We start from the raw sequence: 54,017 nt of genomic DNA, 5'->3' as shown, positions 1-54,017 counted from the left end.
CATGGCGGCGGAGAGGATGGCGGCGAGGGGGTTGGCGATGCCCTTGCCGGCGATGTCGGGGGCGGACCCGTGCACGGGCTCGAACAGCGCGTGCTCGTCCCCCACGTTCGCGCTCGGCGCCAGGCCGAGCCCGCCCACGAGGGCCGCGGCCTCGTCCGAGAGAATGTCGCCGAACATGTTCGGCGTGACCACCACGTCGAAGCGCTCGGGTTCGGTGATCAGGAACATGGCGGCGGCGTCCACGTAGTACTCCTCGAACTTCAGGCCCCGGTCCTCCACCACCTCCCTGCAGACGTCCCGGAACAGGCCGCACGTCTCTCGCATCACGTTCGCCTTGTGCACGCACGTGACCGCGTCGGCGCCCCGGTCCTCGGCGATGTCGCACGCGATCTCCGCGATCCTCCGGGTCCCCTCCTCCGTGATGATCCTCAGCGTGTAGGCGGCGTCCCGGAAGCGGCCCTCCACGCCCGCGTACAGGCCCTCCGTGTTCTCGCGCACGATCACGAGATCCGCGTCGTCGCGCACGTACGGCTCGCCCGTGAGCTCCCGGAGCCCCTCGAAGCCGCGGACGGGCCGGATGTTCGCGTACAGGTCCAGCTCCTGCCGCAGGCGGACGATGACGTCGGCCGCGGTCTCCCCGGCCGCTCCGAACAGCACCGCGTCGGCCTCCCGGCAGGTCTCCAGCGTCTCCTCCGGGAGCGGGTCCCCGCGCCGCTCCGCGCACGCGTCGCCCGCCTCGCACTCCACGAACTCGGCGTCGATCAGGGGCTCGATCACGTGCAGGGCGGCCTCGATCACCTCGGGACCGATCCCGTCGCCCGGCACCACGGCGATCCTGTACAACGGCCGTCACCCCTTCAGCGCCTCCGGCCCGTGCCTCCGGATCAGCTCCACCAGACCACCCGCCTCGAGGATCCGCATCATGAACCTCGGCAGCGGCTTCGCCTCCAGCTCCTCCCCGGTCGTGAGGTTCCGGATCACCCCCTCGGTCAGCCGCACCTCCGCCTCGTGCCCCGTCTCGAACGCGTCGGTCGCGCCGGGGCACACGATCACGGGCAGCCCCACGTTCACGGCGTTCCGGTAGAAGATCCGGGCGAAGGACTCGGCGACCACGCACGCGATCCCGGCCGCCTTGAGCGCGATCGGCGCGTGCTCCCGGGAAGACCCGCACCCGAAGTTCCGACCCGCGACGAGGATGTCACCCTCCCGCACCTTCTCCGGGAACTCCGGGTCCGCGCCCTCCATCACGTGCCTGGCCAGCTCCTCGGGGTCCTGGGTGGTCAGGTACCGGCCCGGGATGATCTGATCCGTGTCCACGTTGTCCCCGAACACCCAGACGCGGCCTCGGAGGACCTCTTCCAAGCGGCGGCCCCGGGCGGCCCCGGGCGCGCGGCGTTATCACCTTTGTCCGGGTCACCGCCCCTCGACGGTCGCCAGCACGTACACGGCGTCCGCCACGGGCACCACCCCGACGGGCTCGCCCCGACGGACCACGTAGGCGCGATCCGAGAACTCCTTCACCATCTCCCACAGGGCCTCGGGCAGTGGCGTGTTGGGGGAGACGGTAACGACGCTCCGTGCGTAGTCGACCGCTCGGAGCCGCCCCAGGTCACGGCGGCGGGCGATCGCGTCCAGGAGGGCCGCCAGGACCTCGCGGTCGCCGACGCGGCCCACCGGGCGCCCGCCCTCCAGCAGGACCGCGTACCTGCGGTGTCGCTCGCCGACGGCGCGGGCGACCTGGGCGATCGAGGAGGACGCGTCCAGCGCGAGCGGCTGCCTCCACCTCACGTCGCCCACCGACAGGCGCTCGGGCCCGCGCGGCGGTCGCTCCACGCGGGGTGTCCCCGTAGAGGACCGGAACCGGGGCGGGACGTGGTGGCCCCGGTAGTTGCCGGTCAACGCGCGGGCAATGTCGATCGCGAAGAGGGTTCCGTAGACGCCCCGGCGGGAGCCGGGGGAGCGCACGAGCGCGTGCGTGACGCCCCTTCGCACGATCTCGACCGCGGCGTCCAGCAGGGAGTCGTCCGGGGCGATCGTCGCCCCGGGGCGGGAGAACCTCCACGCCTCGGCCCGGAGTGCGTCCCCTTCTAGGGAGCGCAGGGCCCGGATCACGTCCGCCTCCTCGATCACCCTCACGGGACCGCGCTCGTTCAGGAGCGCGATTCCGGGGACGCGGTGAAGCACCATGGCCTTGATTGCGCTCCACAGGGGTCGGTCGGGTTCGAGGGTGATCACGCCGTGGCGAACGAACTCCGAGGCCCGGTGTCGGGTGAGTGGGGTCGGGTCGAGGCCCCCTTCGTTTTCGGAAAAGGGGAGAACATCGGGGTGGGCCCCATGGGTGGGTAGGGGACGGGAGTTACCATCTGCGCGTCGTCTCGCGTTTCGGTGGGTCTTTATCGCGCCTCCTTGACTTTCCGGTAGGCCCTAAGCGCCTCTCGTTCCCTGGGCTTGACGATGGGTCGGTCGGGGACGAAGGGGCATCGGCCCGGGTCGCGCTGTGGGATCCCGATGCGGCGCCCGTATCGGACGATCTCGGGCTTGTTCATCCCGATCAGCGGTCGGAAGATGGGGAGGCGGGCCGTTCGTTCCTCGAGCCGTAGGTTCCACACCGTTTGGCTCGCCACCTGGCCCAGCGAGTCGCCCGTGATCAGGCACTCGCAGCCCAGTCGTTCGGCCCACTCGCAGGCGCGCTCGATCATACGCATCTTGCAGACGACGCACAGGTAGCGTTCGAGGCGGCCGGAGAGCCGCTCTTCCGCCGTCTCCAGGAACTCCCGGTGGGACTCGTCGACGTGCAGCTTGAACCCGGGGTCCCACCTTCGGAGGATCCTCTCGTTCTCCTCGGCCGCCTTGAGCTCGGACTCGGTCACGAAGAGGTGGAGGCCGCGGCACTCGAGGCCGCGTCGCATGGCCATCCAGGCGGCGACGGGGCTGTCGAGTCCGCCGGAGAGGAGGGTGAGGGCGGTGCCCTGGGTGCCGACGGGGAGGCCCTCGGGGCCCGGTTCCTCCGGTCCGCACGCGTAGGCGGCGTCGTCGTGGACCTCGAGGAGCACGCGGGGGGCGGATTTGGTCACGGTGTGCCCGGAGGCCTCCGCCAGGTCGCGGGCGGCGTCGTACAGGGAGCGGCCGGAGACGTTCGGGTGGTGGGAGCGCACGTCGAGCCGGATGCGCTCCGGCGCGTCCCGGAGTAGTCTCCTGAACGCCTTTAGCACGGTCTGGGGGCGGGGTTTGACCTCGTAGCCGGGGAGGGCGCCGGCGACGCCGAACTCTCGGGCGGCCTCCTTCTCGTGGTGGCCGCGGACGATCAGCCGGGGGCCCTTCACGCGCACGACCTCGCCCGTGCGCCGTTCGAGGCGGGCGGCGAGCTCGCCGAGGAGGGTCTTGCGGACGACGGGGCTCTTGGCCGTGACCTCGCCGGAGGGGCGCACGAGGGTGATCGGTTTCAAGGGGCGGCCCCCGAGGGGGCTCGGTCGCCCACCGCTTCGGTCATCGGTTCCCCGAGGCCTCGGGTGTCCTCATCGCCGGGGGTGGTGGGGCTGATCCGGGCGTTGAAGCTGGGGGGCAGCGTGATCACGGACAAGCGTCGGCCGAGGACGGCCCGGGAGGGGTTGATCCGGGAGCTCATGGAGCGGCTGGTGGGCTGGGAGGGTCGGCTGATCCTGGTGCACGGTGGGGGCTCGTTCGGGCACTACGAGGCCCGTCGGGTGGGGTCGTTGGAGGAGGGGGTTACGCGGGTCCGGGAGGCGATGCACGAGTTGGTGGGGGTGATGGAACGGGCGGCGGTGGAGGCGGGGGTGCGGGTGTACGCGCTGCCGCCGGCGGTGTTGCTGCGCTCAGTGAACGTGGTGGTGGAGGTGTTGGAGCGGGGCTGCGTGCCGATGCTGTACGGGGACGTGGTGCCGGCTGGGGACGGGTTCCGGATCATGTCGGGGGATGAGATTCTGGAGCGGTTGGCGGTGCTGCGGGTGGATCGGGTGGGCTTCGGGATGGACGTGGACGGGGTGTACCCGGAGCGGCCGGGGGTGGGGGAGCCGTTTAAGGAGTTGACCCCGGGGGAGGCGCGGGCGCTGGCGGAGCGGTTGGAGGGAGCGGCCGGGGTGGACGTGACGGGCGGGATCGCGGAGAAGCTGCGGCGGGCGGCTCGGATCGCGGAGGCCGGGGTGGAGGTGTTCCTCTTCGACGCGAGCGATCCGGACAACGTGGATAGGTTCCTGCGGGGGGAGCGCGTTGGAACGCGGGTGGTCCGGCGGGACTAGGGAGCGGAAGTGGGAGCACGTGTTGGCCTGCGTGTGGGAGGACGTGGAGTCCGACGCGAGCCCGCTCTTCGAGTGCGTGCACCTGGTGCACCGGGCGCTGCCGGAGCTGGACATGGACGAGGTGGACACGCGGGTGCGGCTGTTCGGGAAGGAGCTGTCGTTTCCGCTCATCATCGCGGGGATGACGGGGGGTCACCCGAAGACGGGGGAGATCAATCGGAGGCTGGGGATGGTCGCGCGGAAGCTGGGGATCGGGATCGGCGTGGGTAGTCAGCGGGCTGGGGTGGAGGATCCGGAGGTGCGGTGGACGTTCGAGGTCGTGCGGGAGGAGTACCCGGATGGGCTGGTGCTGGCGAACATCGGGCTGCCGCAGTTGCGGGAGGGTGGGGCGGACCTGGCGGTGGAGGTCGTGGACATGGTGGACGCGGACGCGCTGGCCGTGCACGTGAACGTGCTGCAGGAGGCGGTGCAGCTGGAGGGGGAGCCCGACGCGTCGGGGTTCGTGGAGACGCTGGAGGAGGTGCGGGAGGCCGTGGACGTGCCCGTGGTGTTGAAGGAGACGGGGACGGGCGTGTCGGCCGAGGACGCGGAGCTGGTCAAGGACGTCGTGGACGGGATCGACGTGGGCGGGGCGGGCGGTACGAACTGGGCGGTGGTGGAGTCCGTGCGCTCTCGGGCGCACGGGGAGGCGCCCGTGGGCCGCGCGTTCTCGCGGTGGGGGGTGCCGACCGCCGCCTCGATCCTGGAGGTGAGGCGGGTGGTGGGGCCCGACGTCACCGTGATCGGGACCGGCGGCGTGCGGGACGGGCTGGACGTGGCGAAGGTGCTGGCGCTGGGCGGGGACTGCGCGGGGATGGCCCTGCCGGTGCTTCGGAAGGTGCTGTCCGAGGGCGTGTCGGGGTGCGTGCGGTTCCTGAGGACCGTGGCCAGGGAGGCCAGGATCGCGATGCTGATGACCGGGTGCCGGACCGTGGAGGAGATGAGCAGGGTTCCGATCGTGGTTCACGGGCGGCTTAAGGAGTGGTTGGAGTGTCGAGGGATCGATCCCGAGCGGGTCTGCTCGGGCGATCGCCGTCAGGGGTGTTAGCGGTTGGGCGTGGAGGTGTTCGCGGTCGGAGGGTACGGGGAGGCCGGTGGCCGGAACATGACGGCCGTGCGGGTGGACGACGAGCTCGTGATCTTCGACTGCGGCATGTCGCTGGACAAGTCCCTCGTGTTCCGGAAGGATTTCCCCAAGGCGTCCACCCGGGAGCTGCGGGACGTGAAGGCGATCCCGGATGACACGATACTGCGTCGGTACCGGTCCAAGGCGGTGGCCGTGGCCCTCTCGCACGCGCACCTGGATCACATCGGCGCCGTCCCCAAGCTCTTGTTCCGGTACCGGTGCCCGGTGTTCGGGACCCGGTTCACCATCGAGCTGGTGAAGCGGGACCTGGAGAACGAGGAGCGGTACGCGGAGGAGGCCGAGGAGGTGCGGGTGAACCTGTACGCGGTCGAGCCGGGGGATGAGGTGCAGATCTCGCGGCGGCTGCGGCTGGAGTTCGTGCCCATCAGCCACAGCATCCCGGGCAGCGTGCTGCCGGTCCTCCACACCCCTTACGGGGCGATCGTGTACGCGTGCGACTTCAAGTTCGACGATCACCAGATGATCGGTTACCAGCCGGACTACAAGCGGTTGAAGCAGCTGGGGAAGGAGGGCGTGCTGCTGCTCATCCCGGAGAGTCTTCGGGTCGCCGAGGAGATCAAGACCCCGTCCGAGTCCGTGGCCCGGGAGATGGTCAGCGACGTCCTGCGCTTCGCGGACGAGGAGACCGAGGGGATCATCGTGACCACGTTCTCCTCACACATCGAGCGCATTCAGGCCATCGCGGACACCGCGGACCGGCTCGGTCGGCGGGTCGTGCTCGCGGGTCGCTCCCTGGGCAAGTACGGCCGCGTGGCCGAGGAGCTGGGGCTGCTGAACCTGCCGGCCGGGGCGCGGATCTACGACAAGCCGGACACGATCCGGCGCGGGTTGGAGCGCGCGTGCGAGGAGAAGGAGGAGTACCTGCTCATCGTGACGGGGCACCAGGGCGAGCCCGGCGCCGTGCTGACCCGGATGGCGGACGACGAGCTCCCCTACCGGTTGACCGAGCAGGATGGGGTGATCTTCTCCTCCTCCGTCATCCCGTCCCCCATCAACCGGTCCAACCGGTACAAGCTCGAGACCAAGCTTCGGCTGAAGGGCGTGAAGATGTTCAAGGACGTGCACGTCTCCGGGCACGCCGGCCGGGAGGACCATCGGCTCTTGCTCCGCATGCTGCAGCCCGAGTTCATCGTGCCGGCGCACGGGGACCCGGACATGCTGGCGGCCTACGCGGAGCTGGCCGCGCAGGAGGGGTACGAAATCAATACGGACCTGTTCCTAACGCTGGACGGCACCCGGATCGAGTTACCCATCTGAAAAAGGGGAGAGGGAAATGCATGATCGGGTGCTCGAGGAGCTGGAGCGGGCCGGGGAGCTGGTGGACGACAAGATCCGGGAGGTGCTGCCCCGGGGTGGGGCCGCGGAGCTGTACGACGCCTGCTGGCATTTGATCGAGGCCGGGGGCAAGCGCTTCCGACCCCTGCTCGCCATCAAGTCCTGCCAGGCCCTGGGCGGCGCCCCGGAGGACGTGCTCCCGGAGGCGGCAGCCGTGGAGCTCATCCACACGTTCACGCTGATCCACGATGATATCATGGACGAGGACGAGGAGCGTCGCGGCGTGGAGGCGGTCCACGTCCGCTGGAACGTCCCCGTCGCCATCCTCGCCGGGGACACGCTCTTCTCCAAGGCGTTCGAGGTGGCCGCCGAGGGTGGAGACATCCGGGCGGTGAGGGAGCTGGCCCGCGCCTGCACGGAGATCTGCGAGGGGCAGGCCATGGACCTGGAGTTCGAGGAGCGGGACGACGTGACGGAGGAGGAGTTCCTGGAGATGGTGCGCAAGAAGACGGCCGCGCTCATCCGAGCCTCCTGCGTGGTCGGCGGGCTCAAGGCGGGGGCCGACGACGACCAGCTGACCGCGTTGGCCGAGTACGGGGAGAACCTCGGTATCGCCTTCCAGATCCAGGACGACGTGCTGGACCTGGTGGGGGACGAGTCGAAGCTGGGCAAGCCGGTCGGCAGCGACATCGTCGAGGGCAAGAAGACGCTCATCGTCATCAAGGGGCTGGAGCGGGCGGACGAGGGGCAGCGGGAGCGGATCCTGAGCGTGCTGGGCAACGAGGACGCCTCCCGGGAGGAGGTGCTGGAGGTGATCGAGATCCTTCGGGAGCTCGGGGCGATAGACTACGCCCGGGAGCGGGCGCGCGAGTACGCGGAGGCCGCGAAGGAGGCCCTGAGTCGGCTGCCGGGGAACGAGCACCGGGAGTTCCTCGAGGCGGTGGCGGACTTCGTGGTCGAGCGGGAGTTCTAGGGAGTGTAGGTCGTTGCCTCTACCCCGGTTCTTCCTGGAGGTGGATGAGGAGGAGCTCGAGGGCGGGCTCCCGGACGAGGAGTTCATACTGACGGATGAGGATCATCGGATCGTCGTGCGCTCGCGGGAGCTGGCCGAGCGCCTGCTCGAGGAGCTGGAGGAACCGGTCGTCTGCCGTAAGGTCGTGTACGAGGAGGCGAGGGCCGCGTTCGACGCCCTGGAGGCCCGAGTCACCCGGCACGTGATCATCGAGCCGCCGGACCGGAGATCGCTGGTGTTCCTGCGGCCCGGAGAGCGGGTGTACCAGGTCCCGGTGGAGGGGTACGTGGTCACCCCGATCGCCGACGTGGGGGACCGGCTCAGGAAGGGGGACCCGCTGGCCGCGATCACGACGCGGCGGGGAGACGTCCGGTACGTGGAGGCCCCGCACCCCTGCCTGGTGGTGTACGTGTGTGAGCAGGAGGCGGTCCGGGCGCAGCGGAGACCGAACTACGAGTACTACATCGTCCAGGTGGAGGAGTGACGCGCACCGGGCCATCCGGGAGGCCCTCCGGCGCGTTCTCCACGGCTCGCTGCCCCGGGAGGTGGGGGTGGACGTTCTCGAGGTTCGACCCGGGCTGAGGAGGCGCGACGTCCTGTACGTGCGGGCGGAGCTGGTCGTTCACAAGGGGTCGCTCAAGGGCACCGTGATCGGTCGCGGCGGCCGCACGGTGCGGAGGATCGGTGTGGAGGCGCGCAGGAGGCTGGAGCGGTGGTGGGGTCGCCGGGTGTTCCTGGACCTGACCGTGGTGGTGGATCCGGAGCGCGCTCCGGCGAATCGATGGTTCAAGATCAGGAAACGGGATGACGTTTTCGAGTGTCCCGCCTTCAAGCACCCGCAGCACGTGCGCGCCCGGGACGTGCGCGTGCGGGGCAACGCCCGGATCGCGGCCTTCACGGAGCTCTCGCGGTCCACCGTGCACGGCGGCGCGATGGTCTCCAACTTCAGCCGGGTCGTCGGCTCGGTGCTGCACAAGCGGGTGAGCGTGTCCGCCCACTGCACCGTCCGGGACGCGGAGCTGGGGCCGTTGACGTTCGTCGGCGACGGGGCGCGGGTGGAGTCGTCCCGGGTGGGAGAGCGCTGCTTCGTGGGGATGCGAGCCCTCGTGCGCGGGGCGCGCGTGGGTCGCTGGTCGGTGATCGGGGCGGGGGCCAGGGTGGAGGGGGACGTGCCGGAGCGTTCGCTCGTGGTCGGGAGTGAGGTGGTGGATCACCTGGACTTTTACGAGCTGGTGCTGGAGTCGGATCGTGCGGTGCTGAAGGTGAACGGTCGGGTGAAGGAGCGGGTGAGGGTCGGGAGCGGGGAGGAGGTCACCGTCCGGTACCTGGAGGACGAGAACGAGCTGACGTTGGGCGGGGGGTCCGGTAGGGAGCTGTGCAGGGCCTTCAGGGAGGGGAAGGGGTGGAGAATTCGGGGTAGGGGGTTCGAGCGGGAAGGTCGGTCGGTGCACTGGTACGTGGGGAGGAGGCGGGGCCTGCTCGCCTAGACGCCGAGCTCCTCCCGGATCTCCCGGACCAGCTCGGAGACGCCGATGTCGGTGAGGCTCTCCAGCACGAACCGGGCGCTGTTGCGGTCGTCCACGAGCTTCAGCGGCCCCAGGAACTCGGTGCGGGAGAGGATCTTCTTCAGGACGTCGTTGGCCTCGGGCGTGTCGAACGCGTCCCCGTCCACGTACAGGGTGAGCCCGTCGGCGTCCCGGACGGACAGCGACCCGTTGTAGATGCAGGAGCTGGCACCCTGCTCGACGGGGCCCTCCTTCACGATGACGGTCTTCACGGTGCTGCCGTCGCCGAGCTTGACGCGCTCGTCGGAGAGGATGTACTCGCACTCGACGGAGCCCGTCGTTTCCAGCTCCTTGCAGATGACGGCGGAGGCGGACAGTCGATCCGAAGCCTTTACCTTGCCCGGGGCGACGATGATGCCGGACACGCTCACGTTGCTGGCCAGCGAGGCGTCGGATCCGACCACGATCGACCCGTCGATCCGCACGCCCGAGCCGAGCTCGACGGCGTCCTGGGAGACGACGTTGCCGGTGATCTCGGCCCCCTCGCGGATCCGGACGCCGTCCTTGGAGATCACGTCGCCCAGCACCTTGACTCCCTTCCCGATCTCCACCTCCTTGGCGACGATGGTGCCGTGGACGCGCGAGTTGTCCCGGATGCTGACGCTCTCCTTGATGAGGATGGGCTCCTCGTCGTGCATCGACTGGATGGAGGAGCCCTTGCCCACGACGAGGCTGCCGTTGACGCGCGCCACGGCCATCTCGGTGCCGGCCGGGATGAGCAGCTGCTCGCCCTCCTCGTACCGCTTGATCTGAGCGGTGAGCTGGGAGACCTTCTTCTTGAGCTTCTCGATCTCCTCGTCCTTCCGCTTGAGCTCCCGGCGCAGCTTCTTGACCTGCTTCCGAGACTTCCGGAGCTTCCTCTCGCGATCCTTGAGCTTGGAGCTCAGCTCCTTGATCCGCTTCTCCGCCTCCTTCAGCTTGGACTGGAGCCGCTCGTTCTCCGAGGAGAGCTGCTCGAGCTGCTTCCGGAGCTCGTCGCGCTCCCGCTTCAGCTCCTCGATCTTGGACTTGAGCTCCTCGATTCGCTCCTCCGCCTCGGACAGCTCCTCCAGCTTGCGCTCGAGCTTCTCCTTCTCCTCCTTGATCTTCTCGTACTTGCTCTTGAGCTTCTTGACGCTCTTCACCAGCTTCTTGTTCTGCTCGGATAGGTCCTCCAGCTTGTCCTTAAGCTCCTGCTGCTTCTGAGTGGCCTCCTCGTACTTCTCCCGGTACTCCTCCGCCTTGGACTTGAGCTCCTCGTACTTGGACTTCAGCTCCTCGATCTTCTCCTTCAGGCGCTTGGTGGCCTTGACGTACCGGTCCAGCTCCTCCTCCCGCTCCTTCAGCTCCTCCTTGAGGCGCTTGACCTCTTCCCGGAGCCTGTCGCGCTCCCCGATCGCGCTCTCGGCCTTGTCCTTCCACTCCTCCAGCTCGCGCCTGAGTCTCTCGTTCTCCCGCTTCAGCCGCTCCAGATCCTCGGAGCTCGGGGCCGCCTCGGGCTCCTTTTCTTCCTCTTCCTCCTCCCTCTCGGGGGCCGGGGCGGGGGCGGGTTTGGCCTCCTCTTCCTCTTCCTCCTCGGCCTCCTCCGCGGCCTCCGGCTTGGGCGGTTTGAGCTTGAGCTTGATCGCGCCGCCCGACTTCTCCTCTTCCTTCCCTTCCCCCTCCTCTCGCTCCTCCCGGGCCTTCTCGGGCTTGGGGAGCTTTAGCTTGGGTGGTCCCTCGTCCCCTCCTCCCTCTTCTTCACTCCCTCCACCGCCGACCGACAGCTTGAGCTTGGGACCCTCCTCGCCCTCGTCCTCCTCCTCGGGCCTTTTGCGGCGGAAGATCATCGATCGTGGGCCCCTTGGCGCTAATTAGCCGAACATGTCCTCCGGCGGGGGTGTGGGCGGGTGTCCGGGAACTACGGCGGGCACGACCGCCTCCGGCTCCTTCTCGATCTCCGCCTTCATGCGGTTCACGAGTTTCTCGTCCTTAATAATTTTAACTATCCTGGGCTGCGGGCGGGCCTCGTTGGGGGAGGGGACGAGCGGGAGGTCCACGATCACGTGATCGTCCTCCTCCAGCTCACCGGCCAGGCGAGGGTCCACCTCGGCGATGATGGTGGGGCCGCGGTGCAGGCTGACGGTGGCGAGGACCTGCTGGTCGGCGGACACGACCCCCTCATCGGAGGGTCGGATGATCGTCTCCACCTTGCCCAGCTCGTACGGCATCGTGCAGCTCTCCCCTGCCCCTCCTGCGGGAGATGTGCAGTAGGCTCGCCAGCCCGATCGCGTTGACCATCCAATAAGAGATTACCCTGTCAAGTAGGACCGCGGCGGCGCTGATGCCCCGATCGACGCCCAGCGCCGCGTACGCGGAGGCCGCGGAGACCTCGATCGCGCCCAGGCCGCCGGGGAGCAGGGGCAGCACGCCTACGAGCATGGAGACGGTGAACCCCACCACGATCACGGACAGGGGTACGGCGCGGTCGAGGGCGGTGAAGACGAGGTAGGTGCGGAGGATCTCGCAGGTCCAGATGGCGAAGGAGATCGCGGTGCCGCAGGCCAGCGTGCACGGGTCGGAGAGCAGCCGCCGGAAGTTGCGGACGAAGCGCCGGATCCAGCGCTCGACGCGGCGCGCGTCGACGTCGTCCCGTCGGACTCGGGACAGGAGTCGGGAGAGGAGCGTGCCGAAACGGAGAATTATCCTCTCGTTGGCCATGATCCAAACGGAAAACGCGAGCGCGAGCGTGAGTGCCAGCACGCTCGCCGCGAGTAGCTGGGTCATGCGGCTTCCGCTCTGGAGCAGCGACGCGAGTCCGAGTAGCAGGAGCGCGACGATGGGGAAGTAGTCCAGGATCCGGTCTATGACCACGGAGGAGGCCACGTCGCGGGCCCGGCATCCGGTGAGTCGGGAGAGCAGGTAGATGCGCAGGGGCTCGCCCCCGCTGCGGGCGCTCGGGGTCACGTTGTTGATGAGCATCGACGCGTTGTTGATCAGGAAGGTGAGTCGGAAGGGGGCCCGAATGCCGGCCCGTTGGAGCACGAAGTACCATCGGGCGGCCCAGAGGAGGAGGTCGGCGAGCTGGACGAGGGTGGCCAGCACCAGGATGTACGGGTTCGCTCGTCGGAGCGCGGAGGCGATCTGGCCCGGGTTGAACGACCAGATCATCAGGGCGAGGAGGGCGACGCCGGCGGCCGTGGCCAGCACCATCTTCCGGTTGAGCTTCCAGTTCACCGCGCTACCCGCCTACTCCTTCCTGAGCACGGCGTAGAAAAACCCGGGCGTGTCCGCTCGGTGGGGGAGGAAGAGCGCGCCGTCCCCGGCGGGGTTCGCGGGCTTAAGTGCCTCGGTGACCGGCTCCATGCCCAGCTCCTCGACCGCCCGGCGGACGACGAGCTCGTTCTCTTCGCGGGTCAGCGTGCAGGTGGCGTAGAGGAGGCGGCCGCCCGGTCTTAGAACCCGGTGGGCGGCCCGGAGCAGCGAGAACTGGTACGAGGGCAGGCCCAGGCACTCCTCGTAGGTGGCCTCGATCCACAGTTTGGGCCGCACGCCCAGGGCGGTGCAGGGCGGGTCCACGATCGCCACGTCGAACCGCTCCCGGAGTCGGCGGCAGACGCGTCGGGCATCCCCGTGGATCACCCGGACCCAGTCGATGCCGAGCCGTCGCAGTCGTCGCTCCATCCTCTCCAGCCGGGGTTTGGACCGGTCGATGGCGACGATCTTGGAGTCGGGGCCCGTGAGCTGGGCGACGTGGGAGCACTTGCCCCCGGGGGCCGCGCAGAGGTCGATGACGGACTCTCCGGGCCGCGGGTCGAGGGCCTCGACGGCGAGGATGGAGGGGAGGCCCTGGGAGTAGATCCAGCCCCGGGCGTGGGCCCGGGTGGCGCGCACCTTGGGAGCCCGGTACACGGGTCGGTCGACGCGGACGGCCAGCCCCCGGTCCCGCTCCTCCATCTCGTCCCCGTCCATCTCGGCCACGCCGAGGGCCACGGGGTGGCCCCGCTCGGAGACGACGACCACCCGATCTCCACGCCTCACGCCCTCGGCCTGGAGCACCCCGGGGGCGTACAGGTCGGCCCCCACGTACACGCTCTCGGCGGCGAACTTGTCGGCCACCACGACCCGCTCCTCGTCGGGGCGCACTCGGTGGGGTCCCTTCACCTCGATCTCCACGGCGTGCTCGGAGTACGGGGAGGGTCGGACGCGGTGGTCCGGTAGCTCCCGGGACAGGAGCTCCAGGACGTCCTCCGGGTCCGCCTTCAGCGTGTTCACACGGAGCGTGTACCAGCGGACGGGGGCGGCGAGGGCGGCGAGGAGGGTCGGGTAGTCGGGGGTGCGGGCTTGGAGGAGGTTCGCCAGCCTGGGGTCGTCCAGGTCGGGGCGGGTGAAGGGGCGGACTCCTCGGCTCGGGTGGATATCATCACCCCGTCGGGCGAAGGCCGTGCTCGTCATCGGAGTGCGGGGTCAGAACTCGATCAGCTCGACCGTTCGTTCGTCGGGGTCCAGGAGGGCCGCGGTGCGGCGGCCGGTCACGTACCCGCAGGCCTCGCCCGGGTTCACGACGAGGGTGTCTCCCACCCGGCGCTCCTCGGGCTCGTGGGTGTGGCCGTAGACGACCACGTCGTACTGGCCGGAGCGGGCGAGGGCCTCGACGATGGCCTCCTCGGTCCCGTGCACCATGGCGACCTTCAGCCCCAGGACCTCGCCCGTGAAGACCTCGCCGACCAGGTTAAAGCCGATCTCCTCCGCCTTCTCGCGGAGGAAATCGCGTTCTCCGTCGTTGTTTCCGAAAACGCCTATAAACTCCTCGCAGTCGATTTTAGCGAGCTCGGGGAGCGTGAAGGGAGCGACGTAGTCGCCGGCGTGCAGCACGACTTCGACGCCCTCGTCGTTCATTCGGTCCGCCAGCTCGCGCACGGCCCGCAAGTTGTCGTGGGTGTCCGAGATCAGCCCGATCAACGGTTCGACCCCCCGTCAGGGGGTGGGAGGGGTTAACGTCCGCGTTCGGTCGCATCGCGTCCGTGAATCCGCGTCGCGTGATGAGGCAGGTCGTCCGGGCCTCCCTCAAGCCGGTATATAAGATGTACGAGAGGATGTTGGAGCGGAGGGTGCGTCGGGGTAAGGTGCCCGAGCATGTGGGCATCATTATGGATGGGAACCGTAGGTTCGCCCGCGAGTTGGGGTTGAAGCCCTGGGAGGGGCATCGGTACGGGGCGGATAAGCTGGAGGAGGTGCTGGACTGGTGCTTCGACATCGGGGTTAGGATCGTCACGGTTTACGCGCTCTCCACCGAGAACCTGAACCGGCCGAAGGAGGAGCTGCGTCACCTGTTCGACCTGATGGAGGAGCGGTTCAGGGAGCTGGCCCGGAGCGAGCGGATTCATCGGCGTCGGGTCGCCGTGCGGGCGATGGGTCGGTTGCACCTGCTGCCGCGTCGGGTGCGGGAGGCGATTCGGGAGGCGGAGGAGGCGACGAGGGAGTACTCGGAGCGGTTCCTGAACGTGGCGGTGGCGTACGGGGGCCGCCAGGAGATCATCGACGCGGTGCGGGAGATCGCCCAAGACGTTAAATCGGGTCGGCTCGATCCCCGCAGCATAGACGAGGAGACGTTCCGCGAGTACGTCTACGTGGGTGACCTGCCCGATCCGGAGCTCATCATCCGGACGAGTGGTGAGGAGCGGTTGAGTAACTTCCTCCTGTGGTACTCCGCGTACTCCGAGCTGTACTTCGTGGACGTGTACTGGCCGGAGTTCCGCAAGATCGATCTGCTCCGGGCGATCCGGGAGTTTCAGAAGCGGGAGCGAAGGTTCGGCAGATGACGGCCGGGGGTGCGCGGCGGATGGTGGAGGACCTGCTCGGGGTGGAGCCCCAGACGGACGGTCAGAAGGAGCTGTACGAGGCCCTGCTGGACGAGGAGAACGAGATCGTGGCCGCGTTCGGGCCGACGGGTACGGGTAAGACGCTCTTCTGCGCCGCGTACGGCGTGAAGGCGGTGATGGAGGGCGAGTACGATCGGTTCATCGTCACGCGGCCGCTCGTGGACGTGGCGACGAAGGAGGAGATGAGCTCCGCCGACGTGCCGGAGAAGTTCGAGGAGATGGTCGTCACGCCGGTGATGGACGTGCTCTCGCAGTTCACGGGGCGGAAGGAGCTCCGGCGGATGATCGAGGAGGAGAAGATCATGATCGTGGACACGCACTTCGTTCGGGGGCGCACGTTCGACGACGCCGTGATCCTGCTGGACGAGGTTCAGAACATGCTGCCGGAGAACGCGGGCGAGGTACTGGCGCGGATGGGTCACAACTCGCGCCTGCTGATCACGGGCGATCCGGTCTTCCAGAAGGACATCGACGTGGAGCGGTGCGGCGCGACGGTCATGCGGGAGATCCTGGCCGAGGAGCCCAAGGCCGCGGTGATCGACCTGGGCACGCGGGACATCGTGCGGCCGGGCGCGGAGCGGGGCGTGCACCTGCAGCTGGAGATCCGCGTCCGCAACCGCGAGCTGAACGACGTGGAGCGGGAGATCATGGACGTGGTCCGGGTGGAGGCTCCGGACGCCGACGTGCTCACGGTCCTGTACGTGGAGCCCATCGCCGAGGACCTGGAGATCGACACGGAGAACGTGCCGCAGGCCGTGATCGTGACCAAGGAGGGGCACGTGGGCCGGGTGGTCGGCACTGGGGGCGAGCGGATCGAGAACATCGAGGCGGAGACGAACATGCGGATCGTCGTCACGCACCTGACGCTGGACTTCATCGACTTCATCGCGGACATCCATCCGGTCCCGTGGATCGGGGAGCGCATCGTCGACGTGGACATCGCGGGCCCGAACCTGAAGGTGTGGATCGACCGGCGGGACTTCGGCCCGTTCATGGGGCAGCGCGGCCGGTACGCCCGGTTCGTCGAGGAGGTGCTGCAGGAGCTCCTCGGCATGGGCCTGGAGGTCGAGCAGGCGTGAGCCGGCGCATGGTCGACGCCCACCTCCTCGCCACCAAACCGCTCCGCCCGCGCGAGCTGAGGGAGCGGCTGGAGCGGGCGCTCCGGGCGGCGGGGTTCGAGGTCGAGCGCGTGCTGGTGAGCGAGGGAGCGGTGATCCTCGCCGGGGGCCGACCCGCCCGCGAGTACGTGATCCTGGCGGACGTGGTCGGCTCGGGCGATCCCGGCGGGGTCGTGAGGTCGGTGCTGGAGCGCTACGGCAGGCCGGAGGTGCGGGTGGGGAGGCGGGACGCGCCGGGGGAGTGCGATGATCGGGCGCTGGAGGCGCTATTCCAGGGTGGTGAGGAGCCTGGTGAGGAGTGAGGGGTCGGACGATCGAATCGCCGCCGTGCTCACGCTGACGGGGACGCGTCGACCCCCGGGAGGGGACCGCGTCCACGACGATATCGTTACAATGATCAAAACGGATGGGGGGCTCGAGGGGACCGTCCTGCACCCCCGACCGCCCTCGGACTCGGGCCTCCTGGGCCGCCGGTTGAAGGCCGTGTGGCGCTCGTCCTCGGACCCGCCGACGAGCGCCCTGACCCTGGACGCCATGGCCAGCGCCCGGGCCGGCGAGGTCTCGCCGCTGCTCTCCGAGCGGCTGCCTAGGAGTTACAGGAAGGCTGAAAAGGAGCGGGCCCGCATCATAGTGGACACGGTGGAGGACCGATTCGGAGAGGAAGTGCTCCTGATTGGGTATTCCAGCGCCCTCCGTCGGGAGCTGGAGCGACGGGGGCTGCTCCGGGGGGTGGTGGACGCGGATCCCCGGGTGGGGGTCCCGCGGCGCGCGGGGCTGGGCGAGTTCCCGCTGCTGGCCACCGGCATGGTGCTGGTGAACGGCTCGTTCAAGCGCATCGTGACCCGTCACCGCGGTCCCATCGCGCTGTACGCCCAGTCCTGCACGCACTTGGTCCCGTTGCTCACCCGTGCCGGCGTTGTGGATGCGGCGATCGTGGAATCCTTTCCCTTCCACTTTTGCCCGGGAGAAACCCGAGTGCGCGTGTTCGCGGGTGGTTGATCTTGCTGGATACCGTTAAGGACTACATGAGCGGCGTGATCAAGCGCAAGACCAAGCGGGGCGATCTGGACATCGCGATGCTGATCGACGGGCCGAACATGCTCCGGCGCGAGTTCGACATCAGCCTGAAGGAGGTTCGGGAGCTCGTCGAGGAGCTGGGCACGATCCGCATCGGCCTGGCGTTCCTGAACCAGTACGCGTCGGACAAGCTCATCGAGGCGGTGGCGAACCAGGGGTTCGTGCCCCGGGTCATCCCGGGGGACGTGGACGTGTACCTCGCCGTGGAGGCGATGGACATCATCTACAGCGACAGCGTGGACGCGCTGGCCCTGATGACGCGGGACACGGACTTCCTGCCCATCATCGCGAAGGCGAAGGAGCGGGGCAAGGTGACCATCGTGATCGGGGCCGAGCCGGGGTTCAGCACGGCCCTGCAGAACGCCGCCGACTACGTGATCAAGCTGAAGACGGGGAGGAGGGAAGAGGAGGCGCGGGAGGAGGAGGCGAAGAAGCGGCAGCAGCAGGAGGCCGCGGAAGGCTGATCATGCTGGTCCGGACGCTCCGCACCCCGGTCGGGAGGTTCCGGCTGCTCGTGGACGCCTACCAGGACGACCTGCTGCGGGACCGGGAGCGGACGGGCGCGTTCGTCCGCATGGTGTGCGACCACGCCGACGGGACCGAGTTCGCCGACCTGGGCGCCGGGACGGGACCACTCTCCGTGGTCGCCGCGAACGCGGGCGCCCGTCGGGTCGTCGCGGTGGAGCGGAATCCCAGGAGGGCCCGGCTGCTGGAGCGGAACCTCAGGAGGTACGCGCCGAGGGACGTGCGGTGGGAGGTGGTGCGGGCCGACGCGCGGCGCGTGGAGGTGAACGCCGACGTGGTCGTCTGCGAGATGATCGACACGCTGCTGCTGGAGGAGGACTTCGTGGACGTGGTGAACGCCGCGCTGGAGAGGTACGGGCCCCGGGTGCTGCCTCCGGAGGTGCGGATCGGGCGGCGACCGCTGGAGGACCCGCCGCGGACGCCCCGGTACGCGCCCACGGACGTGCGCGGGGCGGAGCCGCTCGAGGTGATCCGAACCGAGGGGCGGATCCCGAAGGAGTTCGAGTACGAGACCCCGGGGCCGGGGTACGAGTTCCTGACGTGGGTGGAGTACGGCGGGCTCGTGGCTGGGGGCTCGGAGGTCTTCTGCCCGGGGCTCCGGGTGAGGACGCCGGGGGAGGTCGTTCGTGGTCGTCGTGGGGAGGGGCTGGAGTCGCTGCGGGTCTAGGCCCCGCGGAGCAGGAGGACGATGCCGAGGGCGATCAGGCCGCCCGCGAGGATCCAGTGGGTGAGGGTGGCCCGCCGGCGTCGGCGCTCGTACTCGCGACGGCATTTCTCGCTGCAGAAGCGTTCTCCCTCGGGGATCGCGGCCCCGCAGACGATGCAGTGGGAGTGCGGGGGAACGCGCTCGCGCTCCGGCACCCGGTCACCCCCGGACGATCGTGCCGTCGTGCCGGCCCCGGAGGGTCCCCCGGATCCCGGCGCTTTTGAAGTCATCCCAGGACAGGACGTGGGTGGTCACGCGGCCGCGGCGGATGATCTTGGTCGCGACGGGGTCGACCACGAAGCTGCCGCCGGCCTCCAGGTCGGCCTCGAAGGCCAGCCGCTCGAGCTCGCTGGCGCTGATCTCCCGGAACTTCCGGGCGCCCGGCTCGCTCGGGTCCCGGTCGTAGATCCCGTCCACGTTGGTGACGATGATGAGCGGGGCCTGGAGGAGCTCGGCGATCATGGCCCCGACGGCGTCGGTGGTGTGACCCGGGTGCGTGCCTCCGCAGACGGCCACGCCCTCCCGACGGACCGTTTCCGCGGCTTCCGAGGGGGTTTCCGGGACGTCGGTCCCGGGCCGGCCGAGCGCGAGGTTGAGGAGGGCGGCGTTCAGCCGGGTCACCGCGATGCCGAGCTCGTCGAGGGCGGTCTCGGGCGCCCCGAGGTCTCGCGCTACGTTTATGTACTCACGGGCGACGGGGCCCCCACCGACGACGACGCAGGTTTTCAGCCCGGATTCCAGCGCTTCGGAGATGAGGTCCGCGGCTTCCCGGATCCGGTCCGGGTTCCGCACGTTGAGCACGGACCCGCCGAGCGCCACGACCGCGTACAGCCCGATCACCCCCTGGGGGAGCCCGGTTGGAGGCGACCTCCGAGAGCGTGGAACGGTACAAGTTCAAAAGAATGCTAGAGCGGTTGGAGAGCCTGGAGGGCGAGGGCACGGAGCTGATCACGATATACATTCCGCCGGAGAAGCGGTTGAGCGATGTGATCGCAATGATGAGGGAGGAGTACTCTCAGGCGAGTAATATTAAGAGTAAGAGGACGCGGAAGAACGTGCAGTCCGCGATTGAGGTGGTTATCCAAAGGCTCAAGACCGTGGGTGAGACTCCGGAGAACGGGTTGGTGGTGCTGGTCGGTACGGTTAAGGAAGGCACGAAGGAGAAGATGGTAGCGGAGCTAATCGAGCCGCCCGAGCCGGTGGATCGGTTCATTTACCGGTGCGATTCCAGGTTTTACCTGGAGCCCCTGAAGGAGTGTCTCGAGGATAAGGATGTGTACGGCGTGCTGGTCATGGACCGTCGGGAGGCGACGATCGGGCTGGTTAAGGGTAAGCGGGTTGAGGTGAAGAAGCGGCTCAAGTCGGATGTGCCGGGTAAGCACAAGGCGGGCGGGCAGTCGCAGCGGCGCTTCGATCGGCTGATCGAGCACGCGGCGCACGAGTTCTACCAGGAGGTGGGTGAGGCCGCGCGGGAGGTCTTCGAGGAGGTGGAGAACCTGAAGGGGATCATCGTGGGCGGTCCGGGCCCGACGAAGGAGGAGTTCCTGGAGGGGGACTACCTGCCCAAGGACCTGAAGGAGAAGGTCATCGCCGTGGTGGATGTGGGGAACACGGACGAGTCGGGGATCCGGGAGGCGCTGAACAAGGCGGAGGACGCGCTCAAGGAGGCGGAGCTGGTCCGGGAGAAGCGGCTGGTGCGGCGGTTCATGGAGGAGGCGGTCAACGGGGATCTGGCGGCGTACGGGGAGGATGAGGTGGAGAGGATGCTGCGGATGGGGGCCGTGGAGACGCTGCTGATCTCGGAGGAGCTGGAGGGGTACAAGGCGGTGCTCCGGTGCCCGGAGTGCGGTCACGAGGAGGTGGTCACGGTTCGGAGCAAGGAGGAGGCGAGGGAGCGGGCCGGGGAGTGCCCGGAGTGCGGTGAGGCCGAGCTGGAGGTGGAGGACGTGAAGGAGCTCGTGGACTACTACCTGGAGCTGGCGGAGCGGACGGGGGCTCGGGTGGAGATAATTTCAACCGAGACGGAGGAGGGCGCGCAGTTTCATCAGGCGTTCGGCGGCCTGGGCGCGCTGCTGAGGTTCCGACCGGGGTAACGGGGTCGGTGCCCGTTGGCGGAGGAGGCGCCACCGCACGATCCGTACTCGCTCCTCGTCCGGACGATCCGGACCTCGATCCGGGACGCCGTCTCCTCGGCGTACGACGTGGACGAGCCCGTGGAGGTGCCGGTGGATCCGGAGCCGCCGGTGGAGGACGCGGACGTGGCCACGCCCGTCGCCCTCTCGCTGGCGAAGGAGGTGGGCGAGGAGCCTCGGCAGGTCGCGGAGACGATCCTGGAGGAGTCCGACCTGGACGAGGTCGTGCTCGTGGACGAGGCCCGGGTGGAGGGTCCCGGGTACATCAACATCCGGCTGAACCGGCCCCAGTACGCCGCCCTCGTCCTCCGGTCCGTCTTCTACTACGGGGAGGAGTACGGGTCGCTGGACCTGGGGATGGGTCGGCCCGCGATCCTGGAGCACACGAGCGCGAACCCGAACGGCCCGTTGCACATTGGCCACGGCCGGAACGCGATCATCGGGGACATCCTGGCCCGGTGCATGGTGTTCACGAACTACGACGTGGAGGTCCAGTACTACGTGAACGACATGGGCAAGCAGATCGCGATGCTCGCGTGGAAGTACATCAAGGAGGGGCGGCCGGAGGTCCCGGAGGGTAAGAAGCCGGACGAGTTCTTCGGTGAGCTGTACGCGGAGGCGGCGAGGGAGATCGAGGAGGATCCCGAGCTGGAGGAGGTGGTGGAGCGGTTCCTGCGCTCCTACGAGCGGTACCTGCTGGAGGAGGAGTCCCGGGCGGAGCGCATCGCGGAGGCGTTTCAGACCGTGGTGGAGGAGTGCCTGAGGGGGCACATCGAGACCCTGGAGCGGCTCCGCGTGGCCCACGACCGGTTCGTGTACGAGAGCGAGTTCGTGGAGGATGCGGTCGAGATCGTCGAGAAGCTCGTGGAGATGGGCGCGGCGGAGGAGCGCGACGACGGGGCCGTGGTCCTCGATCTGGAGGACTACGGGATCGACAAGGAGCTCGTGCTCACGCGGAGCGACGGGACGACCCTGTACACGACGCGGGACATCGCGTACCACCTGTGGAAGCTCGGGCGGGCCGCGTTCGTCATCGACGTGCTCGGGGCGGATCACAAGCTCGCCGTGCAGCAGCTGAAGGCGGCGCTCGACCTGCTGGACGCGGATCCGGACCGCGTGGACGTGATCTTCTACGAGTTCATTCACCTGCCGGAGGGCTCGATGTCGACGCGGAAGGGTCGGTACGTGACCCTGGATGAGTTCCTGGACGAGGCCAAGCGGCGCGCGCTGGAGAAGATGCGGGAGGCGGGCGTGGCGGAGGATCTGGACGAGGAGGAGCGGGAGGAGATCGCGGAGAACGTGGCCATCGGGGCGGTCCGGTTCGCCATCGCCCGCGTGAGCCCGAACAAGCCGATCGAGTTCGACTGGGACGAGGCGCTGGACTTCCGGCGGGGCGGTCCGTTCATCCAGTACGCCTACGCGCGCGCCCGATCGATCCTCCGGCGGGCGGACGAGGACGTGCAGCGGTTCGACGCGGCTCACCTGGACGACGATCACTCGTTCGAGCTGGTCTTCCGGATGTCCATGTTCCCGCGGCAGGTGGCCCAGTGCGTGCGGAAGCGGCGCCCGGACGTCCTGGCGGAGTACGCCTACGAGCTCGCCCGGGCGTTCCACACGTTCTACGAGGAGGTGCCGGTGCTGCACGCGGAGGACGAGGAGGTGCGGAAGGCGCGGCTGAAGCTGGTGGAGGCGTTCACCATCGTGATGGAGAACGTCATGAACCTCCTGGGCGTCCCGGCGCTCGAGCGGATGTAGGCCCCGCCCCGTCTCGGCGCGGAACGTTATGGATCTCGTAACGATTTCCGGTGGTGGGCCGGCCGGGATTTGAACCCGGGACCACGGGATTAAAAGTCCCGCGCTCTAGCCAGACTGAGCTGCCGGCCCGGCGTCCGTTCACGCGGGGGCGCCGCGTCGTATAAAAACCTTTCTCCGCGGGCCGGGCTCCGGGGAACTACTTAAACCCCGCCCGGGGCGGCGGGACGGGGGTCAGATCCTCCAAAAGGATGACCCCCGTCTGGGTCCCCCGGGTGAGGCGGCCGTCGCCGTTCAATGAGCCCGGGACCGGAGGGCGGGGGACACCCCCGTCCCTCACGATCACCGCTGCTTGTCCGGAGAGGGAGGCGACGGGGAGGGTGCCCGTGAGCGAGCTGGAGGAGTTGAGGGAGGTGATCCGCCGGTACGCGCTGGAGAACGCGGCCAAGTACGACGGCCGGGCGAACCCGAACGCGGTCATGAAGAAGGTGATGCGGGAGCACGAGGAGTACCGGGATCGGGCCAAGGAGGTGCTCCGGCTCGTCCGGGAGGTGGTCGAGGAAGTCAACCGGATGTCCCTGGAGGAGATCCGGCGGGAGCTGGAGGAGCTGGGCGGGGTGGAGGAGGAGCGGTCGGAGGAGGAGGGCGGCCTGAAGCCGCTTCCCGGCGCCCGGGAGGGCGAGGTTCGGCTGCGGTTCGCCCCCAACCCGTCGGGCCCGCTGCACCTGGGTCACGCGCGGGCGGCGGTGCTCAACGACGAGTACGCCCGCCGGTACGACGGCGCGCTGATCCTGCGCTTCGAGGACACGGACCCGCGGCGGGTGGACCCGGAGGCGTACGACATGATCGAGGAGGACCTGGAGTGGCTGGGCGTGCGGGTGGACGAGCGGTACGTGCAGTCGAACCGGATGGAGCTGTACTACCGGGTGGCGGAGGAGCTGCTGGAGCGGGGCGGGGCGTACGTCTGCACGTGCGACGCGGACGAGTTTCGGCGGCTGCGGGATCGGGGCCAGGCCTGCCCGTGCCGGTCCCGGGATCCGGAGGAGAACCTGGAGCTGTGGGAGGAGATGCTGGACGGGGCGTTCTCGGAGGGGGAGGCGGTCGTTCGGGTGAAGACGCGGGTGGATCACCCGGACCCGGCCGCGCGGGAGTGGGTCGCGTTCCGGATCGTGGAGCGGGAGCATCCGATGGTGGGCGACCGGTACCTCGTCTGGCCGACGATGAACTTCGCCGTGGCCGTGGACGATCACTTCATGGAGGTCACGCACGTCCTGCGCGGGAAGGATCACGAGTCGAACACGCGCCGGCAGGAGTTCGTGTTCCGGCACCTGGACTGGGAGCCGCCGGAGTACGTGCACTACGGGATCCTGAAGGTGGAGGGGACCGTGCTGAGCACGTCCAGGATCCGGGAGGGGATCGAGTCCGGCGAGTTCACGGGCTGGGACGACGTGCGGACGGCGACGCTGCGCGCGCTGCGGCGGCGGGGGATCGAGCCCGAGGCGCTCCGGGAGACGATCCTGGAGATCGGGCTGACGGAGGTGGACGCGACCTTCAGCTGGGAGCAGCTGTACGCGCGCAACCGGCGCCTGATCGACCCGAGGTCTAACCGGTACTTCCTCGTCCGGGACCCGGTGGAGCTGTGGATCGAGGGCCTGGAGGAGCCGTTCGCGGCCACGCTGCCGCTGCACCCGGACGAGGACCGGGGCGAGCGGGCGCTCGTGCTGCACCCGGAGGACGGCGGCTGCCGGGTCTGGCTGGACCGGGAGGACGGGGAGGCGCTGGAGGAGGGTGAGCTGATCCGGCTGATGAACGCGGTGAACGTGAGGGTCGAGGAGGTGGGTGAGGGCGTCGTGCGGGGCCGGTACGAGGGGGAGGACTACCGGGCCGCGCGGCGTGAGGGGGCCCGGATCGTGCACTGGGTGCCGACGGACCAGGCGATCCCGTGCCGGGTGCTGCGGCCGGACGGGTCGGTGGACGAGGGCTACGTGGAGGCGAACGTGGAGCGGGAGAAGCCAGGGCGCACCGTGCAGTTCGAGCGGCTGTACTTCGCCCGGATCGAGGAGTGTCGACCGAGCGGTGTGAGGGCCGTGTATGCGCACGACTGACCCCAGCAACCCGGCGTGCGTGGCCCTCTCCGGCGGTCGGGACAGCGTGGCCACGGCCCTGCACGCGTCCGAGCGCTGGCGGGTGGAGGCAGCGGTCACTGTCGTGCACGAGTTCCTGGACGAGACGTGCCTGGAGAACGCCCGTCGGTGCGCGGAGCGGCTGGGGCTGAGGCACGAGCTCGTCCGGGTGCGCCTGCGGGGGTGGTTCCGCCGCGCCCTGCGCCGCGGCCTGCCCATCTGCACCAAGTGCGCCCGGACGGTGCTGACCGCCGCCTGCCTGCGGGCCAAGCGACTGAGGCTGCTCACGGTCCTCACGGGCCACGAGCTGAAGGGGAAGTACGGGCGGCGGGTGGCTCACCCGTACCCGCCCGGGGTGACGATGGTCCGGTACCCGGCGCTGCGCCGGTGGACGTGGGAGGACGTGAGCGAGATCGTCTCGGGCCTGGGCTGGTTCGACGAGGGGTACACGTGCCCCATCCGACCCTACGGGGTGCACCGGTTCATCGAGCGGGTCGGGTACAACCCGCTCACGGGCCGCGCCTGCTCGCTGATGGTGGAGCGCGTGGCCTCACCGCGGGCGTGCCTGGAGTACCTGATCGAGACGGAGACCCCGGAGTGGGACGCGGGGGAGGTGGAGGAGCGGCTGGGGCTGGAGCTGCGTCGGGTGTTCGAGGGCGGGGTGCCTGAGGGTCCGAGGGACGAGGGGGAGATCGTGCGTGACCTCACGTACCGGCTGCTGATGTTCCTGGAGCGGGCGCTGCGGTCGTACCTGAGCGGGACGTTGAACCGGATCGTGCGGACGGAGCGGTTCGCGCAGCTGCACGCGGTGCTTTACGAGTACTCCGAGATCGACGATCGGGTCGACGATTTAGGGTACGAGCGCCTGTCCCGGCTCGCCGTGGAGCGGGATGAGGGGACGGCCCGGAGGCTCCTGGAGGGGACGCGGGCGTTGATGCGGGAGCTGTTGCGGGAGTACGGTCGGAGGATCCCGGGGACGCGGGTCTGAGGGGGATGCGCGTGAAGGGGCGCACGGTGCTGGTGATCGGCGTGTGCGGGCCCGTGTGCAACCTGGTGGCCCGGGTGCTCGCGGAGCGGGACTATCACGTGATCGCCTCGGACGTGAAGAACGAGGAGGAGTGCGAGCTGCTGGACCCGCTGCTGGAGTACCCGAACGTGGAGGTCGTGCTGGGTGGCCATCCGGAGTGGCTGTTTCGGCGGGCGGACGCGGTGGTCCCGCCGCCCAGCCTGGAGGAGGGGTCCCCGCCGTACCGGCTGGCCCGTCGGTACGGGTGCCGGGTGTACGAGGTGGAGGACGTGCTCGAGCGGATTCCCCCCACCCGGCCGGTGGTGGGCGTGGGGGGTACGAACGGGAAGACGACGACCGTGGCGATGATCCGGCACGTGTGTCGGGAGCTGGGGCTGGAGGTGCGGGATCACGGGCTGCCGGGGATGCAGGGGAACGTGGGGTACCTGCCCCCGCTGCAGGCGCGGTTGCCGGGTGACGTGAGCGTGCTGGAGATCGCGACGTTCGGGGAGCGGGGGGAGATCCTGGAGGCGGCGAGGTGGGCGGAGGTGGAGTGCGCGTGCCTGACGAACATCACGCCGGACCACCTGAACAAGGCCGGGGACTTCCGGACGTACGCGCGGTGCGAGATCGAGCTGCTCGAGCCGGACTCGGTGGAGGTGGCCGTGCTGAACGCGCAGGATCCGCTGGTGGTGGGCGCGCCGGAGGAGGTGGGGTTCGAGGGGGAGGTCGTCTACTTCGGGGTGGAGGCGGAGCCCGTGGGGACCGTGGAGAAGGAGTGCTGGTGCGGTGGGCGGGCGGAGGTGAGGGAGATCCTTCCGTGGGTGGGCGACTTCCGGTGCGAGTGCGGGTTGGAGACGCCGTCCCCGGACTACCTGGCCGTGGACGTCTCCCTGGACGGGTTCACGCTGGCCTGCCCGGAGGGTGAGTTCGAGGTTGGCCTGCCCGTGATGGGGCTGCACAACGTGTACAACGCCGTGGCGGCCGCGGCCGTCTGCATCGAGTTCCTGGACCTGGACCCGGAGGAGGTGGCACGGGCCCTCGGCTCGTTCGAGGGGGTGGAGGGTCGGCTCGACGTCGTGTGGGACGATGGGGAGCGGGTGGTGATCGTCGACTACGGTCACAACCCGGCGGGCGTGGAGGCGACCCTGCGGTGCCTGAGGCAGGCGTACCCGGATCGGCGCCTGTGCGCGGTCATCGCGGTGGCCTCGGAGCTGGGCCCGGAGGGGGATCGTGAGATCCTGGAGCGGGCGGCCCGGCTCGCGGACCGGGTGATCGCGGCCTCGCACGCGTGCTACCGGGTGCTCGGGGAGGTGGGGGCGGACAACGTGGTGGCGGCGGAGAGCGCCGCGGAGCGGTTCGAGAAGCGGGGGACGCTGGGCGCCTCCCGGGAGCAGGTGCTGGACGGGCTGCGGGCGGCGTTGGAGTCGGGGTGCGAGGTGATCGTGGTGTTCGGGGAGGCGGCGCTGAAGTTCAAGGAGGACGTGCTGAGGGAGCTCGAGGAGGAGCTGGGGGAAGAGGGTTGAGGGTCCTGTTCGTGGGGGCCCGGCTGTTCCGGGACGTGGCGGAGTACGCCGGGTCCACCGGGGTGTATCGGATCCTGACCGAGTCGAACCCGGAGAGTTGGGACTGGGAGCTGGCGGACGATGTGCACTTCGTACCCCGGGGCATGGAGCACCCGGCGCGGATCGCGCTCGAGCGGGATGTGGATGGGGTGGTCCCGCTCATTGGCGTGGACGATCCGCTGCTTGAGGTGGCGGAAATGAAGGAGCGGCTGGAGTCGGAGGGGATCCCCGTCGCCGCCTCGGGGTTGGAGGGGACGCGGACCGGGGTGGACAAGATCCGGGCGAAGCGGGCGTTCGAGGAGCTGAACATCCCGACGCCGGAGTGGGAGGTGGTGGAGGATGAGCGGCCCCGGCTGCGCCCGCCGCTCGTGGTGAAGGATCCGAGGTCGCAGGCCGGGATCAACGTGAACGTGTACGAGCGGTCGGTGCCTCGGGTGCACGGGAGGCGGCTGGTGGAGGAGTTCGTCGAGGGGGCGGAGGTGTCGATCGAGGTGCTGTCCTGGGACGGGGAGGTCGTGCCGCTCGTGCCGGTGTTCAAGGGTTCGACGCTGGACGAGGATCACCCGATCGAGCGGATGCGGCTGGCGCCGGCCCAGCTGGACGGGTCGGTGGAGCGGGGGATCAAGCGCTGCGCGGTTCGGCTCGTGAAGCGGTTGGGGCTGGAGGGTACGGTTGACTTCGACGTGGTGGTGCGGGAGGACGAGTTCTGGTTCCTGGAGTTCAACCCGCGGCCCAGCGGCACGCGGTACATGACCTCGGGCTGTTCCGGGGTCTGGCCGCTGCGGGAGCTCGTGGACATGGTGGTGGGGCGCTGGCGGCCGCCCCGGGTCAGGAAGGTCTGGCACGCGATCGAGTGTCCGGTGTGGAACGCGTCCCGTCGGGAGCCCCTTAGGGAGCGGTTCGACGGGGGAGCGTACCACGTGTTCTACGAGTACCGGGGCCGGGTGGACGTGGCCGGGAGGATCACCGTCCGGGGTGAATCGTTTAAGGAGGCGTTCGAGAGGCTGAGGTCGGCCTTCCGGGCGGCGGGCGCGAACGTGCGGCTGGCGGAGAAGGAGTTCGAGCTGAGGATCAGGGAGGCCGGCAAGTTCCTGTAGAGCGGGGAGGAGCGCGTTGATCGTGGAGACGTTCTCGATCTCCACGGTGACGTCCTGGGTCACCGTGCGGCTGCTTCGCCGGTACATGCGGGAGGCCGGGGTGGTGGACCGCCCGATCGTCACGGAGCACTCGCACAAGGCCGGCACGCCGATCATGGGAGGGTTCGGGATCCTGTTGGGCACGGTCGCGGGGCCGCTCCTGGTGTCGATCCAGGCGCTCCCTCCGGTCGCCTCGGCGCTCCCGATGCTGGTGCTGGGCGTGGTGGACGACCTGCTCGGGCTGCAGGTGGAGGAGTTTCAGAAGGTGGTGAAGAACGTTTCCGATGAGCCGATCCGGATCGGTCGGCTCGTGCTGCAGCCCGGTGAGGAGGCGCGCGTGGCCACGGAGCGGGCCAAGCGGGACCTGAAGCGGCTGATGCGGGAGGCCCCGGACAAGATCGAGATCGTGGGTGAGGTCCCGGTCAAGAAGGAGCTGAGCGAGCGGGAGAAGCTGGCGCTGCAGGCCGGGGCCGCCCTGTTCGTGCTCCCAATCGTGCCCGCCACCTGGCTCTGGTTCCCGCACCTCGGCGCGATCGACCTGTCCTGGCTGTTTTACCCGCTGGCGGTCTTCGGCGTGGTTGGGGCCACCAACGCGGTGAACCTGATCGACGGGATGGACGGGCTGGCCGCGGGGCTGCTGTTCCTCGCCTCCCTGGCGTGCTCCGGGGTGTGCCTGGTCCACAACCAGCTCCCCGGGGCCGCGTTCTTCGCGTCGCTCGCCGGCGCCTCCCTGGGCTTCCTGTTCCACAACCGGTACCCGGCCAAGATCTTCATGGGTGACACGGGCAGCTGCTTCCTGGGGGCCGCGTACGCGGCCGGCGCCGTGTACTACAAGATCGAGGTGCCCGCCGTCGTCGCTCTGGGCGTGCCCGTCGGGTCCACGATCATCAGCCTCCTGCACCGGGCGGGCGTGATCAAGCTCGCGGTGGAGCCGTTGCATCACCACCTCCAGTACAAGTACGACCTGCCCGAGCCGGTCGTGGTGGCGCTGCACTGGATGGCCGGCGCCGTCTGCGCGGGCATCGCCCTGTGGCTCGCGGGGTGATCGCGCTGCTGGACCTCACCGTGGGGGAGCTGGCCGAGCGGGTGGACGGGAGGCTGGTCGTCGGGGACCCCGAGCGGAGGATCCGCGGCTGGTTCTCCACGCTCGGCCGGGCGGGCGAGGGGGACGTGGTGATCCGGTGGTGGCTCGACGAGCGCGGGGCGGAGCTGGCGGACGAGCGCGGCGTGGCGTGCCTGATCACCGAGGAGCCCCGGGGGCGGCTCCGGGAGGAGTGCCGGCGTCGTAACCTGCCGCTCGTGCTGACGGAGGTGGATCGGGCGAACGAGTACGCGCTGCGGCTGGCGAAGCGGAGGTACGCGGCCGACGCCGTCACCGTGTGCGTGACGGGGACGAACGGGAAGTCCACCACCAACCACCTGCTGGCGCACATCCTGCGGGTCGCGGGCCGGGACGTGTACTGCAACACGGACTTCCGGTCGGAGAAGAACACGCTCATCGATCCCGTCGTGGCGATGGAGCTCCGCGAGGCCCGACCGCGGGACGCCCTGTGCGTGGAGGTCTCGGAGGTGCAGGGCCTGCCGACCGGCCGGGTCATGGAGGATCACGCTTACCGGATGGCCCGGGCGCTGGGCTGCGAGGTGGCCGTAGTAACGAACGTGGGCGTGGATCACACGAACCTGGTCTCCTCGCTGGAGGAGATGGCGGAGGCCGTCTCCGGGGTGGTGCGGGCGCTGGAGGACGGGGTCGCGGTGCTGAACGCGGACGATGAGCGCGTGGCGAAGATGGCCTCGCTCGCGCCGGACGTAGTGTGGTACGGGTGGGAGGAGGGCGTCGCCCGGATCGGCGAGGTGGATGGGGAGGAGTGGATCCTGCTGGAGGACGAGCCGTTGATCCCCGTTCGGGAGTTCCCGCTGCCGGTGGATCACTTCCTGTACAACGCGCTCGCCGCGACCGCGACCGCCCACGCACTGGGCGTGGGGGAGGAGGACGTCGCGGAGGGGCTGCGCACGTACCGTCCGCTGAAGCGCCGGTTCGAGCGGTTGTCGGAGGACCCGCTGATCGTGGACGACTTCTGTCACAACCCGGACGGCGTCCTGGCGACGGTGCGAGCGTTGAGGAGGCTGGGTAAGGGCCGGGCCGTGATCGTCTTCGCCATCCGAGGGTCGCGCGGGACGGAGATCAACCGGGAGATCGCGCGGGCGCTGGTGGAGGGGGCCCGGGAGCTGGAGCGGGAGGGGATGGAGGTGCGCATCCTGGTCACGGATTCGAAGGGCCTGGTGGACGAGGCGAACGTGGTGCGGGAGGAGGAGCGGGAGGCGTTCCTGGAGGAGCTGCGGCGCGGTGGGGTGAGCTGGGAGCACTTCGAGCGGTTGGAGGAGGCGTTGGAGCGGGCGCTGGAGCTCAGTGATGAGGACACGGTCGTGCTGCTGGGTGGGGCGCAGGGGATGGAGCCGGCCCGGAGGATCCTGCGGGAGATGGGGGTGGTGGGCGATGATGGTCAGGGTGTCGAGGCGTAACCTGGCCATCATGTTGCTGGGCGCGCTCCTGTTCGCGTTGGGCCGGCTGTCCGAGTACACGGCGTGGGCGAGCCGGCCGCTGCCTAAGCAGGAGGGGATCAGGATCATCGGCGTGGACGTGATTGGGTGCGACTTCCTGCCAGAGGAGGTGGTGAGGAGCAACGTGATGGCGGCGGGGCTGCGCCCGGGGTCGGTCATCCGGAACGGGGTCCTGATCACCCCGGACGGTAAGCGCATCCCGCTGCAGGAGGCGATTCGTAAGGCTCGGATCTACGCCATGCGCAGCGTGATCCCGGGCACCAAGATCAAGCCCATCAAGTCGGTCCACATCACGGTCAAGAGGTCGGGGGTCGTGGTCGTCCGGGTGACCGAGGATTACGGACTGCCGCGCTGAGGGGGCGTGGGACTATCGAGCGATGGTGGGTCGCGGTCCTGGCCCTGCTCGTCGCGCTTCCCTCGGCCGCCTCGGCCACGTTCAACATGATCGTCATCACCGACCCCAGCGGCAAGGATCCGAACGGCGCGGCCGCGGGCTCGATGTCGTTCGCCCCCAACATGTTCCAGTCCACGTTCCTCGTGTCCAAGAAGCTGCACGTGGCCGTGTTGGCGGGTGGTCTGGGTAAGGGTACCGCGCGACTGGAGGCGATTCTGGCGTGCATTCGGCGGCTGGAGCTGGGGATGCCCCTGGAGGAGGCGGTGCGGGCCGGGATCGAGAAGTCGCCCACGGATCGACTGCTGGTGGGTGGACCGCGCCGGGGCATCGTGGTGGGCGGCAGCTACGACGTTGCCGTGGTCCTCGTGAAGGGGAACAAGATCATCATCCGGCAGTATCACAGCGGTTCGGGCCCGAACATCGTCAAGATCCCCCCGAACGTGAAGTGCGCGGTGATTCACCTGCGTAACACGCCGGGCAACCCGCTCTACGGTACGGCGACGAGGGTCCGCGTCGAGGCGGCGATCATGGCGGGTCGCATGATCCGGGACGGGCTGCCGGCGACGGAGGTGCTCGCCCGGGTGATGGGGTACGTGGCCAAGAAGTCCGGTGAGAAGTACGGGGGCGGCGCCGTGAACATCACCGCCGGCCTCTCCACCGGTGACACGTTCGTGCCCGCCCGGCTCAACGAGCGGGGGTTCCCGATGGACGCCCCGTACAGGAAGGCGTGCACCAAGTGCGGGTGGAGCGCGCCCTTCCCAACGGCGGCCCGGTACACGCGGTGCCCGGTGTGCGGGTCGCCGCTGAAGACCGAGTACGCCTGGCAGGTGGCGCGTGACCTGATCACCGTGCGTCGGAACCAGCCGGTGGTGCGCGTGTACGGGGTTCGGAGCCCCTACGACAAGGCGACCATCGTGGAGATCGTGCAGTCGCTGATCCAGCACGGGAAGCGGGACCCCGAGGACATCGCGCGGGCCATCGACAACGCGATCGACAACAACACCCTGTTAGGGTACGATTACGTGCTGCCGAGCGACGTGAAGGTGGAGAAGAAAGCGAACGTGGTCACCGTGTACATGCGGCCGCTGCCCCGCGGGTACAAGAAGCACCCGATGAAGTCGCCCGTGCCGACGGAGGTGCTGCACGCGCTGGGCCTGGTGGGTTCCGCCCTGGGCGTCACCCTGATCGTGCTGGGGTGCGTCAGGGAGATGATGTACCGGCGCGTGAGAGGGTGGTAGCTTGTACCTGGTGCCGCACAACACGGGCGAGGCGCTGGTGGACTTCCTCCTGATGACCCACACCGTGGTCCCGCTCACGCTGGCCTACTCCAGCGTGACCATCCAGCGCGTGCTGTCCCTGTCCATCCTCCTCCTGGCCGTCCTGATGCTGATGTTCTTCGTTGACATGCTGTCGCTGTTCCTCCCCCTCCCCAGGCACGAGTTCACGCACCCGTTCGGGCCTTTGACCCTCGCCGCGTGGGCCTCGGCCCGGTACCTGATCGGCCTGCTGGAGGCGCGCGGGATCTCGGCGGCCCGCCGGACCCGGCCGGTGCTGAACACGCTTTGGTTGTTCACCGGGATCTTCGGGGGCGTGATGCACCGGGATTACCTGCTCTCCTGGCTGCTCTGCTGGATCGGGACCGAGTACCTGATCTCGCGGCAGCTGGAAGTGGGGACGAGGATCGGGGCCCTCGCCGCGCGCGCGAGCCAGATGAGTCGGAGGGTGATCGCCGCGGTCTCCGCGATCGGGGCGGGGCTCCTGCTGCTGATGGAGGCGGCGGCGCGGGTGTTGAACAAGCCGGTGCTCAGCCCGGTGCTGCGGGTGAAGCGGTTCGCCGAGTACACCGTGCCGGGCCTGGATTTCATCCGCAAGAACGCGTACCTGGTGGGTCACTCCACCAAGCCCCTCCCGGCGGGTTACCACTGGTGCGGGTTCGGGGACGGGTTCGTGACGCTGCCTGTGGGGTACCTGGTCATGTTCAACCTGAACGTGCCCACGCTGCACGGCGCGCTGGTCGCGAGGAAGGACCTGCTGGACTACATGCTCCCGGGCGTGTTCGTCTGGGCGTTCGACTTCGGGTACGTGGGCGCGTTCCTGCTGTCGCTTTGGATCGGGGTCACGCTGTACGTGGGGTCGAGGTGCCTGTCCGAGTACGTGGGGCGCCGGCGGTACGAGTTCTCCTCCGAGCTGGCGGCGCGGGAGGCCCTGCTGTTCGGGTGCCTGATGGCGTTCTCCATCCAGTCCCTGATCGGCGCCTTCCTGTTCTCGCGGGCGATGAACTCCTTCGCGCTGGCCACCTTCACCCTGCTGTCGTCCCTGATCTGGGGGCACGTGATCGCGCGGTACCGGCTCTAAATCGGGGTGACCTCCACGACCTCGAGCGGCACGTCCTCCAGCGCCTGGCCGATCTCGTACTTCGCGATCCGGATCGCGTGCTCCTCGTTCTCGGCGTTGAACACGCGCATGGAGAGGAGGAGCCTGACCAGCGCGGTGTTGGCCACGATCCACACGCCCTCGATCTCCTCGCCGCACTCCGGGCACTCGAAGAAGCCCACGTCGATGTCCACGTAGTCCAGCCCGTGGCGGTTCAGGCGCTTGCCGGCCTCCGCGATGGCGATGTTGATGGCGTCGTCCTCGCTGTCCACGTTGTACACGATCCACGCGGCCTCCAGCACGACGTGGTAGTCCCCACCCTCTCCCTCGGCCAAGGTCACTCACCACGCCTCCGCGCGTCTCGCACGTGTGGGACCAGGAGTTCGAGGAACTCCCGCTCCGGCCCCCTCAGCCGGGCCGGGTATATAAGAGCTTGCGGCGGCCCGGGGTCCCAACACCCGGACATCTCGTGGACCGTCCCCCGGACCACCAGCTCGTCCTCGAACCCCAGCCGGAGCACGCCGATCACCTCGTCGTCCGGCGAGACCACGCCCCGACCCTCCTCCCGCTCCAGCTCCAGCAGGTACCGGACCGCGTCCGCCACGGACACGTACTCCCGCTCCGAGGCCGCCTCGAGCAGGAACAGGGTGTGCAGGTCGGCGTCCCGGTTCCGCTCCAGCACGTCGTACGGGTACACGGACCGCACGCGGAGCGGGATCGTAGCGGTCCGGCCGAAGCGGTACAGCTCCAGCCCCGCCCGACCGGGCCCGGCGGTGAGGATCGACACGCCGGGCACGATCTTCACCGACCAGCCGCGCCGGGCGGCCTCCACGGCCAGGGTGGCGTGCGTCGTGGCGACCATCGGGTCCCCAGGCGAGAGCACGGCCACCCGCTCGGCCTCCCCCACCACCTCGAAGAACCGCTCCTCGAGCTCCTCCCGCGAGCACGGTCGGATCTCGGGGGGATCGTGTCCGAGCGCCCGCAGTAGGCGCCGGAGCTCCCGCTCCCGGAGCTCGTACACGCTCGTGTACGTGTCCACCAGCACGAGGTCCGCCCGGGCCAGCGTCCTCAGGGCGCGGACGGTGAGGTCCCGCACGTCGGCCAGGCCCGCCCCGACGAGGTACAGGACGCGCTCGCTCAAGCCCACGCTCCCCGGGCCCGGGTGACGATCCTCTCCACCACCTCCTCCGGGCTCCCGCGCTCGCTGAGCAGTCGGGCCCGGGCACCCTCCCCGTCGAGCAGCTTCAGCACCACCCGGACTCGAGACCCCCGGGCGCGGGCGTACACGCCCACGGGCTCGGCGCAGCCGACCCCCAGCCGCCGCACGATCTCCTTCTCCACCTCCACCTCGACCCGGCTCCGGGGATCGTCCCCGTGCTCCAGCAGCCTTCTGGTTCGGTCGTCGTCGGGGCGGCAGGTGACCAGCAGCGCGCCCTGCCCGGCGGGCGGCACGAACTCCTCCGGCTCGAACACCTCGGAGATGCGGGCCTCCAGGCCGAGCCGCTCGAGCCCCACCTTGGCGAGCACGGTGGCGTCGAACTCCCCCCGCTCCACCTTCCGGACGCGCGTGTCCACGTTCCCGCGTAGGGGCTCGACCCGGAGGTCCGGTCGCTCGAGGAGGATCTGGGCGCGGCGGCGGGGGCTGCTGGTGCCCACCACGGAGCCGCTCGGGAGCTCCTTGAGCCGGGCCCCGGTGCGCGAGACTAGGCACTCTCGTGGGTCGCGGCGGGGCGGTACGGCGGCGAAGGTGACGGGGTAGTCGGGCTCGGAGGGCACGTCCTTGGCGCTGTGCACGGCGCAGTCGGCGCGTCCCTTCAGCACGAGCCGATCGACGGCCTTGACGAAGACCCCCTTCTCGCCGAGCCGGTGGAGCGGTCGGTCTCGGACGCGGTCGCCCTTCGACCGGGTCTTGATCAGCTTGAACTCGACGTCGTGGGGGAGCTCGCTGCGGAGGTGCTCCAGGAACTCGCGCGTTTGGGTGAGGGCCAGCCGGCTGGAGCGGGTGGCGACGCGGAGGATTCGGGGCATCGCGAGGCCCTCCCGTCACTCGATCTTGAAGTCCAGGATGGTGGGGCCGGGCTCCTCCTCCGTGAGGTGGGCGAGCTCGTGGTGGACGTTGGCCGCGGCGGTGCCTCGGAAGGTGATCCGGCCGGGCTCGAGCCGGGTGACGCGGAGGGTGCGGCGGTGGGGGTCTATGCGCACGGTGGCCCCGCCCTCGTGGCGGACCTCCAGGAGTCGGGGGCGCTCGGCCACCCGTCGCACGTCCTCCTCACCGCACTTCTCCAGCCGGACGATGCGGCCCTCGGAGCGCTCGATCCGCGGGTCTAGGAGCAGGTACAGTCGTTCGATCACGACCCCGTCCCGCTCCTCCCGGACGGGTACGGCGACGGAGACGACGTCCTCGTCCCGGTAGGACCAGGCGCCGCCGTGCTGTAGGGCCAGGATGGCTGGGGTGATGGCGCGCTCCTTCGGGACCGCGCGGCGCAGCTCGGTGTGCAGGCGCAGCATGCTGGCGGCCCGTCGCCCGGGGTCGCGGTCCCGCTCGTCCCGCTCGGTGGATCGTCGGGTGGGGTCGACGAGGACGCCGGCCCGGCGGAGGGTCTCGCGGCCGATGATGAGCGGGTACCTCATCCCACGGCGGTCGGCGAGGGTGGCGCGGGTGTGCACGAGCCGGTCGCCGAGCTTGAGGGTGAGGGGAACGACGGGTCGGCGCTCGGCCTTGAGGCGGGAGGCGGTGGCGGAGCGGATCTTCTTGACGTCGAGGACGGGGCCGGCCCCGATCTTGGCGGCGAGGGTGTAGTCGAGGGCATCGTAGCGGGCGCCGGTGTCCACGCGGGCGGTGACCCGTTTGGTCCCGGTGAGCCCGGCCACGGTGACGGTGGTGGTGATGCCGACGGCGTTCATCGGGTCGGTCCCCTTACCTCCCTTATCTCCCCGTGCACGGGGCCGTAGACGTCGAGCTTCAGGGATCTCGCGACGTTCTGAAGCGCGTAGTCGGAGCTGATGATGGTGACGTCCCGGCCCTCGGACCGGAGTTCGACGGCGAGCGCCAGCACCTTTAGATCGGTGATGGAGAGGCGATCCGCGTCGCCGGTGAGCCGGGCGCGCCTGCGGGCCCTTCGGACGGCCCAGCCTGCGGGCTCGCGGACGTGGACGGGGGCGGCCTCGAACCGAGCGCGGGAGAAGGGGTCGCGCAGCTCGTCGACGACCTCGGGGACGGTGTAGAGGCGGCCCCGGTCCGGGACGGCACCCTTGATGAAGGCCGAAGCGTCCAGGACGTAGGATCGCAACCGGGGCACCCCGGGCGGTGGTTAGGATGGAGGTGGACCTGCCGACGAACGTGCTGGAGCGGATTCTGAGGGAGTCGGCCCGGGCGGGCGGGGACGTCGTGGGGGTGCGGATGGAGGCGAAGGAGGAGTACTTTCGGCTGATCGAGGAGCTCGGTCGGATGCTGGCGGAGCTGTCGGTGCTCGCCGCGCGGCACGCGGGTCGGAAGACCGTGCGGGAGGAGGACGTGCGGATGGCCGTGCGCGCCCTCAGGGTGGTATCCTCGCTCGACGTCCCTCGCGGTAGAGGAGCCTCCAGAGGATGAGGGACGCCCGCGAGAGTGCGGGGACGATCCGGCCGCACATCATGAACCGCAGGATCGAGCCTCCGAGGCGGGCGAGGGTGGATCGGGCGCGGCCCACGGTCCTCACCCCAGGAACTTCTCCCGGAGGCGTTCGAAGTACGAGGAGTCAAAGCGCACGAACCGGGCCCGGTGGGCGGACCGGGTCACGACCACGGGCTCGCGGAAGGGCAGGTACTTCTGACCGTCGAGCACGACCTCGGCGCGTTCGGGGTCGTGAACCTCGATTTCCACCCGACGGTTCAGGGAGACGACCATGGGGCGCGCCTCGAGCTTGAACGGGTTGAGCGGGGTGATGATCATGCACTCCACGGACGGCTCCACGATGGGGCCGCCCGCGGACAGGGAGTAGGCCGTGGAGCCCGTGGGGGTTGAGACCAGCACTCCGTCGGCCCAGGCCCGCTCGACCTCGAACCCGTCGATGATCAGCCCGTACTGGATCATCTTGGCGGGTCGGCTGGTGGTCACGGTCACCTCGTTGAGCACGTCCTCCCGCTCCTCCTCCCCCACCTCCACGAGCAGCTTGTCCCGTTCCTCCACCGTGAAGTCACCCTCGGCCAGCCGGCGGATCGCCTCCGGGACCTCGCGCTCGCTCACCTCGGTGAGGAACCCGAACTTTCCCAGGTTGACGCCCAGCAGGGGCACCTCGTGCTCGGAGGTGAGGCGGGAGACGCGGAGGATGGTACCGTCGCCGCCGACGGTGACGATCACGTCCGAGAGCTCGCCCAGCGAGCGGAGGTCCGTCGCCTCGACCCGTTCCAGGCCCAGCGTCTCGTCCGCGATGACCTCGAGCCCGTGCTCCCGGCACAGGCGGCAGACCCGGCGCGCGACCTCGAGGGCCCGGTCCAGGTCCGTGCGTCCGGTCACCCCGACCGTTCGCGGGGCTCGTGGCATTCGAACACCCTCCGGAACTTGCGCTGGAGCGCGTCTAAGAGGTCCACCTCGAGCTCGTTGGCGAGGTTCAGGACCAGGGCCAGCACGTCCGCCAGCTCCCCCTCGTACCCCTCGCCCCGGCCCACCGCGTGCGCGAGCTCCGCGCACTCCTCGCCCAGTTTCCCGCACAGCCCGTGGAGGTCGAGCCCTTCCGGGTGCCGGCCGAACAGCGCCTGGAGCCGGCGCAGCCCCACGTCCCGCCGCAGCCCGTCGTAGAGCTCCCGGGCCAACCCCTCGTCCCGGGCGGCCGCCAGCTCGAACCGGAAGTCGGGACGTAGGGGCACGTCCTCCGGCTCTAGCTCCCTCCCCTCCCGGAAGAACAGGAAGGCGGTGTCCCCTCGACCGAGCCCGAAGGCCCCGGCCACGTCCGTCGGTCGGAGGCTGCCCCTCACGTCCACGAACCCGTCGAGGATGCCGCGGCACGTCATCGCCAGCTCCAGCGCCACGGAGCCCAGGCACCGCAGCTTGAACCGGCGCTGCAGGGTGGTGGGGAGCCGCTCGGTCCCGTAGTAGTACATCGCGACCGTGGGGCGGCCGCTCGGGCGATCCTCCGGTGCCCCCTCGGAGTCGAACGTGATCAGGTCCGAGATCACGAGCCCGTCCTCCACGTCCGCCAGCGACTCGGCCTCAGGGTCCGCGAGGCCGATGGAGACGCAGTAGAAGGGGAGCCCCCGCGAGGCGTTGTGGGAGCCGTCCAGCGGGTCCAGCACCAGGGTGGCCTCCGGCTCCTCCCCGACGGTTACCTCGCCCGACTCCTCGCTGATCACCCGGACCTCCAGGCCCCGGTCCTCGAGCCCGCGGAGGAAGGCCCGCTCGGCGATCTCGTCCACCCGCATGGTGGGGGTACCGTCGGCGCCGCGCCCCACCTTCTCCCAGCCCCGCTCGACGCGGGGGACGCGGGGGAGGACCCGTTCCGTCACGATCCGCTTGAGCTCACTCCTGAGGGACTCCAACGGGGATTCGCCCCCACAGGACGACCGCGGATACGGCCGCCGCCCACTCGTCCTCCTCCGGCTCGTTGAAGGCGGTCGCGGTCTTGACCTCGAGGATCTCCTCGCCGCGCGCCCTCGCCATCTCCTCCACGTCCCGGAGGGCCAGCTCCTCCGCCCGGTCCGGGTCCGAGGCGTCGGATCGCTCCGCGATAATGCCGAACCCCGACTCGAGGCGGGCCACGCACACGCAGCTGGCCACCGGGCCCCGGTCCACGGACCGGGCCAGGACCGCGGGGACGATCGCGCCGGGAGGCAGGGGCGGGGGCGAGTCCTCCTCCTCGGCGTTCGGGGGGAGGATGCTGGTGAGCGTTACCAGGTTCCAGTTCCCGATGCCCGCGTCGAGCAGCGCGGCATCGAACGCGGCCAGGGAGGTGTCCGCCCGCCCGGTGCCGGTCACCAGGGCGTACCGGACGGTCGCCATCGGGACCCCCGGTCCAAAGGCCGAGTATTATTAGTAAGGGACCGCCGGGGGGCGCATCCCCTCGGGGGATGCCGGATGGCGGTCAAGAAGGTGGAGGTCCGCCAGCTGAAGAAGGGTAAGTACATCATGATCGACGACGAGCCCTGCAAGATCGTGGAGTACACGACGTCCTCGCCGGGCAAGCACGGGTCGGCGAAGGCGCGGATCGTCGCGGTGGGGCTCTTCGACGGGAAGAAGCGGACGATCACCAAGCCGGTGGACGCGAAGGTGGACGTGCCGGTGATCGAGCGGAAGACCGCGCAGGTGATCTCGGTCATGGACGACACGGTGCAGCTGATGGACATGGAGACCTACGAGACGTTCGAGGTACCGAAGCCGGAGGACGAGGAGCTGGCCTCGCAGCTGGAGGAGGGCGTGATGGTCGAGTACATGGAGGCGGCGGGCAAGCGCAAGATTGTCGGGATCAAGGAGGAGGAGTAGCCCCCGATTCCCCCTCTCGTTCTCCCCCTCGGACGTGCGCTCCCCGGACGTCACCGTGCTCGGCCTGCCCTCGGAGCGCGTGCTGCCCGGGTACCCGCGAGGCCAGGCCCGGGCCCCCGGCGTGATCCGTCGAGCGGCGCGCGGCCTGGACTTCTTCGAGCCCGGCTTGGGCGACCCGCTGGAGGAGCTGACCCTCGTGGACGAGGGCGACCTCCCGGATTTCCGCCCGCGCACCCGGCCCCGGGCCTTCCTGATCCTGGGTGGGGATCACACCGTTACCGCGCGGGCCGTGTCCCGGCTGCGCCCGCGCCGCCTCCTGTGGTTGGACGCGCACCCGGACCTGCTTCCCTCGGAGCGGCACGACGGTGCCCTGCGCGCCTGCCTGAGGCGCGTGGGAAGGGCGGTCCTGGTCGGCGTCCGGGCCTGGTCGCGGCGGGAGTGGGAGGAGCTGGAGGGATCGGATCGGCTCCGGCTGCTCTCCCCGGAGGAGGCAGTGGAGGAGGCGGGCCGCGCGGACTACGTGTCGCTGGATCTGGACGCGCTGGACCCGTCGGTCGCACCCGGCGTGACCACCCCGGAGCCCGGGGGGCTGGGGTTCGAGGAGGTGGCGCGAATCGTGCGAGAGGCGGGTCGCGCGGGTGCGCACCTGGACGTGGTGGAGCTGTGCCCGGAGGTGGAGTCCCACGTGACCCCGGTCGTGGCCTGCCGGCTGATCGGGGAGTACCTGAAGGGGTTCCTGGAGGGTTGAGCGAGCGGCGGCACTTCCGGTACGATCCGGACATGAGCGTGGACGACTTCCTGCGGCGCATGGGCGAGGTGGGGGCGCTTGGGGCGGGTCGGCTGGCGCGCGCGGCGGAGGTGCTCGAGCGGATGTGGGACTCGGGCGCGACGGTGCTGTTGACGGTGGCCGGCCCGGCCGTCGCGGGCGGGCTGCGGGACCTGTTCGAGCTGCTCATCCGGGAGGGGTTGGTGGACGCGGTCATCACGTCCGGGGCGAACGTCGTGCACGACGCGCTGGAGGCCCTGGGCGGCGTGCACGTGGTCAAGGGTCGGAGGAACGTGGACGGGTACGGGCGCGTGTACGACGTGCACGTGCCCATGGAGGCGTTCGAGCGCTTCGAGCGGTTCATGCGCGACGTGTTGAGGGACCTGCCCGAGCGGGTCTCGGGGCGGGAGCTGCTCTGGGAGATGGGGAGGCGGCTGGAGGACGGGTTCCTGCGGGCCGCGGCCGAGGAGGGGGTTCCGGTCTACTCCCCGGGTCTGCTGGACTCGATGGTCGGGCTGCACGTGTGGTTGTACGCGCAGGATCACCGGTTGGAGCTGGACCTGGTGGACGACATGCACCACCTGGCCGACCTGGTGTTCGAGGCGGATGAGCTGGGCGCGATCATGCTCGGGGGGAGCGTGCCCAAGCACTTCGCGATGGGCGCGGCCATGCTCCGCGGCGGGTTGGATTACGCGGTTCAGATCACGATGGACCGGCCGGAGACGGGGAGCCTCAGCGGGGCGCCGCTGGAGGAGGGTAAGTCCTGGGACAAGGTGCGGGAGGACGCGGAGGTGGCCACGGTGATCGGCGACTACACGGTCCTGTTCCCCCTGCTCGTGACGGGCGTCCTACAGCGGCTGGGGATCGGGAGATGCTGACCGGGGCGCTGCTGGCCGCGGTCTCCGGGGCGCTGCTGAAGCTGGCCGACGACCTGGTGGATCGGGCCGGTCGGCGGCGCGCCGCGCTGCTGCCCGGGGCGCTCGCCGCGCTGGTCGCCGTCGCCTCCGTCCCTATGGGGGTGGGCCCCGAGCTCTACCTGGGGCTGACCCTGGGGAACGGGGTGGTGGGGAAGCTCGACGAGCCCTGTCATTGGGTCGCCGCGGTCGCGGTCACCGTGGGCGCGGTGCTGCTGGCTCCCCGGGGGCCGGGCGCGGTCCCGCTCCTCCTGATCGCCCTGCTCGCGGCCGTGGACGAGCTGGTGCATCCGTGGGATCCGTGGGGTCTGCGTCCCGTCCTGAAGGTGGGCGTGGTGGTGGGGTGGCTCGCGGGGCTTTTGGACTGGGGCGTGATGGTGGCCGCGTTGGCGTTCGATCTCGGGTACCACGCGGGTGAGCTCGTGGGGGTGCGGTGGGTTGTTCGAGCCGAGGACGCGCCTCATCGTGGCGCTGGACGTGGGTCTGGAGCGGGCGGTGGAGCTGGCGGAGCGGCTGGACGGGCGCGTGGACGGGTTTAAGATCGGATACGACGTCGTTTTGGAGGCGGGCGCGGAGGGCGTGCGGGAGGTGGCCCGCGCGGTGAGGGAGTCCTTCGTGCTGGTGGACCTGAAGGTGGCCGACATTCCCGAGGTCTCGCGGCGCATCGTCGCCGCCGTGTCGGAGCGCGGCGCGGACGCCGTGATCGTGCACGGGTTCGTGGGCCGAGACGTCGTCCGGGAGTGCGCTCGGGAGGCGCCGGTCGTGGTCGTGGCGACGATGAGCCACCCGGGGGCGCGGCGGTTCTACGATCCGGTGTGCCGGGAGGTCGTTCGGGTCTGCGAGCACCTGGACGGTGTGGTGGGGTTCGTGGCCCCGGCCACGCGGCCGGCCCAGGTGCGCGCGGTGCGGGAGCTCACCGACAAGGTCATAATCAGCCCGGGAGTGGGCGCCCAGGGCGCGGAGCCGGGCTCGGCGTTGGAGGCCGGGGCCGACTTCGAGATCGTGGGTCGGGCGGTCACCCGGGCCGAGGATCCGGAGCGGGCGGTGGAGGATCTGGGTCGGGCGATGAGGAGTTCCAGGCCGACGGACGGGGACGAATGAAGAGCCCTGTGAGCCCCGAGCCCTACCGCTCCAGTTCCACCACGTGCTCGTCCATGTCCACCCGCTTCACCCGGGCGCCCTCGATGAACCGCTCCTCGCCCGTGATGTCGCGCAGGAGGATCCCGTCCTCCTGCACCTCCAGGTAGAGCACGTCCTCGGCCACCGTCTCGCCGTCCAGCCGCACCCGGAACTCACACATCGGTGCCACCCCGTAACACCGTTCAGGAGATCGATGATATCAGTTTCGGGAAGGGCCGAAGGGAGACGCGGAACCGGCGTCCCGGCCCCTCGTCCCCTGGGCGGAACCGGGTGCGGCTGAGGAGGGCGATGGAGCCGTTCCGGGGCGGGTTCAGCCCGAGGCGTCGGGCGAACCGGCGGGCGAGGCGGAGGGCGAGGTCGGGGTCCGGGCGGCGGGTGAGGAGCTGGGTATAGGCCAGCGCGGGTTCGAGCCGGCTCCGGTCCAGTCGAGGCAGCTCTCGTCGGGTGTCCAGGGGAACGGGTCGTTCCACGGTGAGGGTGCGTTCGGGCAGGGGGATGCGCGCCGTCTTCACCCGGTCCGGGTAGCCGGTGCGGAGGCGGAGGACCGCGCCCCCGTGCCAGATGGTGGTCACGTCGCCCAGCCCGGTGCCGAGTTGGAGCTCGATCTCGTGGGCGCGGCGGGCGATCCAACGGGGGTCGGCGGTCCCCTCGAGGCGCAGTTGGGCGGCCAGTAGGGTGCCGAGGGCGGACGCGGCGCTGGTTCCGAGCCCGCAGCCGGGGGGTGCGCGGAACTCGTACCGGACGCTGAGGCCCGTGCCCAGGGTCTCGGCGCAGGCGCGGGCGATCTCGTCGCCGATGGGGTGGTTCGCGCGCACGCGGACGCGGTCGGAGCGGAGGGGTCGGGCGCGCACGCGCACGACGTCCTCGATCGCGATGCCGAGCCCGATGGAGCCGGCGCGTCGGGGGTCGTGGTGCGGGAGTGGGTAGAAGAAGCAGGTGAGGGCGCCGGGGACGGAGACTTTCATCAGAGGTACTCCCGGAGGAGCTCGGGGACCTCCCAGGGCTTCTCGGCGACGTCAACCCCGGCGCGCTTCAGCGCCCGGATCTTGGATTCGGCCGTGCCGGCACCCCGCTCGATGATGGCGCCCGCGTGGCCCATGCGCTTGCCGGGTGGGGCGTGGCGGCCGGCGATGTAGGCGACGACGGGTTTGGGGAAGTCGGTCTCCACGATGTACTCGGCGGCGAGCTCCTCCGCGTTGCCCCCGATCTCGCCGATGAGGACGACGGCCTCGGTGCGGCGGTCCTCCCGGACGTACTCAAGGAAGTCGATGAAGGTGGTGCCGACGATCTGGTCGCCGCCGAGTCCCACGCAGAGGGACTGGCCGATCCCGGCCTCCGTCATGGACTGGACGATCTCGTACGTGAGGGTGCCGCTGCGGGAGGCGACGGCGACCTCGCCCTCGGTGAACACGTGGTGGGGCATGATGCCGAGCTTAGTGCGCTCGGGGGGGACGATGAGCCCGGGCGTATTGGGGCCGATGATCCGGATGCCCTCCCAGCGGGCCAGCTCGACGAACCGCATCGTGTCGTGGGCGGGGATGTGCTCGGTGATGACCACGATCGGGTCCAGCCCGGCCTCGATGGCCTCCATGACCGCGTCGGGGGCGGCCGGGGCGGGGACGAAGACGACGGAGGCCTCGGCCCCGGTCTCCTCCACGGCCTCCTCGACCGTGTCGTAGACGGGGACCCCGTGGACCTCCTGCCCGCCCTTGCCCGGGGTCACTCCGGCGACGACGTTCGTCCCGTACTCGAGCATGAGCCTGGTGTGGAAGCTGCCGTGGCGCCCGGTGATGCCCTGGACGAGCACGCGGGTGTCGCCGTCGATCACGGGGCTCACCCCGCGAGCTCGACGGCCTTCTTCACGGCCTCCTCCAGGTCGGTGAAGGCCTCGATCCCGTGCTCGCGGAGGATGCGCTGGCCCTCCTCCTCGTTCGTGCCTACGAGGCGGACGACGAGTGGGATGTCCACGTCCTCCAGGACGGAGACGACGCCCTTCGCGACCTCGTCGCAGCGGGTGATCCCGCCGAAGATGTTGATGAGGATGACGTCCACGTCCAGCTCGGCGACCCGGAGGACAGCGCGCTTGATCAGGGTGGGGTCCGCCCCGCCGCCCACGTCCAGGAAGTTGGCGGGCTCGCCCCCGAGGTCCTTGACCAGGTCGATGGTGGCCATGGTGAGCCCGGCCCCGTTCGCGATGATCCCGATGTTGCCGTCCAGCTCCACGAAGGGGAAGTCCTCGGTCTTCTCGGCGAACTCGGGGTGCCGGAGGTGCGCCGCGTCCTCGTCCAGGTTGACGACCGCGTCGACGGCGACGAGCTCCCCGTCCCGGGTCAGGACCAGCGGGTTAACCTCGACCAGGTGGGCGTCGTACTCGTCGAACACCCGGTAGAGGGCGAGGGAGACGCGCTCCAGCGCCGGGGCGTGGCGTCTGGGTATCTCCGCCTCCAGCGCGGTCCGGCGGGCCTCGAACCCGCGGAGCCCCAGGACGGGGTCGACGTGCGTGCGGGCTATCTTCTCGTCCGGGACCTCCTCGATGTCGATTCCACCTTCCCGGGAAATGAGCAGGACGGGGACGCGCTCGGCCCGGTCCAGGGTGATGGACACGTACCACTCCTCCTCGATGTCGACGCGCTCCTCCACGAGCACCTGCTTCACCACCTCACCCCGGATCTTGGAGCCCAGCAGCCGTTCCGCCGCCTCGCGCGCCTCCCGGGGGTCGTCGGCGAAGAGCACGCCGCCCGCCTTCCCGCGGGCCCCCACGGGCACCTGGGCCTTTACGACCACCGGGCCGTCGATCCGTTCGGCGATCCGAGCCGCCTCCTCGGGGGTTCGGGCGAGGTCGCCCTCGGGGGTGGGGACGCCCTGCTCCCTCAGGAGCCGCTTCGCCTGGTACTCGAGCAGTCGGATCATTCGCGGACCCCCCGGGCCCCCTGCTCGACGGCCCGGACGTTGACCTCCTCGGTGCCGGGGGGCACCGCGTCCCGGACGGCGCGCTTCAGGGACTCCTCGGACACGAGGTCGGTGAGCTCGCGCAGGGCGCCGAGGATGACCATGTTGGCGACGATGCGGAGGCCCAGTTGCTCCTCGGCGATCCTCGTGGCGGGCACGCCCACGTGCTCGACGTCGTGCTCCTCGTTGGGCTCGACGAGGGTGGAGTCGTAGACGATGAGGCCGTCTTCCCTCACCTGTGGGGCGTACCGGTCGTAGGCCTCCTGGGACATGGTGACGAGGTAGTGGGGGCGTCGCACGTACGGGTACATGATCTCCTCGTCCGAGACGATGACGTCGGAGCGGGAGGCGCCGCCGCGGGCCTCCGGGCCGTAGGATTGGGTCTGGACGGCGTTGTAGCCCTCGTACACGGCCGCGGCCCGGCCGAGGACGACCCCGGCGAGAACGACGCCCTGGCCGCCGAAGCCGCTGATTCTAACTTCCTTCCTCATCGCCGCTCACCTCCTCGATGAGCTCGTGCACGCGCTCGTGGAAGGGTTTGCGCTCCTCGTCCCGGAGGATACCGATTCGGATCTTGCCGGGCTCGTCCTTGGTGCTCGTGTTCTCCCTCAGCCACTCGAGCATCTCGCGGGGGCTCTTCAGGTCGTTGCGGCGCCCGTAGTTGGTGGGGCACTGGGAGAGGACGTCGATGAAGGAGAAGCCGTCCCGCTCGAGGGCGCGGTGGATGGCCCGTTTGAGCTGTTGGGGGTGCGCCGTGGTCCAGCGCTCGACGTGGGGGGCGCCGGCCCCCATGACGAGCTCGCAGAGGTCGAAGGGGGGCTCGGGGTTCCCGTACGGGGTCGTCGTGGACTTGGCGCCCTCCGGCGTGGTGGGGCTCACCTGGCCGCCGGTCATGCCGTAGATGAGGTTGTTGGAGCAGATCACGGTCACGTCGAGGTTCCGGCGGGCGGCGTGGATGAGGTGGTTCCCGCCGATCGCGGCCGCGTCCCCGTCGCCGGTGAGGACGATGATCTCCAGGTCGGGGTTCGCCAGCTTGAGGCCGGTGGCGAAGGCCAGCGGGCGCCCGTGGGTCGTGTGGAGGGAGTCGAGTCGCACGTAGCCGGGGAGGCGGGAGGAGCAGCCGATGCCGGAGACGAGGACGGTCCGGTCGGGGTCGAGCTCGCCCGCCTCGAACTTCTCGGCGAGGGCGCGGACGAGCACGTTTAGGATGGTCCCGTTCCCGCACCCCGGGCAGAGGATGTGCGGCATTCGCTCCCATCGGATGAGGTCCCGCCAGTTCACGGGGCTCACCCCTGGAGGCGCTCGGCCTCCTCGACCACGCGCTCCGGGGTGGGCGGGTAGCCGCCCGGGTACTCGAGGGCGTGCACGCACTCCGCGTCCAGGGCGCGCTCGATCATCTCGACGTACTGGCCGAGGTTCATCTCGACGACGAGCACCTCGTACCCGTCGAGGAGCCTCCGGACGAGGTCCGGGTCGAAGGGGTGGATGACCCGGGGGCGGAAGACCGTGGCGTTGAGCTCCTCGGCCGCCTCGAGGACGGTCCGGGCGCAGCCGCCGTAGGCCACGAGGGCCAGGTCGGACTCGCGCTCGATGAGGTCGTACCCGACGCTCTCGTGGATCTTCCGGGCGCGCTTGCGGACCTTGTTGCAGAGCCGGCGGACCAGCCGTCGGTGCACCTCGGGGTCGTCGGTGGCGGGGTAGCCCCGCTCGTCATGGGTCAGGCCGGTCACGTGCACGCGGTGTCCGCGCCCGAACACGGGCATGGGGGGCACGAGGTCGTCCGGTTCCAGGGGGAAGGGCTCCCGGACCTCCTTCCCCTCCTCCGGCAGCTCGCGGTCCACGGTCTCGACGTCCTCCCTCAGGATCACGCGCTCGCGCATGTGCCCGACGACCTCGTCGGCAAGGAGGACCGCGGGGACGCGCAGTCGCTCGGCCCAGTTGAAGCACTCGACGGTGAGGTCGTACATCTCCTGGACGGTGGAGGGGGCGAGCGCGACGACCTCGTAGTCCCCGTGACCGCCCCAGCGGGCCTGCATCACGTCGGACTGGGAGGCCTTGGTGGGCTGGCCGGTGCTGGGCCCGCCGCGCTGGACGTTCACGACCACGCACGGGGTCTCGGTCATGGCGGCGAAGCTCATGTGCTCCTGCATGAGGGAGAAGCCGGGCCCGGAGGTCGCGGTCATGGCCTTCACGCCGGCCCAGGAGGCGCCGATGACGGCGGCCAGCGAGCCGATCTCGTCCTCCATCTGCACGTAAACGCCGCCGACCTCCGGCAGCCGCTCGCTCATGCGCTCGGCGATCTCGGTGGACGGGGTGATCGGGTAGCCCGCGAAGAACCGGCACCCGGCCGCGATCGCGCCCTCGGCGCAGGCCTCGTTACCCTGAAGGAACTCGACCCGTTCGCTCACGAGCCCTCCCCCTTCCTCCTGACCTCGATGGCGAGGTCCGGGCAGATCAGCTCGCACTGGCGGCAGCCCCGGCAGCCTCCCACGTACTCGGGGAGCCGGTACCCCCGCTCGTTCCTCCGGTCGGACTCCCGGAGGGCGTCCACGGGGCAGGTCCAGACGCAGAGGAAGCAGCCCTTGCACAGGCGCTCGTCGATCTCGACCGTGTACTCGTCCTCGGCCACGCGTCCACCCCCATCAGGCCTCGAACATCCCGTCCAGGAGCTCCTCGCACGCCGAGCGGACGGTCTCGTCCTCCCACACGGGGCGGCCCCGGAGCTCGAGCCGCTTCAGCCCGGGGGACTCGGGCACGGTGACGGTGACGTCCGCGTCGACGTCGGGCCCCTCCACGCCCTCCACCCACTTGTTGCGCACGAGGGCGAGCCGGTCGACGCCCATCCGTCGGGCGAGTCGGGCGGACTCCCGGGCGTTCTTGAAGGACTTGACCGAGGGCTCGCAGACGATGACGATCCAGTCCACCGCCTCGAGCACGCGCCGGCCGAAGTGCTCCAGGCCCGCGTCCGTGTCCACGACGATCGCCTCGCCCCGGTCGGCGACGACGTGCCGGATCAGCCGGCGCGCGAGGGCGGCCGCGGGGCAGAAGCAGCCCTCGCCGGCGTCCTCCACCCGGCCGACCACGAGGAGGCGCAGCCCGGGCTCGACCTCGACGGCGAGTCGGTCGGGGAGGTCCGAGACGCGCGGGTTGACCCGGAAGAGGGGGCCGAACGTCGCGCCGGGGGGCGCGCCCGTCCGCTCCCGGATGAGCTCCTCCCGCTCGACGACCGGGGTGGGGGGCTCGTCGAGGCCCATCGAGTACGCGAGGTCCGGGTCGGGGTCGGCGTCCACGGCGAGGACCTCGTGCCCGCGCTCGGCCAGGAGCTTGGCGAGGGTGGCGGCGACGGTGGTCTTGCCCACGCCCCCCTTCCCGACGATCCCGAGCTTCATGGGGATCCTCGCCCGGGCTACTCCTCTTCCCGCAGGATACTGTGCGCGCGTTGGAGCTGTTCGGCGAACCACTCGCGCTTCTCGCGAGGGAGGTCCGACTTGGAGAGGAGGCGGAGGGCGCCCCGGTCGCAGGCCTCGACGCAGGCGGGCGCCTTCTTGGGCGCGTCCACGCAGAGGGTGCACTTCTCGGCCCGGCCGCCCGCGAGCTCGATGGCGCCGAAGGGGCAGGCGACGGCGCAGAGCCCGCAGCCGATGCAGTCCTCGGTGACGATCAGCGCCCCACCCTCCTCCCGGATCGCGTCGATCGGGCAGGCGGCGGCGCAGGGCGGGTCGTCGCACTGGAGGCAGGTCACCGGGGGTGCGTCCTCGGAGACCTTGTAGATGCGCGCGTGCCCGTGGGTCTCCTCGCAGGCCTTCACGCACTTACTGCAGCCGCGGCACCGGTCCGGGTTGACCGCGAGGACGAGGGTGTCCGGCACGGTCGGGCCTCCCCTTAGAGGACGTGCTTCCGGATCCAGTCCCAGGTGAGCTTGATACCCTCCTTGAGGTCCGTCTCGGGCTCGAAGTCGAGCTCCTTGCGGGCCCGGGTGACGTCCAGGTAGATGCGGCGCACCTCGCCCGGGCGGGCGTGCTCGTACACGACCTTCACGTCCCGGTTCGTGACCTCGCGGATGAGGTCGATGAGCTCGTTGATGGAGGTCTCCCGCCCGGAGCCGATGTTGTAGGTGCCGTGCCCGCGCTCGACCGCGTCGGCGGTCACGCGGGCGACGTCCCGGACGAAGATGAAGTCCCGGGTCTGCTCGCCGTCGCCGAAGACGCGGAGGGGCTCGTTCCTGGCGGCGCGGAGGAGGAAGATCGGGATGACGCCGGCCTCGCCGCGCGGGTCCTGGCGGGGCCCGTACACGTTCGCGTACCGGAGGATCACGTGGTCGAGGTCGTACGCCTCGGCGTACACGCGGACGTAGTGCTCGCCGGCCAGCTTGGACGCGCCGTAGTTGGAGATGGGGTGGGTGGGGTGCTCCTCGTCCACGGGTAGGTACCGCGGTTCCCCGTACACGGCCCCGCCGGAGGAGGCGTACACGAGGCGGTCGACCTCGTGGCGGGCGGCGAGGGCGGCCAGGTTCAGGGTGCCGATCGCGTTCACGGTCGCGTCCGCGAGGGGGTTGTCCATGGAGTAGCGGACGTTCGTCTGCGCGGCGAGGTGCACGATGACGTCGGGCTGTAGCTCCCGGAGGACGGTCTCGAGCCCGTGGGGATCCCGGACGTCCGTTCGCCAGAACTCGACGTCGTCGAGCACGCGCTCGAGGTTGGTCAGGTCGCCGGTGATGAGGGCGTCGACGACGCCCACGTGGTAGTCGCGGGCGACGAGCTCCTCGACCACGTGCGAGCCGATGAAGCCGGCCCCGCCCGTCACCAGCACGGTGGTCACCGGGCTATCCCTCCTCGATCCGGAGGAGCCCTTCCCTCTCGAGGAAGTCGGGGAGTTCTGAGGAGTCCTGCGTGCCGATCACGACTTTCCACCCGGTCGCGTCCTCGACGTCCCCTTTCACCGCCGCGGCCTTGCCGGGGATCACGAGCACGCGGTGGTTGACCTTGTCCTCCACGTTGAACTCCTCGAGGGCCTCCTTCACCGCCTGCCCGTTGAACTGGCCGCCCGCGACGCTGACGTCGACGGCCAGTCCGCCCGTGTCGATGACGAGGAGCCAGCAGTCCACGTCCGCGCTCTCGAGGTCGTCGGCCACGCAGTGGTACGTGAGGGTAAAGTTGGTCGTGACGAGCACGGGGGAGTGCTCGTCCGGGTCCCCGATCTTGTAGAGGCCCGGGTCCACCGCCTGCGGCTCGCGCGGGTCCGTGTAGATGCACTGGCGCTGGGTCAGGACGGGCAGCAGGGCCCAGGGCTCGAGGGTGTCCATGATCAGGGCGTCCGCGTAGCGGAGCACGCAGGCGGCGGCGAGGTAGGACTCGCGCCGGGCCGCCTCCACCGGGTCGTCCTCCAGGAAGCGGTACGGGAAGGTGGTGACCAGGGTGGGGTACCCGAGGGGCTCGAACTCCTCCTCGACGGCGGCCTTGCGGAGCTCGGCCAGCTTGTCCGTCGTGGCGACCACGTCGTGGGGGCCGAACTCCGTGCCCGGGTCCAGGAGCAGGTCCTCCACCCGCTCGCGCGCGCGGGCCGAGAGCTCGACCAGGTCCTCGACCTCGGTGGCGTGGAGGCCGAGCGGGCACTCGTGCTCCGCCGCGAGCTCGACCAGGTCTTCCAGGTTCTCCTCGGTGGCCGGGTAAAGGAGGGGGCGCTCGTCGAACGCGTCCAGGCCCGCCGCGAGCACCCGGGGGTCCCGCGAGATCAGGGCGATCGCGAGGTCCTCGGAGTGCTCCACGGCCGTCTCCACGGCCGCGGCGAACCGCTCCGGGTCGCCGGTCCGGGAGACGACGGCCAGCCCGTCCACGCGGAGGGTCTCGCCCACGCGCTCGACCTGGAACTCCTGGGCGCGCTCGGTCTTCTCGCGCAGCTCGTCCTCCTCCATGTCGTCGTACACGGCGATGAACACGGGGGGCGGGTTGAAGTACGAGAGCTCGTGGCGGAAGAGGACCTCGTCGCCGCCCACGACCACCTCGCGGTCGCCCCGGCAGATGGTGACCTCGCGGACGGGCGGGGCGAGGAGTTCGCGGAGCTTTTTCAGGGAGTCCTCGTCTAGGTTCGGGCAGTCCTCGGGGTCGGCCTCCCGGTTGACGAGCTTGGTCGCGAACTCCATGCAGGTCTTGCAGCCGCAGGCTCCGCAGTTGGACTTGGGGAGGAGGTTGTACACCTCCATCACGTCGGCTCGCGGCACGGGGGCGACCCCCTAGGCGATGAAGTCCGTAACGTGCACGTCCCCCACCTCCCGCTCCCGGCCCATGTACTCGAGCGCCTCCTGCACGACCTGGACGGCCCAGGGGTGGAACATCATGAGGAGGTCCGCGCCGCACAGGGCGACGGTGGTCGCGGTCACGGCCTCCCAGAGCGGGCCCCGGTACTCGCGCGGGCCCCAGCTCTCCTCCTTCATCCAGGCCTCCCGGGCGGCCCACGCGTTGGTCGAACCGCTCGAGATGGGCATCTGGAGGTACTCGTCGCCGTGGAGGGCGGCGAGGCGGATCCGGGTCATCACGTCGACCGTGTATTCGATCCCGTAACCGAGCGCGCACGTGGTCGGGTCCATCACCACGTCCTCCTTCGAGAGGCCCAGGTTGAGCACCCGCTTGTTCAGGGTTTTCATCATGTTAACATCGACCGGCGCGAAGGTCAGGACCACGTGCCCGTGCTCCTTGGCCGCCTCGACCACCCGCTCGAAGTCCATGTCCTCGTTGATCGAGGAGAGCATCACCCGCTCGCCCTCGCACACCTCGGCCGCCTTCACGAACACCTCCACGTCCTTCTCCGGGTCGCCCGAGCCGCCCACGATGATCGGGACCTTGACCGCGTCCAGCACGTCCTCCAGGGTCTCCATCGCCTCCTCCACGGGCGCGTCGTGCAGCTTCGGGGACGTGCTCACCAGGTGCAGCGTGATCACGTCCACGCCGTACCGCTTCACGACCGTCCTGGCCCAGTCCACGGGGTCCTCGATCACGTCCCCCAGCTCCTCCCGGATGGGACCCGGGATGCCCACGTCCGGGGTGTCGAACACGTCGAAGGTGACGACGGGCGGGTTGGGTCGCGGGGCCTCAAAGACGAAGTAAGCCCGCTCGCCGCCGAGCTTGACCACGCGGTCCCGCGTCCCGCCCTCGGAGCGCGTCGCGCCGAGCTGGACCTCGGCGACCTCGCCCTCGTACTCCTCCACCGGAGGCTCGTACTCGGGCACCTCGACCTCTCGCTCGACCGCCTCCGCGCGGGGCCGCACCAGCCGCTCCCACACCTCTCGGGGCAGCGCCTGGGCGACCGTGCGCAGTTCGAGCTCCAGCTCGTCCGCCTCGATCGACACGTCCCGAAGCTCCACCTCCCGCACCTCACCCTCACCCAGGATGCGATCGAGCAGCTCCCGCAGCAGGTCCTCCAAGCGGCGCTCGGACACCTACAACACCCCCGCCCGGGAGAGAATCTCGCGGAGGTCGGTCCGGGCTTTGGACTCAGGCGGGAGCTCGGTAAGCGGTCGACCGCGCAGCTCGAGCTCGACCAGCTCCTCGTCCGGGCGGACGCGCCCGAGGAAGGAGAGCCCCATCCGCTCGCCCTCGCGCCGGATCACGCGGTACTCCCGGTCCGTGACCCGGTTCGCCACGACCCGAACGTCCTCCACCTCGGACTCGAGCTCGTCGATGAGCTCCACGATCCGGCGGGCGGTGTTCAGGGCCTTGCGGGAGTGGTCGACTACGATCAGAACGAGGTCGACGCCGTCGATGATGCCGCGGCTGACGTGCTCCAGCCCGGCCTCGCAGTCCATGATCACGAGGTCGTACCTCGGGAGGAGCTCGGACATGACCCGGCGGAGCCAGTGGTTGACCGCGCAGTAGCACCCGCGGCCCTCGGAGCGGCCCATGACGAGGAGATCGTAGCCCTCGGTCTCGTGGAGGGCGGTCATCACCAGGTACTCCATGTACGCCTGCTTGTCGAAGCCGGGCGGGAGCTGCTCCTCGATCTCGCGCTTGAACCGCTCCCGCACCTCGCCCAGCGTGGTCTCGGGCTCGACGCCCAGCGCGTCGGGGAGGTTCGCGTCCGGGTCCGCGTCGATGACGAGGAGGTCGCCGGCCCCGCGCTCGGTGAGCTCGAGGACGGTGAGGGCGGCGAGGACGGTCTTCCCCGTCCCGCCCTTCCCGGTGAAGGCGAGGATCAACCCTTT

The 54,017-nt window shown here is 69.9% G+C and carries 62 protein-coding genes and 1 tRNA gene; 29 read left to right on the top strand and 34 right to left on the bottom strand.

The annotated features are described in order from the left end of the window. From ACXJJV_RS02560 to ACXJJV_RS02545, 4 genes are all read right to left on the bottom strand, one after another. The coding region (locus ACXJJV_RS02560; RefSeq protein ID WP_456466609.1) for an isocitrate/isopropylmalate dehydrogenase family protein at window positions 1–843 on the bottom strand (843 nt) is incomplete at its 3' end. A gap of 6 nt (window positions 844–849) precedes the next feature. Beyond that, entirely contained in the window at window positions 850–1,362 is a 513-nt protein-coding gene (locus ACXJJV_RS02555; RefSeq protein ID WP_456466608.1) for a 3-isopropylmalate dehydratase small subunit, read from the bottom strand. Window positions 1,363–1,413: 51 nt separating this feature from the next. After that, on the bottom strand, window positions 1,414–2,397 hold the full coding sequence (locus ACXJJV_RS02550) for a CBS domain-containing protein (RefSeq protein WP_456466615.1): 984 nt from the start codon (window positions 2,395–2,397) through the stop codon (window positions 1,414–1,416). Then, a complete protein-coding gene (locus ACXJJV_RS02545) occupies window positions 2,394–3,446 on the bottom strand; it encodes an adenine nucleotide alpha hydrolase family protein (protein ID WP_456466607.1) in 1,053 nt (350 codons plus the stop codon). The genes ACXJJV_RS02550 and ACXJJV_RS02545 overlap by 4 nt, the downstream gene beginning before the upstream one ends. 84 nt (window positions 3,447–3,530) lie before the next feature. On the opposite strand from ACXJJV_RS02545, the gene ACXJJV_RS02540 reads away from it, so the two are divergent. From ACXJJV_RS02540 to ACXJJV_RS02515, 6 genes are all read left to right on the top strand, one after another. Further along, entirely contained in the window at window positions 3,531–4,256 is a 726-nt protein-coding gene (locus ACXJJV_RS02540; RefSeq protein ID WP_456466606.1) for an isopentenyl phosphate kinase, read from the top strand. Continuing rightward, entirely contained in the window at window positions 4,228–5,343 is a 1,116-nt protein-coding gene (fni, locus tag ACXJJV_RS02535; RefSeq protein ID WP_456466605.1) for a type 2 isopentenyl-diphosphate Delta-isomerase, read from the top strand. Before ACXJJV_RS02540 ends, fni begins: the two co-directional genes overlap by 29 nt. 9 nt (window positions 5,344–5,352) lie before the next feature. Then, entirely contained in the window at window positions 5,353–6,699 is a 1,347-nt protein-coding gene (locus tag ACXJJV_RS02530) for an RNase J family beta-CASP ribonuclease (protein WP_456466614.1), read from the top strand. A gap of 16 nt (window positions 6,700–6,715) precedes the next feature. Continuing rightward, window positions 6,716–7,690 carry a polyprenyl synthetase family protein gene (locus tag ACXJJV_RS02525; protein ID WP_456466604.1) on the top strand — a complete coding sequence of 325 codons (975 nt, stop codon included), beginning with the start codon at window positions 6,716–6,718 and terminating at the stop codon, window positions 7,688–7,690. Window positions 7,691–7,703: 13 nt separating this feature from the next. Beyond that, a complete protein-coding gene (locus ACXJJV_RS02520) occupies window positions 7,704–8,213 on the top strand; it encodes a DUF2118 domain-containing protein (RefSeq protein WP_456466603.1) in 510 nt (169 codons plus the stop codon). A 67-nt stretch (window positions 8,214–8,280) separates the two neighbouring features. Beyond that, window positions 8,281–9,216: a KH domain-containing protein gene (locus tag ACXJJV_RS02515; protein ID WP_456466602.1), complete on the top strand. Its 936-nt coding sequence runs from the start codon at window positions 8,281–8,283 to the stop codon at window positions 9,214–9,216. On the opposite strand, the gene ACXJJV_RS02510 is transcribed toward ACXJJV_RS02515, so the two are convergent. The 5 genes from ACXJJV_RS02510 to ACXJJV_RS02490 are packed head-to-tail and all read right to left on the bottom strand — an operon-like array spanning window position 9,213 to window position 14,214. Beyond that, window positions 9,213–11,102: a hypothetical protein gene (locus ACXJJV_RS02510; RefSeq protein WP_456466601.1), complete on the bottom strand. Its 1,890-nt coding sequence runs from the start codon at window positions 11,100–11,102 to the stop codon at window positions 9,213–9,215. The genes ACXJJV_RS02515 and ACXJJV_RS02510 overlap by 4 nt on opposite strands. Window positions 11,103–11,126: 24 nt before the next feature. Further along, on the bottom strand, window positions 11,127–11,483 hold the full coding sequence (locus tag ACXJJV_RS02505) for a hypothetical protein (protein ID WP_456466600.1): 357 nt from the start codon (window positions 11,481–11,483) through the stop codon (window positions 11,127–11,129). Continuing rightward, window positions 11,434–12,489, bottom strand: a complete 1,056-nt coding sequence (locus ACXJJV_RS02500; RefSeq protein ID WP_456466599.1) for a UPF0104 family protein — start codon at window positions 12,487–12,489, stop codon at window positions 11,434–11,436. The genes ACXJJV_RS02505 and ACXJJV_RS02500 overlap by 50 nt, the downstream gene beginning before the upstream one ends. Before the next feature lie 12 nt (window positions 12,490–12,501). Then, window positions 12,502–13,707, bottom strand: coding sequence for a PUA domain-containing protein (locus ACXJJV_RS02495; protein ID WP_456466598.1), 1,206 nt, complete (start codon window positions 13,705–13,707; stop codon window positions 12,502–12,504). A gap of 12 nt (window positions 13,708–13,719) precedes the next feature. Beyond that, window positions 13,720–14,214, bottom strand: a complete 495-nt coding sequence (locus ACXJJV_RS02490; protein WP_456466597.1) for a metallophosphoesterase — start codon at window positions 14,212–14,214, stop codon at window positions 13,720–13,722. A gap of 80 nt (window positions 14,215–14,294) precedes the next feature. Here ACXJJV_RS02490 and uppS point away from each other — a divergent pair, with 80 nt between their 5' ends. The 6 genes from uppS to ACXJJV_RS02460 are packed head-to-tail and all read left to right on the top strand — an operon-like array spanning window position 14,295 to window position 18,521. Further along, window positions 14,295–15,074 (top strand): polyprenyl diphosphate synthase, encoded by a 780-nt coding sequence (gene uppS, locus ACXJJV_RS02485; RefSeq protein WP_456466596.1) that lies wholly within the window; start codon window positions 14,295–14,297, stop codon window positions 15,072–15,074. Between the two features lie 20 nt (window positions 15,075–15,094). After that, the gene (locus ACXJJV_RS02480; RefSeq protein ID WP_456466595.1) at window positions 15,095–16,213 is read left to right on the top strand and encodes a PhoH family protein; all 1,119 of its coding nucleotides are present in this window, start codon (window positions 15,095–15,097) and stop codon (window positions 16,211–16,213) included. Further along, window positions 16,210–16,554, top strand: a complete 345-nt coding sequence (locus ACXJJV_RS02475) for a hypothetical protein (RefSeq protein WP_456466594.1) — start codon at window positions 16,210–16,212, stop codon at window positions 16,552–16,554. Before ACXJJV_RS02480 ends, ACXJJV_RS02475 begins: the two co-directional genes overlap by 4 nt. Further along, window positions 16,499–17,251, top strand: coding sequence for a hypothetical protein (locus tag ACXJJV_RS02470; protein ID WP_456466593.1), 753 nt, complete (start codon window positions 16,499–16,501; stop codon window positions 17,249–17,251). The genes ACXJJV_RS02475 and ACXJJV_RS02470 overlap by 56 nt, the downstream gene beginning before the upstream one ends. A gap of 2 nt (window positions 17,252–17,253) precedes the next feature. Continuing rightward, on the top strand, window positions 17,254–17,793 hold the full coding sequence (locus ACXJJV_RS02465; RefSeq protein WP_456466592.1) for a TIGR00288 family NYN domain-containing protein: 540 nt from the start codon (window positions 17,254–17,256) through the stop codon (window positions 17,791–17,793). A gap of 2 nt (window positions 17,794–17,795) precedes the next feature. Further along, entirely contained in the window at window positions 17,796–18,521 is a 726-nt protein-coding gene (locus tag ACXJJV_RS02460; protein WP_456466591.1) for a methyltransferase domain-containing protein, read from the top strand. On the opposite strand, the gene ACXJJV_RS02455 is transcribed toward ACXJJV_RS02460, so the two are convergent. Continuing rightward, the gene (locus tag ACXJJV_RS02455) at window positions 18,518–18,715 is read right to left on the bottom strand and encodes a DUF2116 family Zn-ribbon domain-containing protein (protein WP_456466590.1); all 198 of its coding nucleotides are present in this window, start codon (window positions 18,713–18,715) and stop codon (window positions 18,518–18,520) included. The genes ACXJJV_RS02460 and ACXJJV_RS02455 overlap by 4 nt on opposite strands. A 4-nt stretch (window positions 18,716–18,719) precedes the next feature. After that, complete coding sequence (gene pyrH, locus ACXJJV_RS02450; protein WP_456466589.1) at window positions 18,720–19,400, bottom strand: UMP kinase; 681 nt, start codon at window positions 19,398–19,400, stop codon at window positions 18,720–18,722. Window positions 19,401–19,417: 17 nt separating this feature from the next. Between pyrH and prf1 the strand changes: the two genes are divergently transcribed. Beyond that, window positions 19,418–20,653 carry a peptide chain release factor aRF-1 gene (prf1, locus tag ACXJJV_RS02445; protein WP_456466588.1) on the top strand — a complete coding sequence of 412 codons (1,236 nt, stop codon included), beginning with the start codon at window positions 19,418–19,420 and terminating at the stop codon, window positions 20,651–20,653. A 15-nt stretch (window positions 20,654–20,668) separates the two neighbouring features. Beyond that, entirely contained in the window at window positions 20,669–22,447 is a 1,779-nt protein-coding gene (gene argS, locus ACXJJV_RS02440; RefSeq protein ID WP_456466587.1) for an arginine--tRNA ligase, read from the top strand. Between the two features lie 51 nt (window positions 22,448–22,498). Here the strand turns inward: argS and ACXJJV_RS02435 are convergent. Then, window positions 22,499–22,576, bottom strand: a tRNA-Lys gene (locus ACXJJV_RS02435). 272 nt (window positions 22,577–22,848) lie between these two features. Here ACXJJV_RS02435 and ACXJJV_RS02430 point away from each other — a divergent pair. The 9 genes from ACXJJV_RS02430 (at window position 22,849) to ACXJJV_RS02390 (ending at window position 33,582) form a co-directional block, all read left to right on the top strand. After that, the gene (locus ACXJJV_RS02430) at window positions 22,849–24,549 is read left to right on the top strand and encodes a glutamate--tRNA ligase (RefSeq protein ID WP_456466613.1); all 1,701 of its coding nucleotides are present in this window, start codon (window positions 22,849–22,851) and stop codon (window positions 24,547–24,549) included. After that, window positions 24,536–25,555 (top strand): hypothetical protein, encoded by a 1,020-nt coding sequence (locus ACXJJV_RS02425; RefSeq protein ID WP_456466586.1) that lies wholly within the window; start codon window positions 24,536–24,538, stop codon window positions 25,553–25,555. The genes ACXJJV_RS02430 and ACXJJV_RS02425 overlap by 14 nt, the downstream gene beginning before the upstream one ends. 11 nt (window positions 25,556–25,566) lie before the next feature. Next, complete coding sequence (gene pmurC / locus ACXJJV_RS02420) at window positions 25,567–27,099, top strand: pseudomurein biosynthesis peptide ligase pMurC (RefSeq protein WP_456466585.1); 1,533 nt, start codon at window positions 25,567–25,569, stop codon at window positions 27,097–27,099. Then, window positions 27,096–28,235 carry an ATP-grasp domain-containing protein gene (locus tag ACXJJV_RS02415; RefSeq protein WP_456466584.1) on the top strand — a complete coding sequence of 380 codons (1,140 nt, stop codon included), beginning with the start codon at window positions 27,096–27,098 and terminating at the stop codon, window positions 28,233–28,235. The genes pmurC and ACXJJV_RS02415 overlap by 4 nt, the downstream gene beginning before the upstream one ends. 22 nt (window positions 28,236–28,257) lie before the next feature. After that, window positions 28,258–29,319: a glycosyltransferase family 4 protein gene (locus ACXJJV_RS02410; protein WP_456466612.1), complete on the top strand. Its 1,062-nt coding sequence runs from the start codon at window positions 28,258–28,260 to the stop codon at window positions 29,317–29,319. Beyond that, window positions 29,316–30,794: a Mur ligase family protein gene (locus ACXJJV_RS02405; protein ID WP_456466583.1), complete on the top strand. Its 1,479-nt coding sequence runs from the start codon at window positions 29,316–29,318 to the stop codon at window positions 30,792–30,794. The genes ACXJJV_RS02410 and ACXJJV_RS02405 overlap by 4 nt, the downstream gene beginning before the upstream one ends. Continuing rightward, window positions 30,769–31,188 carry a hypothetical protein gene (locus ACXJJV_RS02400; protein ID WP_456466582.1) on the top strand — a complete coding sequence of 140 codons (420 nt, stop codon included), beginning with the start codon at window positions 30,769–30,771 and terminating at the stop codon, window positions 31,186–31,188. Before ACXJJV_RS02405 ends, ACXJJV_RS02400 begins: the two co-directional genes overlap by 26 nt. An 86-nt stretch (window positions 31,189–31,274) precedes the next feature. Further along, window positions 31,275–32,465 carry a hypothetical protein gene (locus tag ACXJJV_RS02395; RefSeq protein WP_456466581.1) on the top strand — a complete coding sequence of 397 codons (1,191 nt, stop codon included), beginning with the start codon at window positions 31,275–31,277 and terminating at the stop codon, window positions 32,463–32,465. Between the two features lies 1 nt (window position 32,466). Beyond that, window positions 32,467–33,582 carry a hypothetical protein gene (locus ACXJJV_RS02390; RefSeq protein WP_456466580.1) on the top strand — a complete coding sequence of 372 codons (1,116 nt, stop codon included), beginning with the start codon at window positions 32,467–32,469 and terminating at the stop codon, window positions 33,580–33,582. Here ACXJJV_RS02390 and ACXJJV_RS02385 read toward each other — a convergent pair. The 5 genes from ACXJJV_RS02385 to ACXJJV_RS02365 are packed head-to-tail and all read right to left on the bottom strand — an operon-like array spanning window position 33,579 to window position 36,890. Beyond that, a complete protein-coding gene (locus ACXJJV_RS02385; protein WP_456466579.1) occupies window positions 33,579–33,935 on the bottom strand; it encodes a DUF555 domain-containing protein in 357 nt (118 codons plus the stop codon). The genes ACXJJV_RS02390 and ACXJJV_RS02385 overlap by 4 nt on opposite strands. A gap of 2 nt (window positions 33,936–33,937) precedes the next feature. After that, window positions 33,938–34,741, bottom strand: coding sequence for a diphthine synthase (gene dph5 / locus ACXJJV_RS02380; RefSeq protein WP_456466578.1), 804 nt, complete (start codon window positions 34,739–34,741; stop codon window positions 33,938–33,940). Then, complete coding sequence (hemC, locus tag ACXJJV_RS02375; protein WP_456466577.1) at window positions 34,738–35,628, bottom strand: hydroxymethylbilane synthase; 891 nt, start codon at window positions 35,626–35,628, stop codon at window positions 34,738–34,740. Before hemC ends, dph5 begins: the two co-directional genes overlap by 4 nt. A gap of 15 nt (window positions 35,629–35,643) precedes the next feature. Continuing rightward, window positions 35,644–36,504 carry a putative ATP-dependent zinc protease gene (locus ACXJJV_RS02370; protein WP_456466576.1) on the bottom strand — a complete coding sequence of 287 codons (861 nt, stop codon included), beginning with the start codon at window positions 36,502–36,504 and terminating at the stop codon, window positions 35,644–35,646. Beyond that, window positions 36,501–36,890 carry an NOB1 family endonuclease gene (locus tag ACXJJV_RS02365; protein WP_456466575.1) on the bottom strand — a complete coding sequence of 130 codons (390 nt, stop codon included), beginning with the start codon at window positions 36,888–36,890 and terminating at the stop codon, window positions 36,501–36,503. The genes ACXJJV_RS02370 and ACXJJV_RS02365 overlap by 4 nt, the downstream gene beginning before the upstream one ends. Window positions 36,891–36,916: 26 nt before the next feature. Between ACXJJV_RS02365 and ACXJJV_RS02360 the strand changes: the two genes are divergently transcribed. Beyond that, window positions 36,917–37,192, top strand: a complete 276-nt coding sequence (locus tag ACXJJV_RS02360) for a histone family protein (RefSeq protein WP_456466611.1) — start codon at window positions 36,917–36,919, stop codon at window positions 37,190–37,192. Between the two features lie 102 nt (window positions 37,193–37,294). On the opposite strand, the gene ACXJJV_RS02355 is transcribed toward ACXJJV_RS02360, so the two are convergent. The 3 genes from ACXJJV_RS02355 to ACXJJV_RS02345 are packed head-to-tail and all read right to left on the bottom strand — an operon-like array spanning window position 37,295 to window position 39,574. Beyond that, window positions 37,295–38,095, bottom strand: a complete 801-nt coding sequence (locus ACXJJV_RS02355; protein ID WP_456466574.1) for an NAD(+)/NADH kinase — start codon at window positions 38,093–38,095, stop codon at window positions 37,295–37,297. Next, entirely contained in the window at window positions 38,092–39,114 is a 1,023-nt protein-coding gene (locus ACXJJV_RS02350) for an inositol monophosphatase family protein (RefSeq protein WP_456466573.1), read from the bottom strand. Before ACXJJV_RS02350 ends, ACXJJV_RS02355 begins: the two co-directional genes overlap by 4 nt. Beyond that, entirely contained in the window at window positions 39,095–39,574 is a 480-nt protein-coding gene (locus ACXJJV_RS02345) for a pyruvoyl-dependent arginine decarboxylase (RefSeq protein ID WP_456466572.1), read from the bottom strand. The genes ACXJJV_RS02350 and ACXJJV_RS02345 overlap by 20 nt, the downstream gene beginning before the upstream one ends. A 75-nt stretch (window positions 39,575–39,649) precedes the next feature. Between ACXJJV_RS02345 and ACXJJV_RS02340 the strand changes: the two genes are divergently transcribed. From ACXJJV_RS02340 to pyrF, 5 genes are read left to right on the top strand one after another with little or no spacing between them, the layout of a single operon-like run. Next, window positions 39,650–40,054 (top strand): translation initiation factor IF-5A, encoded by a 405-nt coding sequence (locus ACXJJV_RS02340; RefSeq protein WP_456466571.1) that lies wholly within the window; start codon window positions 39,650–39,652, stop codon window positions 40,052–40,054. A gap of 55 nt (window positions 40,055–40,109) precedes the next feature. Continuing rightward, window positions 40,110–40,802: an arginase family protein gene (locus ACXJJV_RS02335; protein WP_456466570.1), complete on the top strand. Its 693-nt coding sequence runs from the start codon at window positions 40,110–40,112 to the stop codon at window positions 40,800–40,802. Further along, the gene (locus ACXJJV_RS02330) at window positions 40,799–41,698 is read left to right on the top strand and encodes a deoxyhypusine synthase family protein (protein ID WP_456466569.1); all 900 of its coding nucleotides are present in this window, start codon (window positions 40,799–40,801) and stop codon (window positions 41,696–41,698) included. Before ACXJJV_RS02335 ends, ACXJJV_RS02330 begins: the two co-directional genes overlap by 4 nt. After that, complete coding sequence (locus tag ACXJJV_RS02325) at window positions 41,692–42,273, top strand: hypothetical protein (RefSeq protein ID WP_456466568.1); 582 nt, start codon at window positions 41,692–41,694, stop codon at window positions 42,271–42,273. Before ACXJJV_RS02330 ends, ACXJJV_RS02325 begins: the two co-directional genes overlap by 7 nt. Further along, window positions 42,173–42,835 (top strand): orotidine-5'-phosphate decarboxylase, encoded by a 663-nt coding sequence (gene pyrF / locus ACXJJV_RS02320; RefSeq protein WP_456466567.1) that lies wholly within the window; start codon window positions 42,173–42,175, stop codon window positions 42,833–42,835. Before ACXJJV_RS02325 ends, pyrF begins: the two co-directional genes overlap by 101 nt. Before the next feature lie 22 nt (window positions 42,836–42,857). On the opposite strand, the gene ACXJJV_RS02315 is transcribed toward pyrF, so the two are convergent. From ACXJJV_RS02315 to ACXJJV_RS02250, 14 genes are all read right to left on the bottom strand, one after another. Continuing rightward, window positions 42,858–43,034 carry a CooT family nickel-binding protein gene (locus ACXJJV_RS02315; protein ID WP_456466566.1) on the bottom strand — a complete coding sequence of 59 codons (177 nt, stop codon included), beginning with the start codon at window positions 43,032–43,034 and terminating at the stop codon, window positions 42,858–42,860. 22 nt (window positions 43,035–43,056) lie between these two features. Beyond that, window positions 43,057–43,839, bottom strand: coding sequence for a GHMP family kinase ATP-binding protein (locus ACXJJV_RS02310; RefSeq protein WP_456466565.1), 783 nt, complete (start codon window positions 43,837–43,839; stop codon window positions 43,057–43,059). Further along, window positions 43,839–44,711, bottom strand: a complete 873-nt coding sequence (sucD, locus tag ACXJJV_RS02305) for a succinate--CoA ligase subunit alpha (RefSeq protein WP_456466564.1) — start codon at window positions 44,709–44,711, stop codon at window positions 43,839–43,841. Before sucD ends, ACXJJV_RS02310 begins: the two co-directional genes overlap by 1 nt. After that, the gene (gene sucC, locus ACXJJV_RS02300; RefSeq protein ID WP_456466563.1) at window positions 44,708–45,784 is read right to left on the bottom strand and encodes an ADP-forming succinate--CoA ligase subunit beta; all 1,077 of its coding nucleotides are present in this window, start codon (window positions 45,782–45,784) and stop codon (window positions 44,708–44,710) included. The genes sucD and sucC overlap by 4 nt, the downstream gene beginning before the upstream one ends. After that, window positions 45,781–46,314 carry a 2-oxoacid:ferredoxin oxidoreductase subunit gamma gene (locus tag ACXJJV_RS02295; protein ID WP_456466562.1) on the bottom strand — a complete coding sequence of 178 codons (534 nt, stop codon included), beginning with the start codon at window positions 46,312–46,314 and terminating at the stop codon, window positions 45,781–45,783. Before ACXJJV_RS02295 ends, sucC begins: the two co-directional genes overlap by 4 nt. Then, the gene (locus ACXJJV_RS02290; RefSeq protein ID WP_456466610.1) at window positions 46,298–47,071 is read right to left on the bottom strand and encodes a 2-oxoacid:ferredoxin oxidoreductase subunit beta; all 774 of its coding nucleotides are present in this window, start codon (window positions 47,069–47,071) and stop codon (window positions 46,298–46,300) included. The genes ACXJJV_RS02295 and ACXJJV_RS02290 overlap by 17 nt, the downstream gene beginning before the upstream one ends. A 38-nt stretch (window positions 47,072–47,109) precedes the next feature. Beyond that, window positions 47,110–48,231 (bottom strand): 2-oxoacid:acceptor oxidoreductase subunit alpha, encoded by a 1,122-nt coding sequence (locus ACXJJV_RS02285; RefSeq protein ID WP_456466561.1) that lies wholly within the window; start codon window positions 48,229–48,231, stop codon window positions 47,110–47,112. Further along, the gene (locus ACXJJV_RS02280; RefSeq protein WP_456466560.1) at window positions 48,228–48,452 is read right to left on the bottom strand and encodes a 4Fe-4S dicluster domain-containing protein; all 225 of its coding nucleotides are present in this window, start codon (window positions 48,450–48,452) and stop codon (window positions 48,228–48,230) included. Before ACXJJV_RS02280 ends, ACXJJV_RS02285 begins: the two co-directional genes overlap by 4 nt. 13 nt (window positions 48,453–48,465) lie before the next feature. Then, on the bottom strand, window positions 48,466–49,212 hold the full coding sequence (locus ACXJJV_RS02275) for an ATP-binding protein (protein ID WP_456466559.1): 747 nt from the start codon (window positions 49,210–49,212) through the stop codon (window positions 48,466–48,468). Between the two features lie 17 nt (window positions 49,213–49,229). After that, a complete protein-coding gene (locus ACXJJV_RS02270) occupies window positions 49,230–49,691 on the bottom strand; it encodes a 4Fe-4S binding protein (protein WP_456466558.1) in 462 nt (153 codons plus the stop codon). Between the two features lie 14 nt (window positions 49,692–49,705). After that, window positions 49,706–50,641: an SDR family NAD(P)-dependent oxidoreductase gene (locus ACXJJV_RS02265; RefSeq protein ID WP_456466557.1), complete on the bottom strand. Its 936-nt coding sequence runs from the start codon at window positions 50,639–50,641 to the stop codon at window positions 49,706–49,708. 4 nt (window positions 50,642–50,645) lie between these two features. Next, entirely contained in the window at window positions 50,646–52,040 is a 1,395-nt protein-coding gene (gene acsC / locus ACXJJV_RS02260; protein WP_456466556.1) for an acetyl-CoA decarbonylase/synthase complex subunit gamma, read from the bottom strand. A gap of 12 nt (window positions 52,041–52,052) precedes the next feature. Further along, window positions 52,053–53,255, bottom strand: coding sequence for a CO dehydrogenase/acetyl-CoA synthase subunit delta (gene cdhD / locus ACXJJV_RS02255; protein WP_456466555.1), 1,203 nt, complete (start codon window positions 53,253–53,255; stop codon window positions 52,053–52,055). Beyond that, a partial coding sequence (locus ACXJJV_RS02250) for an ATP-binding protein (protein WP_456466554.1) occupies window positions 53,256–54,017 on the bottom strand: 762 nt, incomplete at its 5' end.

It is taken from the genome of Methanopyrus sp., from assembly GCF_053997775.1.
This window is presented reverse-complemented; position numbering and strand designations above follow the sequence as displayed.

Coding starts and splice junctions, on each gene's coding strand:
- ACXJJV_RS02395 (WP_456466581.1), top strand. CDS start 31,275: ATGATCGTCATCACCGACCCCAGCGGCAAGGATCCGAACGGCGCGGCC.
- uppS (WP_456466596.1), top strand. CDS start 14,295: ATGAGGCAGGTCGTCCGGGCCTCCCTCAAGCCGGTATATAAGATGTAC.
- ACXJJV_RS02295 (WP_456466562.1), bottom strand. CDS start 46,314: ATGAGGAAGGAAGTTAGAATCAGCGGCTTCGGCGGCCAGGGCGTCGTT.
- ACXJJV_RS02340 (WP_456466571.1), top strand. CDS start 39,650: ATGGCGGTCAAGAAGGTGGAGGTCCGCCAGCTGAAGAAGGGTAAGTAC.
- ACXJJV_RS02370 (WP_456466576.1), bottom strand. CDS start 36,504: ATGAACGCCGTCGGCATCACCACCACCGTCACCGTGGCCGGGCTCACC.
- ACXJJV_RS02275 (WP_456466559.1), bottom strand. CDS start 49,212: ATGAAGCTCGGGATCGTCGGGAAGGGGGGCGTGGGCAAGACCACCGTC.
- ACXJJV_RS02525 (WP_456466604.1), top strand. CDS start 6,716: ATGCATGATCGGGTGCTCGAGGAGCTGGAGCGGGCCGGGGAGCTGGTG.
- hemC (WP_456466577.1), bottom strand. CDS start 35,628: ATGCCCCGAATCCTCCGCGTCGCCACCCGCTCCAGCCGGCTGGCCCTC.
- ACXJJV_RS02400 (WP_456466582.1), top strand. CDS start 30,769: ATGATGGTCAGGGTGTCGAGGCGTAACCTGGCCATCATGTTGCTGGGC.
- ACXJJV_RS02425 (WP_456466586.1), top strand. CDS start 24,536: ATGCGCACGACTGACCCCAGCAACCCGGCGTGCGTGGCCCTCTCCGGC.
- ACXJJV_RS02460 (WP_456466591.1), top strand. CDS start 17,796: ATGCTGGTCCGGACGCTCCGCACCCCGGTCGGGAGGTTCCGGCTGCTC.
- ACXJJV_RS02495 (WP_456466598.1), bottom strand. CDS start 13,707: ATGACGAGCACGGCCTTCGCCCGACGGGGTGATGATATCCACCCGAGC.
- ACXJJV_RS02345 (WP_456466572.1), bottom strand. CDS start 39,574: ATGGCGACCGTCCGGTACGCCCTGGTGACCGGCACCGGGCGGGCGGAC.
- ACXJJV_RS02505 (WP_456466600.1), bottom strand. CDS start 11,483: ATGCCGTACGAGCTGGGCAAGGTGGAGACGATCATCCGACCCTCCGAT.
- ACXJJV_RS02360 (WP_456466611.1), top strand. CDS start 36,917: ATGGAGGTGGACCTGCCGACGAACGTGCTGGAGCGGATTCTGAGGGAG.
- ACXJJV_RS02470 (WP_456466593.1), top strand. CDS start 16,499: ATGATCGGGCGCTGGAGGCGCTATTCCAGGGTGGTGAGGAGCCTGGTG.
- ACXJJV_RS02315 (WP_456466566.1), bottom strand. CDS start 43,034: ATGTGTGAGTTCCGGGTGCGGCTGGACGGCGAGACGGTGGCCGAGGAC.
- ACXJJV_RS02290 (WP_456466610.1), bottom strand. CDS start 47,071: ATGCCGCACATCCTCTGCCCGGGGTGCGGGAACGGGACCATCCTAAAC.
- ACXJJV_RS02510 (WP_456466601.1), bottom strand. CDS start 11,102: ATGATCTTCCGCCGCAAAAGGCCCGAGGAGGAGGACGAGGGCGAGGAG.
- ACXJJV_RS02480 (WP_456466595.1), top strand. CDS start 15,095: ATGGTGGAGGACCTGCTCGGGGTGGAGCCCCAGACGGACGGTCAGAAG.
- ACXJJV_RS02310 (WP_456466565.1), bottom strand. CDS start 43,839: ATGAAAGTCTCCGTCCCCGGCGCCCTCACCTGCTTCTTCTACCCACTC.
- sucC (WP_456466563.1), bottom strand. CDS start 45,784: ATGATCCGACTGCTCGAGTACCAGGCGAAGCGGCTCCTGAGGGAGCAG.
- ACXJJV_RS02325 (WP_456466568.1), top strand. CDS start 41,692: ATGCTGACCGGGGCGCTGCTGGCCGCGGTCTCCGGGGCGCTGCTGAAG.